This window comes from Paenibacillus sp. J31P13, from assembly GCF_056269295.1.
This window is the reverse complement of record NZ_JBWDNR010000015.1, coordinates 57,672-105,836: the sequence shown is the minus strand read 5'-3', so window position 1 is coordinate 105,836 and position 48,165 is coordinate 57,672. Positions and strand designations below refer to the sequence as shown.

Genomic DNA, 48,165 nt, shown 5'->3' with positions numbered 1-48,165 from the left:
TCCAAATTGGTGTTTGACTTGCTCAAAAACTTTTATCGCTTTTTTCGCTCATCCCGAAGGACTTGCGAGGCAGTTTGTTACTCGTTGTTCAGTTTTCAAAGAGCAATCTTTGTTGCTTGTGTGACGCCGTGTTTCTCATCGGCGACTTTTATAATATACCATAACCGCCTATGTGATTGCAAGTACTTTTTTTCGTTTTTCGACATTTTTTTTAACCTGTCGTTCATTCGATAAGTTGTCCTGCAAAAGCGGCGAGAATTAATATATCATATGATAATTGTTTAAGTCAACACTATTTCTTATAATTATTTAATTTCATAAAAAAGCACTCATTCGCCTTCCATATATAGGCTGAATAAGCGCTTTTTATAATAAAAACCGGTAAATACAGTCGTTTTTAGTTAGCAATCATGTAGCGCAACTCGAGAGCATCTATATCTCCATGCTCCAACTCATCCATGACAGCAACCTCACGAATATATTTACGTTGTACTAGCTTTTGCAAAACTAATGACAAATCAATATGCAATACATTTATCGAAGAATGGGATTGAAGCTCTGCAATGCTCCAAGGCTCCTCACGTGTGGCTAGAATCTCAAACAAGAGAGAGCAGCTTGTTTTCATTTTGCTCATAATGGAGAACTCGCATCCAAGCATGACCAGTTGTACTCGTTGTTCCAAGGTCTCCGGGCTAACAGTAAGTTCCTCATATAGCTTATAGATGCCGGGATGAACTAGCTTTAGCTGCTTCCATACCGTTAGTTCAGGATGACGGCCTTCTTCTATTAGAACGATATGAGCCCAATGATGAAGTGCTGCAAGCGTATGACTATACGCATCAAGCAAATTTCCATCCGTTAAATCTTGCTTTGCTTGAAGATATGTTCTTAAGAAGCCGGCAAACTCCGCAAACTGCTTTTGCTCCCGCATAGATTTTGGGAACTGAAGCAGACGTTCACGCACACTGCTCAAATAGCCGTCGCGATCCACCAATATCTCCCCCCGAACTATCCACTCTATAATGTTGCGATTTTCACCGCTGGATAACCAATCATTCAAACTGGATGAATCAATGATACGAACTAATACCCGCTTACCCTGCATTTGAATATGCTTTGTTTCATTTCGTGTATGATCATTTTGAAGGATCACTAGCACTAATATATCTAATCCATCAACTAAAGGATTGTATGGGTATGGATTATCAATAAGAGTCAATCCGACTAAATCAGGTTCAGCTTTGAAGCTGTTTACAAAGTGTGCTTTTATCTGTTCCACTAGTTCCTCCGTATAGCTAATCACATTTTATTAAGCTATAATAATAATCTACAGTTTTATTCTTTTTCGACAGGTTAGAGGCACATTCCTGCTGCTATTTTAGAAAACTGTCTCAATTTCATGAGTAAATAGTCATAGAAGGGGTTTGAATGAATGAAGAAATTCTTTTTCAAGTCTGCTAAAATCAATGAATTCCGTCTATGGGGTCTTGTTTTCACCCTTGTAGGCATGGGTGTAATGATACTTGGTACCGCCGGTATCGTATTTTGGGGCCAAGCCGGAAAAATAGTTGCGGCTATTTTCATGGTTATTGGGATGATTTCCTTGCTCATTAGCGTTGGCGTCTATTTCTGGGCTGGCATGATGTCCACGAGCGCAACCATGCTCCAATGTCCAGAATGTAATCGTCAAACCAAGATGCTTGGCAAAACAGATCGGTGTATGTTCTGCAAAACAATGCTTACATTAGATCCTGCACAAGCTACTCATAATTCTGTTGAGCAGCAAACCTAAAAAATAAGAATGCCCCCACCGTCATCGGTGGGGGCATTCTTATTTTTTTAGGAATTATATATTATGGCCTTTTCGTAATAGCTTCGTCGATTGTTTTCCATATCGAAGAAGTCTGGAAGGCTCGCTGCCAAGTAGCAGCACCTGCTAAATCATATTTACGAACAAGCGCAATCCGTGCTTGTACGGAAAGATCATCTTCAATCCAAATACGAATCAAAGCACCATCCTCTGTATACTCCACGTAATTTTGCCCTGCCTCTTTATCAATCACTGGCGTCAGTTTCTTCGAAGCTATAATATCTTTGACACGATCCATCCCAACTGCTTTCGAGGAAACTTTAATCTTCCCGTCTTCGCCCTTTTTCTCTGTCCATATTCGCGCATAAAGGGGAATACTTAACACAAGCTTGCTTGGAGGCACTAAGTCTTCCTCTAACACACGACTAATGGACTTCTCTACCCAAGGCAGAGAGGCGACGGAGCCCGACTTAGGACTGGCTGCCCAATGCTCGTCATAAGCCATAAGCATCATATAATCGACAACCTTGCCAAGTGCTGCTCGATCAAGGAAAAGGGACCACATCTCACTTTGAGATTTTGGTGTTACATCAACGGATACTACGAGCCCCTGCTCATGGAGCAATGGCGTTAACTCACGAACAAATTGTACAAAGTTTTCTTTATCTGATGTGTGCACATTTTCAAAGTCAATATTAATACCTTGTAAATCATAAAGCTGTGCAAATGCAATCAGCTGCTGAATCATTGCAAACCGAGTCTCAACAGTAGCCAAAGCTTTTGTTGTAAGGTCTGGATCAAAAGCATTACTGAAAAGCGCCCATATTTGCAACCCTTGGTTATGCGCCCATTTGACATAAGCGGGATCAGCCTTCCCTTTAATTAGACCCTTCTCGTCAGCTAGCTCAAACCATGTTGGGCTCACGACATTTAAGCCTTGCATGGAGCCAATTTTAGCTGTATCGATTTTGCGTTCATACACAGCTTCCCATGTCATATTAATTTTATTCCCTAGAACCTTCCATGCAACAAAGGCCGGCTCGCGAGCCTGTTCGGGTATTTGTTCAATTTGAGCGAGTTTCAATTCTTTCTTTTGAATATAGCCAACTAGACCGGTACTGCTTTGAACAAGCAGCCATCCATCCTGATCCCCCCATATTCGCACCGATTGAAGATGTGGAATCTTTTCGAGGAAAGGGGATCTAATCGTTGGCTCCGTTCGCAAGGCAGCCCCTTTCTCGTCTGATACATCCGCGAGCTGAATGGATTGCTTTGCAGACAGCAATGTAACAACACCAGACTCTTGATGATACTCCACCTTCAGACCATATAAATCCTCTAGAGGACCCTCTGGTATATAGACCGTATCCTTACTCGTCTCTGCTGCTATGGTCAGATCATACGGCTTTTGATTAATTGTTGCGGTCAGGGAATCTGTTTTTAGATGAAGGACCTTATTGGCTGTCGTAAAAATAATCGAACCAGAGTCCTTTTCATATCGAATAGGCTTGTCCTCTCCCAACACATTTTGCAGCACACCGAGCGGCAGTTTAACTTCATTGTTCTCGATAATGGCTCCCTGCTCTGCTTCAACGCCGTTAACCATAATAGGAAATTCTGATTTAAATGAAGGCTCAATCATTTCACCATTTGGAATGAAACGAAGATAACCATACCAGCATAATACTGCAGCTGCAGCCATAAAAAATAGTATAACTAAGCCTCGAATACTTTTGTTGCCTCTGCGGCGCGGCGCTCGGCTGTACATCGTTTCCAAGTCATCAACTCCTGTAAGCATATATATATATATATATATATATGATTTCTTTATTGTTTTTCTAATAAAAAACGTGCAGATTAGCGTATGATCGCTCCCCAGCACGTTCTTGTGAGTCATTGGTCTAATTATTTTGTGTTGTGTGCAGTATTGCATGTTGAACAGATACCGTAAATCTCCATCCGATGTCCTTCAACTACAAAGCCTGTTACACGAGATGCTGCATGCTCTACCTCAAGTAACGGCGGGTATGCAAAGTCGACAATCGAACCGCAATTTTTGCAAATGGCATGGTAATGATCTGATAAATCAGAATCAAACCGGCTTGAACCGTCACCATAAGTCAGTTCACGCACTAATCGAGCTTCTACAAATAAACGCAGATTATTATATATGGTAGCTACACTCATGCTTGGATAAGCAGGTGCTAGCGCCTTATAAATTTCATCTGCAGTTGGATGAGACATGGAGTCCATCAAGTAGCTTAATATGGCGTGACGTTGCGGGGTCATACGGACACCATTCATCTTTAGTTGTTCCAGCGCTAAGTTAACGTTGGCTCCCATTCCCCTCACACCCTTCCTATTAGATAAAACTATTGTACGTTCTAATTTAAGAATTTGTCAATGAAAGCGCCTTTTTAAGAAAGCCCAAATCCCTTGATTGCAATGCTGTTAGTCGCATTAATCTGAATTCGGAAAGTGCCTTCCCCTATCGTGCCTCTTATTGTTTTCTTACTGATTTCTAATGGCAGCTCTGACGTAATACTCCCAAAAGTTACCGATCCATAAACTTTGAAGTGACCAGACACTGGCATAGTTAGCTTGATTTCACCAACTGAACTGTCCAAATCCCAATCTCCGCCAACCTCACTACTATTTAACTCAATGTTACCGTTTAAGGTATCTGCTTTAACGGCTGCTGATGCACCATCTATTTTTATTTTCCCATTTTTTGTTTCCGCTTCAATATCCCCGACAATTTCTTTCATTTCCAAACTGCCGTTTGTGATCTTCGCATATATTTTTCCTGTAATGGCTGAAGCTGAAATATTGCCGTTTTTTATTTCAAAACTGCTATCGCCAGCAACTGAATTCACTTGGATAGCTCCATTTACTCCTTTGACGGAAACAGGGCCAATTATGTTGCTTATCGTTACAAGACCACTCGTATTGCGAATGTCTAATCCACCAGGAAAACCTAACTTCATTAGCTCAACCGGTCCATTCTCGGTCTCCACTTTCAACTTAACAGCTGGCAACTGAGCTATACTATTTTCCTCTGCCATTGGCTGCCCAATCGATTCTTCTTCCTTATTTGCAATATTTAAATCTATTGGATCAATTGGATCTGTTGATTCATCAACATTTTCATTTTCGAGAGGCAATTGAGTTTCAACTGGCAACTCTTCCTTTACGATTTGATTCGAGAGCGCCAAAGGAACGGTAACTGTTATATTCATTCTTGGTTTCATGTTTCCGTTCGTACCGTAAGCCTGCCCCTTGGCTTCAATTGTAAGTTCCGCTCCTGGATTAACCTTAACAATCGATTGGTCAGCGATAGCATTCGCTTGCGTTTCATCTTCCAAATCAACCCATACTATCGTTTGCAGCTCGACTTCTTGGACATCATCTGAACGTACCGTTACTTGTCCATTTTGATTAACAATTTTAAGGAGTGAAATAGCTTCATCCAACGGAACCTTGATGGGGGCCTTCTCATAACGAAAACCTTTTTCTTCGCCATATTCCTTTGCCCCGCTAATATCAACATTAAATTGATCCAGCCAGCGAAAAGGAATATCTGCGTATTGCGTTACGCCATAGGCAATCACTGTAATGACTAAAGCAATAACGCCTCCCGCAACGTCAAGGCGTAATTTTTTTTCTATTCCTTTAAATTTTATGCTGAACAATATGATTTCAATGCCTAATAAAATAAATATGACTGGCCACCATTCACCAAGCAGCGAAATATCATTTCTTCCTTGAATTTGGTCCCATAGGAGCAAGGCTCCTACAATCAGGACCAGCGCCGCTGCTGTAAAACGTCCTAGCTTAAACATAGACACCGATCCTTTTCTCGAACGAAGCCATAAAATAATAGAAGCAATCATTATAATGGGGCCCACGCTGAGCTCCGCAAGTTCATTCATCCATGGCAGGATAAGAGCAGGCGGTTTCAATAAAAGAAGCAGGAGCACGCCAGTTAGTAAAATCAAAACACCTTGAGTCAAGCCCAAAGCAACTGGGCTTGTATCTTCAGCTTCCAAGCTTTGGAGTGAATCAAAAACACTAATAAAATAAAAGACAGGCAGCATAATTCCCAAATAGACAATAAGTAATAAATGTCTGCCTCCATCTGAATCCGCGAGTCTAATTATCGCAACCACATCGAGTATAAAAGTAGCAATGAGCAGCAGACCTTTGGGATGCTGACCCGAGTACATATGTCCAGCACCTGGAAGTGCAAAGGCGAATAATACCGTAAGCAGTCTGCTTTTTTTACGATTTATTCCGAGCTTACCCAACGGACACCCTCCAGATGCTTTATTTGATCCATTAACGCAAGCAACGTTTCATTTTTTGGCAAGGATATATGAACATGAAGTAAAATCTGCTCTCCCTTACCGTCACTCTCATCCTGAGATTCCGTTAGGAGCATTCTCCTCATTTGAATTTTATGCTCTAATAATAGCGTGTTCAGTTTGAGGAGAATACCGGTTACATCATAAGCATTTATTTTCAGAAGGTGATCTTTCTTTGCGCTAATATATCTTTTCTCCAGCTTATTGAACGCCCATAGCGTGACAAGCACCATCACAGTCGTCGTCGCCGACGCAAAATAAAAACCAGCACCAACTGCTAATCCAATTGCCGCTACAACCCAAAGCGATGCTGCTGTAGTTAGACCCGTTATGGATTTGCCTGTAAATAAAATGGTGCCAGCACCAAGGAAGCCGATACCGGTTATAACCGCAGCCGCAAGACGAGCGGGATCCATCCTTACATTTGCCTCATCAACAAACGCTGAAAATCCATACATAGATAGAAGCATAAGCAAGCATGACCCTAAACAAACTAAAATGTTGGTACGCAAGCCTGCCGCGTGATTCGATTGCTCTCGTTCAAAGCCAACCAGTCCGCCTAATAGAAGGGCAAGGAGCAGTCGGAGTAAAATATGAAGTTCACTAATATACCACGGATTATGAAGCGAATTTAAAAGCATATCGTATCCCGACCTTTCTCTGCTCTACATTGTAACATAATTATATGCAGCTTTTGGAACATACAGGTCTATCGCTGATAGCTTGAAAAAAAGAAAGACGCGACTCATCATTATGATGATCCGCGTCTTTCCGTCTACCTAGACCTTATTTCAACCGCTCAAGAAGCAGCTTATTCACAAGTGCAGGGTTAGCTTTCCCTTTTGTTTCCTTCATAATCTGTCCAACAAGGAAACCGATCGCTTTCTCTTTGCCTGCTCTGAAGTCTTCAACGGATTGCGGATTTGCTTCGACAATTTGATTCACTATGGATTGAATGGCACCTTCATCGCTAATTTGAACAAGTCCTTGCTCTTCAACGATTTGTTGCGGCAGCTTGCCTGTATCAAGCATTGCTTTAAATACAGTTTTCGCTATTTTACCGCTGATTGTGCCCTTCTCAAGCAAACCAATCATTTCTCCAAGTCCTTGACCCGTAATCTTCACATCTGAGATTTCTTGATTGTTAGCATTCAAATAACCGAGAAGATCACCCATGATCCAGTTCGATACCGCTTTGGCATCCTTTGTATAGGAGAGGCTCTCTTCAAAGAAATCTGCAAGCTTCTTCGATGAAGTGATAACCTCAGCATCATAGGATGGCAAGCTGTAATCAGCCGTATATCTTGCTTTACGAGCATCTGGCAGCTCTGGAATCGTTTGGCGAATGCTTTCCTTCCAGTCTTCACTAATATGAAGCTTAACAAGGTCTGGGTCTGGGAAATAACGATAGTCATGCGCTTCTTCTTTACCGCGCATCGAGAAGGATTTGCCAAGCGCATCATCAAAACGACGAGTCTCTTGGATCACTTCACCACCGCTATCAAGAATCTCTGCTTGACGGAATTGCTCATATTCAAGACCACGCTGAACACCGCGGAACGAGTTCATGTTTTTCAACTCAGCGCGTGTTCCGAATTCCTTCTGACCATATGGACGAAGACTAATATTCGCATCGCAGCGCAAGCTGCCTTCTTCCATTTTAACATCAGAAACGTCGCAGTATTGCATAATAGCTTTAATTTTCTCTAAATAAGCTTTCGCTTCTTCGGGCGTGCGGATATCAGGTTCGGAAACGATCTCAATCAGTGGAGTACCGACACGGTTGAAATCAACAAGCGATGCATAACCGCCATCCACATGAGTCAGTTTTCCTGCGTCTTCCTCTAGATGCAGCCTTGTTATGCCGATGCGTTTCGTTTCACCATTAACTTCAATATCAACCCAGCCATGCTCGCCGATTGGTTGATCGAATTGTGAAATTTGATACGCTTTAGGCGAATCCGGATAAAAATAGTTTTTACGATCAAACTTGCTAATATCAGCAATTTTACAATTAATCGCCATTGCTGCTTTCATTGCATATTCAACCGCTTGGCGGTTCAGTACCGGCAGAACGCCGGGATGACCAAGACAGACTGGACAAGTATGGGTATTTGCCGGTGCGCCGAAAGCTGTGGAACAGCCGCAAAAAATCTTGCTATTCGTATGCAGCTCCACGTGGACTTCCAGTCCGACTACCGTCTCGTATTTGTTCGGTTCAGACATTCGTATCGATCCCTTCGTAAACGTATATATACCCGCTTATAGCTGTGGGCGCAGTTTATGATGCTCTGTGTTCTGCTCGAACGCATGAGCGGCGCGCAGCACCGTCGATTCGTCGAACGCTTTACCAATAATTTGCAAACCGATTGGCAAGCCGTCAGCAGTACCGCATGGAACGCTGATTGCAGGCACGCCAGCCAAGCTGACTGGTATCGTACAAATATCATTTAAATACATCGTTAACGGATCACCGACTTGTTCTCCAATACGGAAAGCAGGCGTTGGTGCAGTTGGTCCGATGATAAGATCGTAATTGTTAAATACTTGGTCAAAATCCTGCTTGATAAGTGTCCGCACCTTTTGTGCTTTCAAATAATAAGCATCATAATAACCAGAGCTAAGCGCATAAGTCCCAAGCATAATCCGGCGTTTTACTTCTGAGCCGAAGCCTTCGCTGCGCGACTTGCGATACAGGTCGATCAGATTAGCTGGATCTTCTGCGCGAACGCCGTAGCGTACACCGTCAAAACGAGCAAGATTGGAGGATGCCTCCGATGAAGCAAGCAAGTAGTACGTTGCAATCGCATATTCTGTATGCGGCAAAGATACCTCTTCCCACGTTGCGCCAAGTGATTCATAGACAGCAAGTGCCTTCATAACCGCTTCCTTCACGCGAGGATCAATACCTGCTCCAAGGTATTCCTTAGGCACACCAATGCGCAGACCTTTAACATCACCAGTTAGAGCCGATGTGTAATCTGGAATTTCTACATTAGCTGAAGTGGAGTCGCTTGTATCATAGCCAGCAATGGCTTGCAGAACATATGCGGAATCCTCGACATTTTTGGTAAGCGGTCCAATTTGATCAAGTGATGACGCGAAAGCGACTAGTCCATAACGTGATACTAGACCGTAAGTAGGCTTAAGACCAACAATACCGCAATAGGCTGCTGGTTGACGAATCGAACCGCCAGTGTCGGAGCCCAATGAGAAATATACTTGGCCAGCAGCAACGGATGCTGCAGATCCGCCACTTGAACCGCCTGGCACGTATTCCGTATTCCATGGATTGCGTGTTGGGTAGAAGCTTGAGTTTTCATTGGAACCGCCCATTGCGAATTCATCCATATTCAGCTTGCCGATCGTTACCGATTGCGCAGCTTTCAATTTACGAACAGCTGTTGCATCATAGATAGGATTATAGTTGCTCAAGAATTGGCTTGCGCATGTTGTCAGCAATCCTTCAGTCACAATGTTATCCTTGATGCCCGCCGGCAATCCGAAGAGCAAGCCTTTTTCGCCGCCCTCTTGCAATTGCTTGTCCAGCTCGGAAGCTTGCAAGCGCGCGTTGTCTTCATTCAAAGATATAAAAGCCTTAATAGCAGGCTCGGTTTCTGCAATTCTCGCATATGATGCATTAACCAGCTCAGTAACGGATAGCTCCTTGTTGTTAAGCTTGTTATGTACATCCTGCAGGCGCAAATCAAACAGTGCCAACAGTAGTTCCTCCCTTCAAAATAAACCCATTCTTATTATTCAAGTACCGCCGGTACTTTAAATTGTCCATCCTCTTCATCAGGCGCATTAAGCAGCACCTTCTCGATAGGCAGCGACGGACGCTGCACATCTTCACGCATAACATTCGTAATCGGCAGCACATGGCTGGTCGGCTCTACATTATCCGTGTTTAATCCATTTAGCTTTTCTGCATATTTCAAAATGGCATTGAGCTGTTCGGTGAATTGCTCCTTCTCCGAATCCGTAAGCTCCAGCCGCGCCAGCTTGGCAACATGCTCAACATCCTTGGGCGAAATGCTCATTAGGTGATCTTCCTTTCTAAAAGTTTTGCGAAGCAAAACTCGCTTCGTAAGCTTTATTTGCTCATTCCTATAATCATTCTTCCTATTATATCTCACTTGTAGGAGGAACATCAATGTAAACGGAAAACGAGTTCTGGAAACAAGATAAATTGGCATTTTGCCAATCGATAAGAAGTGAATTTCATATTCTCAATACTATAATAATTCAGTTAGAACAGTTGATACTTAATGATATTGCTATGACAGGAAAGAAAAAAACTGCTCCGCAGTCATCAAAAATGACTACGCAGCAGTCTCATCGTCCCGCCCAACTTCTATTATATCCATGCCTTTAAATTTACTTGACGAATGAAGTCCGCTGGACTCATCGATTCCACGCTTGCGTGATCCGCTTCCGGTTCAGGCTCATCACCATTCATAATACGCTTGAATAATTCTTCATTATGAGTCGCGAGTGCAAAATCAATAAGCGCCTCCCGCTCAATGCGATCAACCTCATCCTGAATAAGCACTTCTTCGAGCTCTACATCTTCATCTGGAATGAGAAAATTGCGATTGGCAGCCGGTACACGCAGTACATAATCAAATACATTATCCGCATTACGGTCGTAAGCTATTATATAACCATGCTCACCAATGGGCAGGTTTTGTTCATATTGGTCAGCCACTATGACGACCTTTGTGCCAAGTTGTAGCATCGTCCTCAACTCCTGTTTCTTCGTCGCTGATTCTTTCACCTACTATCCTACTAAAAAATAGTAGCGGTGTCCAATAGAACTAAGAGTTGAGAGACTGAATACCCATTATTCTACTGCTGAGCTTCTCCGAAGCAGTAAAACCGCCGCAAAAATAACGCCTGCAATGATAACTAAGCTAGAAATGATTGCCCATATAAAACGACTTTCTCCCGCAATACTGCCGCTTACCGACTGATAGGCAAAGCTGCTTAACGCACCAGGACTCCAGCCCAATTGCTTAGGAAAAATACCCGTTAATAAAGAGAATACAACTGTTACGCCTATAGCCGAGAATGCTGCCGCAGCTGAACTTCTAAGCAGTGTACTGAAAAATATGGTCATTGTCATTACAAACGTCAGCCATAAGCCATAAATTAGCAAGCTCGATAGTACATTTATGAAAGGGACCGATCCTATCAATAGTCCCGTATAGTACCAAGAAGCAAGATAGCCCGCTGCTAGTGATCCCCAGACAAGAACCAGCATAGCTGTCCATTTAGAGCCAATGTAAGTGAATAATCCAATCGGTTTAACTAAGACAAGTGAAGCGGCACCGCTATTGCGCTCTGCTGATATAGCTCCCATACAGACAAGGGCTAGCACAAGAACGCCAATCGTACCAAATTGCTGCAGGGTCTGAGCAAGTACATCCGCGCTTTGAGGCAACGGAATATCAATGACTGCCCCATCTGGAAGATTACCCGCTTTCTCTAATATGATAGGCATGTAATAGGTGGACACAGGCTGCATAATTCCTAGCAAAACAAATACAAGCGGCACCCAGAGCAGCTTAAAGCTTCGAAGAAGCTCCAGCATTTCCTTCTCCAGCATGGCAACAAAGCGAACCGCACCAGATGTGCGAATCAAGGTTTTATTTCCTATCTTTCTGTTCTCGACAACGGAAATGCTCATTCTGTCACCACTTTCATAAATAAATCTTCCAGCGACGTTTGGCCAACTTCAAGCCTGCTCACCTTAACGTCTTCGCGAGCTAGCTCTTGGAGAAGTGCCCCTCGTGCTGCATCCACTTCTTTTACTGTAAAACGTGCAATTCTATCCTTAATCCCCGCATCAAGAAACAGGCTCGATTTGTCATTCCCTTTAATCTCTGCTTGAATTCGATTTATATATGAAGTTATCCATTTCTCTGATCGAGCGTCATCATCTAGCTGAAGCTCGATGATCGGCTTGCGGTGATCATTTCGTATTGTTGATATTGCACCCTGAAGCGCGATGCCTCCATTACGAATAATAATGACATCGTCACAAAGCTCCTCTGCGTCATGGAGCACATGTGTTGAAAATAACACTGTCGTTTCCTTCTTTAGCTCTCGCAGCAATTGGAGCACCTCTCGGCGCCCAAGCGGGTCAAGAGCGGATACCGGCTCATCCATCACAAGCAGCTTCGGTTGATGCACCAAAGCTTGAGCAAGTCCAAGTCTTTGCTTCATACCTCCTGAATAGGTTCCAATCCGCCTCTTCGCTGCTTGAGACAACCCTACCCGCTCCATTAATTCCTTGGCACTTTTCTTTGCCGCAGCGGCAGTCATTCCGCAAAGTCTACCTGCATATATGACGTACTCTTGCCCAGACATCCAATTATAAAAAGTTGGGGATTGCGGCAAGTATCCGATTAATTCTCCTTGATTCCCGTTAGCCGGCTTTCCTAAAAAGTCCATTTGCCCGGCTGATTGCTTCAACAGACCGGTTATCATTCTTATCGTCGTTGTTTTCCCAGCTCCATTAGGACCTAATAGTGCAACACAATGACCTTCTTCAATTTTAAAATCAATTCCTTTTACCGCATTTACCGTTCCAAAAGATTTGGTCAGCCCTTGAACTTGAAGCATCGCAGTCATTAAGCATTTCTCCTTCCAAATATAAAGAAGGCAATAGAGCCGAACATATTGCCAAACAGGATAACAAGTATCCATACCCATTTCGGGCCTCTAGTCTGTTCAGCTTTCGCACAAAGAACCAGAGCAATTATCATTAAAATCAACTGTATAACGATTAGCGGAGCTACAATCGATAGAATCTGAGATATATCCAAATCATCTTTCATAAACGAACATCTCCCTCAATTTGAATTTTATTAGTCATCCTTATCTTGGTTTTTCCGTCGACCCCAGTCTTTGCCGAACCAGCCGCTTCGAACAAATAGAAAATAAAATAGTAATGGCATCGGCGTTTGAATCAGTCCCCATAACCCCCAAAACCAAGGCATACTTTCCCTCTTGCGAGCATCTATAAACAACCAGGTTGACTGAGTAATCAGGATAGAAATGAGCAGTACCCAGAACCATATCGGCAGAGTCTTTAACTCTTCCATTTATGTCTCATCCCTTTACGTAAGGTCATAGCACCGAATCCAATCCCGCTAACAGCTATAACAGCCTGCAACACAATGAACCAAATCCAGTTCCGATCCAATATCCACATCATCGATCCAAAAATAAAGCATGCCGTCAGCCAGAATAGTGAAAGCTCCTTCCAGAGCTTGCGCTTAATCTCATCCTTATGCGTAACAACAAGTCGTTCAAACGCTTGGAAATCTGGCACATTCGGCTCATGAATGGCGTCAAAGCGATTAACTTTTTCTATCATGTTATCGTTGAACCATTGCTGATCGTTTATATCCTCATCATGCTTCTTCATGCTCCGTTAGCTCCTTCCTCAGCTGTTTTAAACCGCTATGCAGCCTTGATTTAACTGTCCCAATTGGAATATCCAGCATGGCGGCAATTTCTTCCTGTGAATAGCCATAATAATGCTTAAGCAGTACCGTCATTCTCGCTTCACTGCTGAGTTCCCCCAGCGCTTGCATGGCCGCAGGCCATTCATCCGAACGCCGAAGCGTATCAAAACGTATAGCATGGAGCTTCTGCTCCTCCTGCAACCATTTTTTCTCCCTTTCATTTCGTCTAATTCCATCAACGATATGTCGGGAAGCAATCGTTATCAGCCAGGTCGAGAACTTCGAATTGCCTTGAAACGTCGATATTTTCTCAATAGCCTTGAGCATAGTTTCCTGTGTAACATCCTCCGCATGACTTTTGTTCATGGTTGACTTTAGAATGTATTGATATAAGAATGTATAATGCTGCCTCAGCAGCTCGGAGAGCGCTTTAGAATCGCCGCGCACCGCTTTTTTTATTAGCTTCGTCTCGTCATGCACGAGCGAGTAAGCCTCCTTCTTTTGTTAACTGATATAGATGAGACGCTTATCATTGCCATTTCGTTCACTTTCATTAAAATAAATTTTTGAACATATAAAAGAACTGCAGAAGAGTAATAAAACCTTCAGCAGTTCTCCCTATTAAGAATATGAATTTATGATTTATTGCTGCGGCTATACCACTGCCATACGGGTTCAACGTCCTTGCGATCCATGCATGTTACTCGGTAATCAAGCGGACTTCCCATTGCATGAACCGAAACGGTTAGAAGCAGCTTCCGTTGTTGAGAAATCGACCGTTTCACTCGCATCGTCACGATCTGCGGACGACGAATTAAGAATGTAGTTCGCGATATCCATCTTCGACGTAGAGTCAGTTGACCATCCTTGAGCCTTAATCCAGCAGCATTATAACAGCCTTTTCTCCACCAAATAACAAGGGCTATAAGAACCAGAGACCATAATCCACTTGCTTTAAATAAAATGATTAAGGTCGCGCATAAGGCCAGTGCAAACAATAGCTGGATTCTAACATAATAAAGAAAAGCGCGTTTCGGAGCTCCGATCAGCTCATCTTGATCAGATAGCTTCAGTTGAGGAACAAAATCAGCGAGTACCCTATCGACTTCCGAACGCTTCACAAAAGGATGGAGCATAAGCTGCTCCTTCTTATCTGAAGAGATAATCTGAAGCTGAATCTCAACAAAACCGAATGCCTGTCGCAGCAAGCCTTCTTTTATTATGACCGCTTGAACCTTCTTCGGATCAAAAATAAATGACTTCTTCTCAAGCAAACCGTAGGAAACCGCAATTTGTCTGCCCTTCCTCTGCACCTCAAAACCAGCGTATTTCAAAATATACAAAACGATTGATAGCAGCCAAGCCGCACCTATACCAAATACAATGATAAATACAATGAATATATAGTTTGGCATTAAGCTAACGGAGTCTTCCACAACGTTTTCAAAAAAATGATCGGGAAGTATCAGATTAACCAAGTCATCAGCTAAAGAATATAAACCCGCCATAAATGCAGCCACAAGTCCAAAATTCATAGAGGTAGCAGCAGCCTGAAACAGCTGTATGGTATCCAATCGGAGAGCTGGGCTTGTCGTCACTATTGCTGGTTTAGCCATTGGAGCTATCGATTCCGTCTCTGTCTCTGTATTGATCAATAATTTATCAATCGGTTCAATTTCTGTTAATGACGCGAGATCACCTTGTTGATCGGACTGATTAATGACAGCAGGCTTAGACTGGCCTTTCAATATAAGCTGCAGATGATTGGCATCTTTCAGAGAAAGGGCTGGTAAAATACCATCAGCCTTCTTATTTCCGCCAGGCGTTTCAATTTTGACTTGTGCAACGCCAAGCAATCGCTGTATGAGCGGCTGCTCCACATTAACGGAATGAATACGCGCAAAAAATATCGTTTTCTCATCGCGAAAAAACAAGCCTTTTCGAATAATAATACGATCTTCCTCTAGCCAATATCCAAATTTTTTCCAATCCAGAAAACTTAATACTAAAATAATCAGAGCTAAGGTTCCCGAACCTGCATACCAGTACCACTCCAACTCTGATATGCTCTTCCCTTTTACAAGACCGATTAGTATCAGTGGAATAAACCCTTTGATTGTGTTCAACAGACCAAAAAGAACGTATAGGGGATGAAGCTTATGGCGTTCACTCATCCTCATCATCCACCTTAGCTAGAATACCAATCTTACGCTTCAGCTGCTCAGCCTCCCATTGCTTTAGACCGCTAATCTCATGTTTCGTTGCAGCTGTTACAATAGATACGCGCGCTAGCTCATATTTACGCATTAAAGGACCGCTCTCCAGCTCAACATGCTGAACGCGTACCATAGGAACAAGCACATTGCTTATAAAAATAAGACCAGATTGTATTTCAAGCTCATCCTCAAACAACTCATATTTAAATCGGTTATACTTGACGACTGGAATAATCCAGGTAAACAGAATAATAGTAACTATGAACAAAGCAAAAGCAATCCATCCCGGTATTAACGTCCATTTCTGCCAAATCGCAATCGAAGTATAAGCAATAATCAAGGCAAGAAATATGCCATGTGTTATAAGCTGGCTAATTCGATAAACCGTAATATAATCGCGATGAAGCCTTTTTGTTAATTGGCGATTCATATTTTCACTCCTCTTTTATGGCAACACGATTAGCTCCGGTGTCCAACGCGTCAGATTTTCCGCTCCAATGTCTGTAATTAAATAGCTATTCTCTATACCAACTACTCCTTGGCCAGGGAATGTGAACTTAGGCTCTACCGCAATGACCATTCCGGTTTCCAGCGGGATGTCAAAGCCTTTGGCAAGGACTGGCCATTCATCAATTTCCAAACCTATTCCATGTCCAAGAAACTTAGCTTGATCTGCGCCATAGCCCATAAAATAAGGAGAAAGACCTGCTGTCTTACAACTGTCAAGCGCATCTACGTATAGCTTTGAGCAGAGCGCTCCCGGCTTCATTTGCTCCTCCGCATTTCTAATTAGTGTTTCTGAAAACTGATAAGCCTCCATGAGATTTGCAGAGAGCTCGCCAATAACTGCTGTTCTTGTCTGATCGATGACATAACCATCTATGCAGCAGCCGATATCAATCAAAATGGGTTCATTTCGTTTAATGATGGATCTGCTTACACTTTGAGGTGAAGCAGCCCCAAGTCCAAGTCCGCCAGCTGGACCGTCAAAATAAGACGGAACCGCAGCGGCAGGGCCAGAAATGACCATTCCTGTCGTAATTTCCTGATTAAAGCCTCTCATCCGCATCAACCCTACATGGCCTCGATTTCGCAGCTCATATTCAATTCGTGCCATCCAGGCTAGTTCACTGACACCTTCTCGCAAATCATTTAGTGCTTCGTCGAGTGCCGCGGCAACTGCCCCGGCAGCGACTTTTATTCGGTTGAGCTCCCATGAGGACTTGATCATTCGTAGTTTTCGTATAGCCGATGATCCGTCAACTAGCTCGCAGCGTCCAGACGAGCCCAGCAGCTGAACGAGCTTCAAGTAGAGCTGAGCTGGCAGCACGTCCATATCTGCACCAATCCTTAGCTCTGTTCCATCTTTAAATAAAAAAGAATAATCCTTTGCCAGCGTTTCGCCAAATTGACGAAACGCACCTAGCTCCGCAACTTTTACCGCAGTCTCTTGCTTTGCACGTTCAACGCTGCGCCGAACGTAGAAGGTTGCATCGCCGCTGCTTGGTATAAACAAATATCCATTTTGCATAGATCCGCTAAAATAATAGATATCGACATTTTGAGTAATGAGATACGCATCGATTCCTTCTGCCTTCATCACTCTTTGTAATTTCTCCATTCGCTGCTTCACAAGCTCTGCAGGAATATCCTGTATAATTTCAAGCACTTCAACAATCAGCTCCTATGTCATTTCCCTCCCCTTATTACACCAATTATCCAAAAATACGTCAACCTGTTATTAGCTCAGCCGCCCCCTTAATATTCCATTCAATAGGTTTCATTACTGAAAAAGCTCGCGGATAGACCACATGCGCAATGATGATAACGCCTGGGCGATGCAAAGTAACCTCATACTGATAGTGATCATTGCGATACGTATAGGGAAAACGCTGATCCTCATTGATGATTTCAAATACCTGCACCTCTACAGGATGCTTTAAAAATGAATCCGGCAGCGGCGCTCCGCTCTCGTCCAGTCTTAAATTAACACATAGATACTGTAGTACCGCTTGTTCTGCGGCATCCGGCGCTATCCACAAAACCCCATCGCTAAGTGCAATCGGATCAAGCTGCTGGGCAGCAGCATGGGCGGCCCGATTAATCGCGTGCTTGCCTTGAAATAATGTCTTCATAGCAAGCTCCTCCTCTACCTGAAGAAGATGGATAGATATCCATACGGACATCATGACTATGATCAACAAAAGCTTATACATCGATTCGACCGCCTTCCGCTGCTACGGCACATATTCACTCATTTTCATTCCAAAGGCTTTCATTCTCACGTCTGAAGCTGGGGGAGTCAACCCGATGAGCCGATCGATTTCAAACAAATTCTCATAGGGATAGCTCATGGTCAAGGCTATACCTATGCCTCGCAAAACAGGCTCCAGTGGATTGGATGCATCAACTCCGCTTGTCGTGGTTAACTCAAAGGTAATAGCGTCGGGATTCATTCCAAATCCGGCCAATCGCACTCTGGATTGCTCCTGCATGGAAACGCTAATGTAGCCATAGGTTCCGCTTGCACCTACTTCCAGCAAAAAGTCTACCTCCTGCTGCAGTACGGCTTGTCTCACAATGAGCACATGCTTATAAATAGGAGAAAACATCAGCCAGCAAAGCAATGCAGCAAACAATACAAAAACTAAGATTTGCTTCATGGAGTCATTCCCTTAATGTGCTCGCTGATCGAGCCGCCCGCTTCATTTATATGCTGATTCATTCCCTCATCACCTTCTGCAAAAGCCTGGTACAGAAGGAGAACCGTTATAAGCAGCAGCATGGATATTAGAATTCCGCGCACAGCTCAAGCACCTCCACTCTTTTCGTATTCTATATAGACATATTGTTAAATTACGGAAGGAGCTGGCTTATTTTTGTATTGGCTGACGTTCCCTGCGTTTCAATCTGGCTTCTCGTTCCAGTCGTATCTTTTGAAATAATGGAGTTAAACAAAACGATAACAACGACAAGCATCATAACAGTCATCAAAATATTGCGCATGCGAACACCTCCTTTCATTTCTTTGCTTTTCTATCAGTTCAAGGACTGAAACAGCTTCTGAGCTTCACTCACCCATGGGTAAATAAACACTTGGAAGGTGTACAATATAGGAATTCCCGCGATTACAAATAAAAAGTAAGAGGTTGATTCCTTACGGCTTTCCTTGGCAAGCTCAATCTTTTCCTTATAATCCTCTATTCGAGCACGCAGCAGTTCATAGTATTGCTGGCTTTCATGCAGCCTCAGCGAGTCTAATGTCTCTACAAAGCTTAGCCCTTCTTCTGTGCCCAGCCTTATCTTGAAGCGCTGAAGCGCTTCTCCCGCATCGTGATACCATTCAGCAAGAAGCCGCTCCAAGTCTGAGCGCATTAATCTTGTAAAGGGTACACAACGCAGCAGCTTCGTATGGATATGGAGTGAGGATTCGGATAGATAGAGAAGCTGCTTGCTGACGATGAAAATTTCCTTTGTCATTTGCAAAGCGCGCACCTTGCAGATTGAGCGGAGCCATACGAGATCTACATACAAAAGCAGCAGAATAATAAATAAACAAGGCATTACATAGGTTAGTGGAATGTATGAACTCAGAGTTTCTTGCAGTGTAAAAACAGCCACTAGTACGAAAAAAATGATGCTGAAAAGAACTTTTCTCGCTAACATATACCAAGCAGCATCTCCCGTAACGCCGCAGCCTGCAAGCAACAGCTCTCGTTCTAAAAAAGAGGATGAATCTCTATTCACATAAAACATTCGAAGCCAAGAATCCGGCACTTGCTTCGTTCGCCAGCTTAATAGCGTGAGGTGCTTCCAGCGATTTGTTCTTCTCGGCCATAACTGCAAGATAGCATAGATCGCTACAGACCCAAATACAAGCTGCCCTGCAAGCATCACTATACTCATTACCTGCTGTGCCCATTGCCCCATTCGAATGCTCCTTTTACATTTTTTTGCGTGACAGCCAGAGTCCCATTAGAAAGGAAGCAAAAATCAATAGCATTGCGTTCAAAAGCATATCTCTCCCTTGTGAATCAATGACATAGTAATAGTAAGAACTATCCCTGTTATAGCGCAGATTGATTCCAATAAATAAGGCAAGAAATAGAATGGGCGTGAAGTTCGCTACTCTTATTTCCAACAATTTATTCCTTTCCTGCTCATTCGCCCGCCTTGCCTTGCGCATATCCGTTAGAAGCTCCTTGAGACTGTCTGCAACAGGAACCCCTTCCACTAGAGCTACCCGCAATATATTCACGAAAAAATCAGCCCAGAGATGGCCTAGCGATGCTGAGAGCAGCCTCAGACTTGTTTCATCATCTCCCCGCACAGACAAGTTGCGATACAGCTGCTCGAAAACGGACTGCATAGGACCGAGCAAACGTTTTTCCTCTACCGTACGCTGCAGCGCAATTCGAACTTGTCGCTCACCTGTAACGAGATAGCACTGATAAAACAGCTCCACAGCTGGCATAAAATCCATTTGTGTACCCATTCGTTTTTGGACGAGCATGATCCTCAGAATGGTGTAAGGCAATGATGCAAGCAGCCCGCCGAATAACAGAAGCCCTTTCAAACTCTGAAAGAAGAGACCCCCAGAAGCAACTCCAGCCAACAAAAGAAGAATAGATATGGTAACAAATATTCCCGGCTTCATTTTTAATTGGAGCGTTTCTAATAATTCTGACAAGTGCCGATGCAATTTCTCGAATCGTTTGAAACGTTCAACCAATCGGTATCGCCAGCCGGATCTGGACCGATAGGTTAGCTTGCTTCTAAGATGCTGCTCCTTTGACCAAACTAAGAGGCAATTGTAGATTGCAATAAATACGAATATGTACAAAAGGACAACTGAAGCAGCTGTTGAAAGCTCATTCATATTGGTCACCCCGCATCGCTAACCTTGCTGCTGCTTTGGACGAAGGCTCTGGCATCACTATCCACGCATCTAAATCCTTATTGAACTTGGCCCAATCCTTCACGAACGTCCCACCGTCCTTCCAGTAGAGCTCACCGATACGCTTTACGACTCTGCGGCCATTTTCATAGCTCATCTCGATCCCAATCTCCGTTACATACTGGGTAATCCGCTTCGTCAAACGCTCCGCATTCATCCCTCGGCCATCGAGCATACACATATCTGTTATCGCTTCCGGCACATCCTCAAGCGTGTTGGCATGAACGGTCGTCATACTGCCCGAATGTCCCCTCGTGCAGGCTCTGACATAAATATTGGCATCCACATCACGTATTTCAGCATGTATAATCCGTTCCGGCGATTGTCTGAGAGCAAGCTTGAATGCTTGATCAGAACGATGATAAGCATCCTCGTCATCCGTTTCGTATTCGACTACGTTTTTATTTGGAAAATCACGTCCCAGCATCATTTCGAATCGTCCTTCAATCGTAATGATTCTCTCTTCGTCGGGAAGCTCGGCTATTAGTGCTTTCATTAGATTGGTTTTGCCTGAATTGGTTGGTCCGATGATGACGATATTAAATCTTGCGTCAAGTATGGCTTTGAGCATGCGCTGTATCTCTGCATCCATTGTTCGATAAGCTTCGGAGCTCAAAGTATGTAAGCTGAAACTCCGTACCGTATAGAAGCGGATTGTTAGGGTCGGACAAGCCGTAAAGCCAAAGCCTGTCATTGTCACACGAGAACCATCTCGCAGCATCACTTCAGCCCAGCGCTTTCTGGGATTAATGCGATCATTGTTGTAGAGCACTAAATTTTGTTGTACTCGCTCTACTTCTCTAATATTTTCAAAGCTATAAGGAGAGGACCTTGTCATGCCATCCTTAACGATAAAAATACGTTTGCCAACAACTTGTATCTCTTCAAGCCCTTCTTTATTGGCAAGCACTAGTTCAAGCACATTGAGACCTATAACTTCTGCAAACAATGCTTCAGCCAATGTATGATAAGGGTGCTGCATACTGGCTGCTCCGTGAACACGAAGCCTAATCAATCGGTCTGTAATAACGGCGAGTACCTGCTCCCGCTCCTGCGAATAACCAAGCACCGCCCGATTTAACATTTCACTGTATTGCCTTCGTTCTTCCTCATTTAATCCATGCGGTGTGCTAAGATAGTTTCTTATATCCTCTGCAAGCCTTGTAAATTCATTGCTCGATTCGCCTCCAACACCAATCATTCTTTTCTCATCCTCACGAGTTCCCCGCTCCGTTTGCATTTGCGCAGCGAACTCAGCTGGTGAAAATCGGCTCTCCCTTCCTGTCATGAGCTCGTTCCATTTCGATGTGTCAGCAGCTTCCGATACCAAGGTTGAACAGCTATTACCGTTCCCATTGCTCGCATGCTATGGCGATGCATAAGCGCTTTGGCTGGCTTGCGCATTGCTTGCTTGCCTTCGGGATCCTCTTTTAACCATTCGGTATAGGTTCCGTTATCTAATTGATGGAATAACGGTTCGGTTAAACGAAGCTGTCCTAATGCATTTGTCCCTAGCTCTTTGCATATATGTTTCATCCCATAACCTCCGTTTTTCCATGGATTATTAATAATGACCGTATCGTATTGCTCAGGCGAAACATCAAACAACGGGGATACCCCTCCAATCCAGCGTCGTCCATCTTCTTGAAAATGTGACAGCGCTGGGGTTGTTACAAGCATGCGTGAGCTCGCCCTTCGGATAGAGCAGATGGTTGCTGCATTGTCCCAATAAGCTCCTACGTCCAGAACGACAAAGTCGAAGGTCTGCTCGGCAATCGAAAGCAGATGCTCAGCCTCTTCCGGGGTGAAATATTCAGCTTGGTCTCTCATCAAGTTACCAAATAATATTTGCAAGTTCGTTTGTCTTGGCAGGCGATAGGCAGCTCTGCGAAGCTTGTCTGGTGTCAGTGTGTGTGAGCGTAATTCCGGACGAAGCTTATCCAGTGTTACAGGAGGTTCATACAACCCGATATAACGATGAATTTTGGCGCTTTTGAGATTAAGACATAAATAACCAATGGATTGACCCGTTGCTTCCGCAATCCGATAAGCCGTTGCAAAGGCAGCAGAGGTTGTTCCTATGTTAGGCGTTGTCCCGATAAAGACGGCAAGCGGTGCAGTAATACTGTTCACTTCTCATCAGCCCCTCTGCCAGCTTCTAAATGAAGCGATTCAGGACTATAGGCTACGACTAGCTTTAACTCACCGCTTTTGCATATGCTGTCAATCTGAAGCCATTGCTCTTCCGATAAATTTAAGTTTAAATAATCAATCATGCCGTTAGCTTCTCGTCTTGAGGCATACATCTGTTCCTTGTTCCCATCAGCCAGCGCATATAAATTCGGTTGTGCAATATTGTCAATTTCCACATTGCCTGACGTTTTTACTGAAGCTACGGTGACCGCTTCAAGGAAGAGACGCTTGGATGGCGAAGCCTCTCCAGACTCATAGAGAAGTACCTTATCACCAGCACGTATCCCGTTAGAGATGGAACGAATGTACTCCTTCGGTATCTGAAAGGTCGACTCGAAGCTTTTTGGCTCCAAATAATAGTGATCCACCTTCCAATCCAAAAGCGGCTCTCCCTTACCCAGCGGTACAATGGTTTCTCTTCCGATTGCTTGGTCTACATCCATCACCATTTCTGAAGTGTAGGCCGTTTGCGGAACTCTTTTGAATTCAAAATCATTCTCCTGCAGCCGCTCCCCTGCACTAATGAATCGCTTAGGCACCAGCACAGCAATCGTTTCTTGCTTCTCGATTTGCATATGCTGCAGTCTGTACATGCCATAAACGAGACAGGCTGACACGAGCGCTGCCATTAAACTAATAAAAATATTCCGTCTTCTGTTCATCGCTTCTCCTCTCTGAGCATAAAAAAAAGAACGCACCGGCAGCCAACTAAGGCTGTACCTGTGCGTTCTTCGCATAATAATACTCTTATATATGATTACAAAAACTAATTGAATTCATAATAGCAAACATGCATTTCATTTGTCTATCATTATTTTCCTATTTCCATCAATATTCGGTTGAAAGCGACAAAAAAAGCCATTTAGCAATAAAGGCCAATGCCTTTATTGGGCCAAATAGCTTTCTCTCGTTTAAAAATCAATTAAACCAACACTAATCAACAAGGCATCATCAACCTTGCGCATGGTTTCATCGTCTAGATGAGTAATCTTATCCGTTAATCGTTGTTTATCAATCGTCCTGATTTGCTCTAGAAGGACAACAGAATCGCGATCAAAACCATGCATGGCTGCGTCCATTTCAACATGTGTAGGCAGTTTTGCTTTTTGGATTTGTGCTGTGATAGCAGCTACGATAACGGTCGGGCTAAAGCGATTTCCGATATCATTTTGAATGACCAGCACGGGACGAACTCCACCCTGTTCCGATCCGACGACTGGCGATAAGTCTGCAAAAAACACATCTCCGCGTTTTACAATCAAGCCCTACACCCCGCTTACTAGACGGCCTAACGTGTGATCTGCTTCTTCCTCCGCTTGAAAAGCTTCCGAGGCCATGTTCAGGTTTATTTTCGCCATCTCCATATAACCACGTTGCATGGATTCACGGATTTGACGCTTTTTGCGTTCCACCAAATACAGCTTCATTGCTTGCCGAATAAATTCGCTGCGGTTGGAGTTTTCCTTGGCAACTATTCCGTCAACCTCCTCCAGCAGATGATCTGGCAGGCTAATCATGATTCTCTTGGTATTTTGTACATTGGCCACCGAACGGACACCCCCAAAACTTTTCCAACACCTTCATAAACATTATTTCAATTTATTGCCTTCGCTATACTTCAACATATCTATGATCGCCGTATATCAATTATGCTGTATGTTTTCATGCATACGATCAGCATATGCTCTGCCATACTACATTCGAGGTATTTGGCGAAAATCCTCTTCATTTACGGAAAAATGTAGACTGAAAAGATTACCAATTCGGTTTCTCTAGACCAAGGGGTTATGAACAGCTATAATTTGACCGCTTCTTACGTAGACGCGAGGTACACGTGAAGCAATCATACAAGTGATTTCATAGTTGATCGTACCAAGCTGCTGAGCTACTTCTTCAACTCTAATGATGGAATCGCCTTGTCGGCCAATAAGCACCACTTCTTCTCCAACCGCAACAGGCTGAACATCTGCACCTGAAGAAGCGGCATCGAGTGATATCATACATTGATCCATACAAATAGTACCGCGAACCGGTACCTTCACACCACGTACAAGTCCATTTGCTTTACCTGTCAGCATACGGCTGAAACCGTCTGCGTAACCGATAGGCAACGTTCCTATTCTCTCACCATCCTCAGTCATATAACGCGTGCCATAGCTGATTCCCCAGCCCTCTGGTGTCGTTTTTACCATTACAACTTCGGTTTTAAGCGATAAGACCGGTTCCAGTTCAATCATCTGTTGATTTACTTCTTCAGACGGGTAAAGTCCATACATACTGATTCCGAGACGAAGCATGCTTCCAGACCATTCTGGTGTATCAATGCCCGCCGCGCTGTTTGCAGCATGGATAATCGGTATATTTAATCCTTGTTGTTCTACATAGGAAACAACCGCTTGAAATCTTTCATATTGCAGCTTCGTATAGCTTTTGTCCGCTTCATCCGCGCGAGCATAATGGGTGAACATGCCTTCAACGTCAAGCTGCGGTACTTGAAATGCTTTCTCGATAAAGGCGATCGCAGCATCTTGACCAATAACGCCTAGGCGTCCCATTCCTGAATCAATCTTGATATGCACCTTCAACTTATGAGAATCAAAATTCATAGGCAGCTTTGCAGCAGCCTCAATAATATCTTCCCGGAAAAGACTAATTGTTATATTATGATCTCTTGCAACAGACAAGGCATCTGCTGCCACGTATCCAAGTACTAGGATCGGGGTTTCGATGCCTGCCATACGCAATTCCAATGCTTCATCTAAAAACGCTACACCTAAATAATCAACGCCAAAAAGCTCTGCTTCTCGTGCAATCTCCACTGCACCATGTCCATAGGCATTGGCTTTAACCGAAGCCAAAAGCTTACAGCCTTGTGGAATAGCATTACGGAATGCTTGTAAATTATGTTCCAAAGCATCCATTGACAACTCAACCCTTGTTGGGCGATAAAACGAATCCAAGTTTTTCACCTTCTCTTTCTCTAGAAGCCTTAACAGTCCGAGCAGCAAACATCAATAGAAATAATGTTATACTTTGCTGCTTAGACTGTCAATGAAATGAGCCCCAGAAAAGGCTAGAACCTCTTGGAAATTGTGATTCATTCCAGCTTATTTTCCGACTTCAGCCAATACCGATTGCGCTACCTTTATCATCTCTGACTCAGGCAGGTTCGCACTTGTAAGCCTGAATTGATGTCCCTCATAAGTCCACATAAGCGTATGCTGATCTTCTCCGGTATTTAGCAAACCGATTGTATACCCTAGATCAACGGTTATACCAGGCACATTTGATGCAGCCTGATCATGAGGCTCTGTCTGTATTAGCGTATAGCTGTAATCACCTGCAAAACGAGTCATCACGCCCGGATTTCCTCCGAACACGATATCAACTAGATCCTGCTGCTCTACTCCAGCTGGTGTGTAGTTCGGTTTCATTGCTGTAAATTTCGATCCTGCTTCATTTTCCACACCCGCAGCAGCATCATCATCGACATTTTTATCATCGTCACCGCTGTTATTCGATGGATCACTGCCATCTACCGCATCATCATTCCCGGCATTATTAGCGCCCGCGTCCGGTTTGTCGTCAGGTGTTGTTGCAGCGCCATTAGCATTTTCAGATCCTGTTTCAGCACCCTCTTTACCAGGCTCAGTCATTGTCGGCTGTTCAGTCGTTTGACCGGAAGGCGCAGCATTCATATTCGCCTCTGTCTCGAACATCGCTTTATCGAATTTCTGTCCGAATTCAAAGGTATCAAACTTCACATCAACCATAACCGAAGCATTCGTATCGCTAACTTCTACCTGAACCGGCTTGAAGTTGGATTTATTCAACCAAATTTTTTGGCGAGCTAGCGAACCGTTATTGTAATTCGCCATCACATCAAATACGTAAGCATCCTCATCAACTACAAACTGACGCGAGTTATCCACTAGAATGCTTTGAATCAGTGTTTGATACAAATAAACTTGACCTTGATTTTGCGGCCAATCACTTTGGAAGCGGAATACTTTATTCAGCTTCGGTGTGAGCACGAATACACCGTCATCGTTACGAAGCACGATTTGTGTAATATCCTTCTCTTCATTCGTCAACTTGATGCGGTAGAACTGGGGTTTCTGGTAAGATACCTCGACTTTGTATTCGAGAGGCTGCTGGCCTGTATGCAATGTCATTGTTCCAGTTCCTTGATAGCTCTCCATGCTGTTTACGAATTTGTCGAGATCCTTGACCACCGACTCGGCGTCCTTCGTTCCGCAAGCCGCTAGTACTAATGAGAAACATAATAAAACTGCCGCGGTCCATGTAATGCGACGCATGAAATCATCCCCTCTGCACACTGTTTTTTACTGGCTGATAACATGTCTATGAGGGGACTTGACCATTTATGCGGACTAGTTTGACAAGCTAATACAAAGAAGAGCTGTCTCAAAGATCTATCATCTTTTGGGACAGCTTGAGCCAGCTCCTCAACCGCCTCTTTTGCCCAATGCTTCTTCATATCAGGAAGAATGTCTAAAGGTGCAGCAGTAACTCGAATATCATATAAGTTCAATTCATTCGATGCATCTATAGCTGCTACTTGCAGGTCATTCGTTATGCCGCTTACCGTCAAAGTATCAAATCAATTAGCAAGCAAATTACTTTTCTAAAATCCAATCCCCTTATCATATTGAATCTCTTCCTATTTATACTAATATTTCTCTATTGAATTTAGATTCATATTAGTAGATTGCAGAAATGCTGTATAGACAACAAACCAACTACCAACTCCTACCTTCGTCGCAGTAGCTCCCCGCCTAAAGACTAGTTCCAATAATAGACCTGAGGTCGTTACGGTTGCTTGATGTCCGTACTACAATAAAGTTATAGATTTGTTAAACGAGAGGATGTTTTGAATATGAAAAAATTGTTTCGTTCAACTACGGACAGCAAGCTTACCGGTCTTTGCGGAGGCATCGGACAATGGCTCGGCATCGATCCTACTATCATCAGATTGTTAGTCGTCATTTCGGCATTCTTTAGCTTCGGAGCGGTCATACTCGCGTACTTTATCGCTACGCTCTTTGTACCGAAGGCCCCTCACAATGATTTCAGATTTGTTGATCACTACTAAAAAAACTCAAGGAGCGATGATGAAATGGGAATATTACAACGGGTAGTAAGCATGACAAAAGCGGCGGCAAATGAGCTGCTTGATAAAATAGAAAATCCGGTTATGATGCTTAATCAATACTTGAAGGATCTAGATGAGGAAATCGCAAGCACGGAAGGCTCCGTGGTGCAGCAGCAAGCTCAAGCACGCATGCTAGAATCAAAGCTTAATGAGCAAAATGAGCAAGCGAACTATTACACTGCCAAGGCTGAACAAGCTGCAGCTGAGGATCGTGAAGCAGAAGCGCGCACAGCCCTTGAAGCCAAGCTCCTTTATCTAGAGCAGGCGGAAGAAACGTCAAGACTGCAAAGTCTCGCGAAGCAAGCAGCGATTGAACTTCAGCTGCGAGTCGAGTCGCTTAAAGAAGAAAGGACGAAGCTGCAAGGTAAACGCTCAGAGTTGATCGCCCGCGTGAAACAGACTGCTGGAAAGCAAAGCTATTCCTCCTCCAGCTCCCTTTATGAAAGCTCGGCTATAAGAGGCTTTGAGCGCATTGAGCAGAAGGTGATGGAATTGGAAGCTCAGCAAGAGCTGCATGGTAAAACGACATACGGCGGAAGTGTCAACCCGGCCGCTCATGATCCCCAGCAAGCGAATCGCAACGCGCTTGTCGAAGAAGAGCTGAAACGTCTTCAGAAGAAAAAAAGCGTTAGCTAATTTATAAGTTAAAAGAAAAGCCGCCTTTCCATAGAACTGGAAAGACGGCTTTTTTGCTGACTGGCTGTCTATATGACAGCCATCTTATGGTTGATTATCAACAAACTAACCAGCCCTTATAAGCAGGTTATTCATTTGATTTTGCTTTTGTACGCATTAGCTTATTCTTCAAATATGCAAAGCCATTAAAAATCATTTTTGATTCTTTGGTCAGCAGAGGACCAAGTACGGCGAGAATCAGTACGTATAGGACAGCAAAGGATTGAATCGATACCATCAAGCCGCCCGCCTTACCAATATTCGCCATAATAATTGAGAACTCTCCTCGCGATACCAACGTAAAACCGACATTTAACGAAGCTTTTGGTGAAATACCGGAAATACGCCCAGCAATCATCCCCGCTCCTAAATTGCCGATGATCGTCAACACTACTGCAATTAGCGTCATTCCCACCGCTCCCCCTAGCGAAGCAGGTTCTATGGTCAAACCAAAGCTGAAGAAAAACAACGCTCCAAAAATATCTCTAAACGGCAGAACATGATGCTCAATCCGTTTCACATGCCTAGATTCCCCTAGAACCAATCCAATCATCAAAGCTCCGATGGCTTCTGCCACATGTAACGTTTCTGAAAATCCTGCGACAAGAAACAGCAACGTCATAATCATCAGCAAAAATAACTCCGATGATTTGATATTGAGAGCGATATCAATATACTTGATGACCTTCCTGCCGATATACAAGAACAAAACAATAAACAAAAGCGCGGTTAATGAAATCATCAATACGCTGATAAAGGATGTCGCTCCGCTCAATATCAAGCCTGTTAAAATCGAGATGTGTACAGCAATAAACAAGTCATCGAACATGATCATACCCATAATAATTTCAGTTTCCGGGTTTGCCGTACGCTTTAGGTCGACCAGAACTTTGGCTACGATAGCCGTAGATGAGCTCGTCATAATACCGCAAACGACTAATGTTTCTTTTATTGGCAAGTCAACCATCCAGCCTAGCAGCAAACCTGACAAGAAGTTCAATGCCACATAGAAGGAACCGCCAACTAATATTGCTTTCCCTGATTTAAGCAGACGCGCAACCGAGAATTCCAATCCTAAATAGAACAGCAAAAATAGAATACCCAAACGTCCCATAAACTCAATAAAGGAGGAACTCTCAATAAACCTCAAATCAATAATCCAAAAATGCGGCGCATGCGGTCCAACAGCCATTCCAATTAGAATGTAGAACGGGATAACCGAGAAACGAAGCTTTGTTGAAATCAATCCAGTAAGTGTTATGAGTGCCAGTGCCAACCCAACTTCAAATATGAGCGTCTCCATCAACTATAGCGTTCCATTTAACAGCAATTTTTTTAATTGATTCAATTGCTGGCGTTCACCTGCTACGACTAATGTAAGTCCTCCCGTAAACACATAATCTGCACCTGGATTAATATGCTTGGACTTATCTCTCTCAACTGCAGCGAGGATAGTCGCTCCAGTCACTCTGCGAATATCCAATTGTCCGATTTGCTTGCCCACACATTTCGACAATGGCTCAAGGCGAATCCACTCAATGACTAAACCATCTAGCGTGATCTCTTGATTATCCGAAAACTTCGGTTTATACATGACGCCTGCAATAATGGCAGATACAACTCTTGCTTCCTCATCGTCGAGTGTGACCATCGACAACATGTCGTCCGAATGGTCCGGATCGATATGAAATAAATCGCGGCGTTCATCATTGTGAACAACAATAACGAGATTTTCCCCGCTGCGGGTTTGCAAGCTATATTTCCGTCCAATTCCAGGAAGATCCGTTTCTCTAAGATTCAATTGGAGTCCCCCCTTCAGGGGTGGCGTTTCCAGCAGGATATTGAATCTCTTTTATACAAAATTGGATCTCACCGGATGGAGCAGCAACGGAGACAATTTCACCTATAGGCTCCATCAGCAGCTTCTTTCCTACCGGAGAGAGGAAGGAGATCAGATTCTCATCGGGATCAGCCTCGCTCGGCATTACAATGGTAAATGAATCCGTTGTACGAAACTCTGGATATTCGATCGTAACGTGACTGCCGATGAGTACGTGAGAGAGCAAATGCTCATCTCCCATAGCAAGTATTTTTTCTACTAGTTCCTTGTACTTGGTGAGGAAGAGCTTAATTTCTTGTCTCTCTTTTCCTTCCATAACAAAATAGGCGTCAAGAAAACGATTCTTCTCGTCACCTAATAGGATAAGCTGCCGCACTAATTGCTCCCTTACGCTGGAAAATTCGATACTATGGTTCATAGTAGACCTCTCCCCCTATGCGCACGATACTTATTCTGTACAAGCTTCCGACTGACTTTTTCATGCTTTTCTCCTCCTAGAAAAGGTATAGGCCCCTGATTCAGAGGCCTTATACCAAGCTTACCAAACTAAAGATATATGTCCAGCTATTATTTGATAAATCTGATAATAGATGCTCTTAAATAAATGCCATATATAAAAAACGCCCTATACAAGGGAATTGGGAAACCATAAGGTTTAACCGTTACTCCTTCTATGGGGCGCATGTTACGAAATATATGTAATCAGTCTATTTTATAAAAATCAATAAATTAAATTAATGGTTCGTGAAAAGAACCGCTGCTATTCGAAAGGGAGCCCCTAAGCTCCTCAAATAACGCTTCATTATAAGTGCCTTGAATAATAGAATTTCGTTTGGCAAGAACGCCAATCTCCGGTCCTCGCTCTATGTCTTCCACTTGCTTGATAATCGTTCCATCAACAGGCGGAGCGGCTTCTGCAGCAGGAACAATCGCTATCCCAACACCAGCTTGGACATAATATTTAATCGCAGTAACACTGCCCACTTCAATAGAGTCTTTGAGACTTCCGCCCATTTTTCGAGAGACCATCGATTCCAGCTTGATCCGAAAAGGGCAAGAGGTCGGTGTGAGAAGCAGCTTCTCTTCTTTCAAGTCATTCAGCCGAATTTGCTCTTGGCTCGCCAGCCTATGATTCTCGGGAAGCAGTAAAACAAAGCGTTCAAACAGCATAGGATGAAACTCAAGCTCCATATTAGGCTCAGATTGTTGACATAAATCAATGAGATGCGGCTCTGGCTGATGACATAATGCGAAATCAACCTCATCATTTAACACCTTCTGCATAAGCTCCTGATTGGTGCCAACAATGACTTTAATGCCGATTTTAGGTTTTTTGGTCATAAATGTGCTTATAACCTCAGGAAGCAGTCTGCTAGCTCCAGGCTCAGCTGCGCCAAGAACAATCATTCCCGCTTCCCCTTTGCTAATATCAGCTAGTGTACTGTTGAAGTCTGCATGCTCTCTCAATAAAGCTTCTGCCCGCTCGTAAATAAACTGCCCGTCCCTCGTCAACTTAATGGGGTTACTGCGTTCAAAAAGCTTAACACCCAATTCGTCTTCAAGCTTTTTGATTTGTATAGAAACAGTAGGCTGAGAGTATTGCAATGCTTCTGCGGCGCGATGGAAGCTTCCTAATCTAACAATGGTTTGAAAAGTTGTTAATAAACGAATCTGCATAGGATGTCTGCCCCTCTTCTATCTTTACTATTATTAATGAATAACATTACTTTTTTCAATTATACTTTTTGGAAAGTTGTGTCTATTATATACTATATGAAATGAAATTAAGCCGACTATTTGAATCGGATTAGTATAATTTTGAAATTATTAGGACTGGAGACTCCATTATGACGACTAAAAGCTTGTACCCCAAAACCAGTCTAGAGCTTGAGGGGCAACTACTGAGTAATATGTTTGCTCACTCTCCCCAAAGCTATACCAATTATGGCGCATTTAGCAAACAAGTCTTTAAACAAGGCGAGCTATCTCTCTACTCCAAGGAATTGATTGCAGTTGCGGCTGCTCATATTACGGGCTGCCCTTATTGCATTGATATACATGTAGCCAAAGCGAAGAATCAAGAAGCTACACTTGAAGAGCTGCTTGAAGCCATCTCAGTAGCTGCTGCCGTAAACGCCTACGCGGTGTTCGCAACCGGAGCCAATACCATTCAAGCATTCAAGGAATCAACAGAAAGTGATTTATTTCCAAGAAGCAATATTGCCCTGCTCCAGCAATGGGAAATGATCAACGAGCAGGCGTATGATTCTGTTTTTGATTTTGTACATACAGCAATCCAAGAAGAGTGCGTCTCTTCAAAAGATAAGGCGCTAATCGCAGTAGGCTCCGCACAAGTCATTGGCAATGCTTACGCTATTGAATATTTTACACGAATTGCCAAGGACAAGGGAATAACAATAGAAGAAATAGCAGAAACAAGTTTGATTGCTATCGCATTAAAGGCTGGAGCCGCCTTGGCTCATAGCCTTAATACTCTTCATGCTTATGAATCTGAATAATACTGCCCCTATCATTGGCAGTTTCACTAGAATTGGAGGCAGCTAGAATGACAGCGCAAGGCATACAAATGGAAAATGTCAGTATGAGTTATCAGACCGATTCATCCGCCGTGCTAGCGGTAAAGCAGGTTAGCTTAAACATTGAAAAGGGTGAATTCGTCTCTCTGTTAGGGCCTTCTGGCTGCGGAAAGACGACATTGCTAAGAATTATGGCCGATCTGCTCCAGCCTACAACCGGCTCGGTTACCGTTGCTGGGAAAACAACAAGAGAAGCCAGACTTTCACAAAAGTACGGCATTGTATTTCAAAGCCCGACCCTCTATGAGTGGAGAAAGGTCAAAGATAACGTCACCTTGCCTCTTGAATTAATGAAAGTTAAAAAAGCTGATCGTGAGAAGAAAGCTTTAGAATTGCTAGAGCTTGTCGGCCTGCAGGATTTCAAAGACAAGTATCCTTGGCAATTGAGCGGAGGCATGCAGCAGCGAGTCGCCATTGCGCGAGCGCTTGCGATGGAGCCTGAGATTTTACTCATGGACGAGCCATTCTCAGCTTTGGATGAGTTTTCAAGGGAGCGGCTTAATGAAGAGCTCTTAACCATTTGGAAAAAAATCAATAGTACCGTTGTATTTGTTACGCATAGCATCTCTGAATCTGTTTTCCTATCCGATCGAGTATTTGTTCTATCCCCTCACCCTGGCAGACTTTCCGCAGTAGTCGATATCCCCCTTCCTCGTCCAAGGACGAAGGAAATGCGAAATAGTCCAGAGTTTTTTCAATTGATCGCACAAATACGCGATAGCTTCGAAGGAGTTTAGACCCATGCAATTGTGGAGACGAATACTGCCGGCAATCGTATGGGCGATACCCATTCTACTTTTATGGGAAGCCTTATCTTGGTATTTGGATATGAAGCAGGTGACTATGGCACAATCCAAAATCCCCTATGTCCATGAAGTTATTTACACCCTATTTACCTATGGTTCCACCATTATTTACGAGGGTTGGTTCACCTTCTATTATTCAGGGATTGGATTTTTACTAGGAACTGCGGTCGGTATGCTGCTTGCTATTCTGATGAGCCTATCCACTTGGGCTGAGAAAATTGCATTTCCATACGTCATTTTATCTCAAATGATACCGGTACTTGGCTTAGCACCTATTATTTATGGCATCGTTCATGATGACTCTTGGTCTCGTATTATCATTGCGGCTTACATAACCTTCTTCCCTGTCAGCCTCAACATGCTGAAAGGATTGCGTAGTGTATCTCCTGGCTCAGTAGAATTAATGTATTCTTATGCCGCAAAGCCATGGAGTGTCTACTGGAAGCTGCTTTTACCTAACGCATTGCCTGGTTTATTCAGCGGACTGAAGATCGCTGCTCCTCTTTCTGTTACGGCAGCCATTCTAGTTGAGTTAATGGGTGCAAGGCATGGAATAGGTGTGATTATGCTTCGAAATTTGTATTATGGTCCATCAAATACCTATATGTTCTGGTCGACAGTCGTTGCTGCTGCTGTGCTCGGAATTGTCAGTTATTTAATTGTCTTGTTCATTGAGCGGATGGTTACACCTTGGCAGCCTGCATTTCGAGTTAAAGGAGGTACGCGCTAATGTTCAACATCAAGCATACCTTTAAAAACTATGTTTTACCCCTTGCGGTTGGCATTTTCGTTGTTTTTCTATGGCAGCAGAAGGTTTTTCATTCCCTTTTGAATATTAAAGTTCATCAGCTTCCGCTGCCCTCCAAAATATGGGCTGCCCTGTTGGAAAACTTTGATATGCTTCTTCGATACACGGGCTACACCATGATCGAAGCCTTACTTGGAATGCTTGTAGGCTCTGCCATTGGCTTCGGACTTGCCCTCCTTGCCACTGCATGGCCCAAATGGGGATCAGGCGGACTGCTTCTCGTTGCAGCGCTGAATGCCGTTCCTATTATTGCTCTTGCTCCAATCATGAATCTATGGTTTGGTGACGGACTAGGTTCACGTGTAGCGGTTGTAACGATTACAACAATGGCAGCCATGGCTTTCAATGCTCACAAAGGCTTGAATAATATTGATCCCCTCGCTCTTGACTTGATGCACGCCTACGGTGCCAGCAAAGCTAAAGTATTCCGTTATTTACGGCTAAATAATTGCTTGCCGCATATCTTCACTGCCTTAAAGATCAATGCGACAGTCAGTATGATCGGAGCCATCGTGAGTGAGTTTTTCTATTCATCGAAGGGACTGGGTTATCTGCTTTCCAATTCTATCAAGGTGGCCAAAATGTCACTAGGATGGTCCTGTATCATTTTGGCTGCTGTCTCTGGCGTTATCTTATATGTCATTATCGAAGAATTAGAGAAAGTCATCGTCAGATGGCACACTTCTCAAAGATCGTAATACAGCTTGATCCTTCGGACGTCTTGAACATCCAGCAATGACGTTCGACTGACCATATAAGCACAAAGCCTACAACAAAAAACATTAAAGGGGTACGAAGAGAATGAATCAGAAAAAGCATTATGGAAAAGCTATGCTGCTGCTCATTTTGGTTATCGCATTTTCAGCCATTATGTCAGCATGCGGCAGCAACAACAGCAACAGCTCCAAAGCTTCAAAAGATGAGGGCACACAAGATTTAGTGAAAGTAAGATTGCAGCTGAAATGGCTCCCCCAAACACAATTTGGCGGTTACTTTGTAGCATTGGAAAAAGGCTATTACAAAGAAGAAGGTCTAGATGTTGAAATTCTAGCTGGCGGTCCTGATATCATTCCAGAGCAACAAGTCGCTAATGGAGCTGCACATATCGGAAACTCATGGGTAGGAAGTCTTCTATCTCACCAAGAGGAAGGATTCCCGCTCGTTGAAATCGCGCAAATGTCTCAAAAAAGCGGATTTTTGCTCGTTTCCAAAAAATCGGCAGGCATCAATAGTCCAGCTGATTTGAAAGGAAAGAAAATCGGCGCTTGGATGGGCGGTCTTGAGTTTGAAATTCTAGCCTTGCTAGAAAAATACAATATCAGCTCTGACAAGGATGTTGAGCTGACAAAGCAAGGTTTTACAATGGATCAATTTATGAATGATCAGCTTGATGTAGCATCTGCTCTTACTCATAATGAGTATCCAATGATTCTTGAGCAAGGCATAGCAGAATCTGATCTTAATGTAATCGATATGAATGATGAAGGCGTAGCTATGCTGGAAGACAATCTTTTCGTCAACTCCGAATGGCTTGCTAACAACAAAGAAACGGCTGCAAAATTCCTTCGCGCTTCCTTCAAAGGTTGGAGCGATGCGATTAAAGACCCTGAAGCTGCTGTAGACATCGTTATGAAGAGCGTAGACAAAGGAAGCACAACAAGAGAACACCAGCTTAGCATGATGAAAGCAATCGGCGCTTTGGTTCTTCCTGAAGGTTCAGATGAGTCCAAAATCGGTTACATTGATGAGGCTTCATTCCAACAAACCGCTGACATTGCTCTCCAATTCGGCATTGTAAAAAACAAAGTTGATCTCTCAAAAGCTTATACAAATGAAATACTAGAGATGGCTAAAAAGTAACATAGAGCCATAACTATATAAAGTAATAAAATTATGGAACGGAGGAAATACGATGACACAGAAAATATTAGTGAGCGCTTGTCTGCTGGGACATAAAGTGCGCTATGACAACGGTGATGTTCCTTGTCTCGATTCTCGTTTCTTGAACTGGCATGAAGAAGGCCGACTGGTTCATATTTGCCCTGAAGTGGTAGGCGGCTTGCCTACGCCACGTCCAGACGCACAACGTCAAGGGGACCGCGTAGTGACTGGATCAGGTGCTGATGTAACAGAGGAATTCGAGAAAGGCGCTCAGGCTACGCTTGCTTTAGCTTTAAAAAACGATGTCAAGTTAGCTATTCTAAAGCAGGACAGCCCATCATGCGGCAGCTTGTTCATTTACGACGGAAGCTTCACCGATGCAAAGAAAGAAGGAGAAGGTACAACTACCGAACTGCTTCGCAAAAATGGCATCAAGGTTTTTGGTGAAGATCAACTGGATGAAGTCGTATTAGAGCTAGCTCGTATCGGCGGGTAGGCAGAAGCTTTGCGATAAATAAGTGCTAGTATATAAAAAGAGACATACCTTGCCTGAGCATGTTTAACACATGACGGGGAGGGGTTGTCTCTTTTTTTATCCGACAGGATTATTAACACCCAGCTGCAGCCGGAGCAATAGAGCTAGAAACTAGCTCTATTCTCAGTAAACTAAACTAATTTGAGCCATTAGAGCTAGTTTCTAGCTTTATTCAGACCTTTCAGGCTCTCAAATGACCTCTAGACCGCTTCAGCCTCTGCAATAGAGCTAGAAACTAGCTCTATTCTCAGTAAACGAATCAAATTCGAGCCAATAGAGCTAGTTTCTAGCTCTATTTAAGCTCTAGCCTGCTCGGCTGGACACTACGGTCCCTCAGACCTCCAGCTCACACCAGTGGACACTAGAATTCGTCTACGATTGATTAACCTCTGCTGAAGCCTCAGTCGTTGGTGATGGTTCTTCTTCCTTCGCTATCTCTTCCAAGAAGAGCTGCAGCTCCGGAATAGCTTTCTGCTCCTTCAAGTGCAAGCTGCGCAGTGCTTTCACTGCAATTTTGAGAACGGCATAGTCACGATACCATCTATTATCCGAAGGCACGATATGCCAAGGGGCACTGCTGCTGCAATTTTTAAACAGCTTCTCATAATAATCTTGGTAAAGATCCCATGATTTGCGCTCTTCGAGATCAGAAGGATCAAATTTCCAGTTTTTAGTTGGATCTTCTATACGGCTTTTAAGCTTCTCCAGCTGAAATTCCTTAGATATATGTAGAAAGATTTTGACGACCTTCACATGACTGTCAGCAAGCATCGACTCAAAATGATTGATATGCTTAAACCTTTGCTTCGCTTCCTTGTCCGAAACCGTGCCATGCACTCGCGTGATCAGCACTTCCTCATAATAGGAGCGATTAAAGGTAGTGATATAACCGAGCGGTGGCACCTTGTTATGCGCTCTCCACAAAAAATCATGGCTCTTCTCCTCTTCAGAAGGCGATTTGAAGCTATACGAATATATCCCTTGCGGATTTAGCCCCGAGAATACGTGCTTAATGCTCCCATCCTTGCCGCTGCAATCCATCCCTTGGAAAATAAACAGGACCGCTTTCTTTTTCCCAGCAACCAGCTTCTCTTGCAATTCTTCAAGCTCTTCCTTCAGCTTGCTTATTTCTTCAGAAACATCTTCTTTGCTTTGAAAATCACCTGTATGCTTAGGATCGATTCGGGATAAATTAACCTTCTCATTAGACGGTAACACGAATGAATTTGGCAAATCATTCACACCCTTCAAAGTTTAAGATATTTTCTACAGTTTAACTCATTTTCAGTGTCCCCGGTTACAAAATATATAGCTCTCACTGTTCCCTCCAAGCTTGAGGTACTTCCAAGGAAATCGTTGTTCCCATTTTCCATTCACTAGTAACAGTCAATCCTTTACCATACAAGGATATTAGTCGCCTATGAATATTGATTAGTCCGACTCCCTCTCTTCGCGGCTGCTCCTGAAGCAGCATGTTCAGTCGCTCTGGCTTCATGCCCAAACCGTCATCAGAAACCGTCAGTTTGATGGTATCTCCGATTTGCTCGATCGAGAGCACAATCGTTCCTCCGGCAGCCTTCTGCATAATACCGTGTCGCACCGCATTCTCCACTATAGGCTGAATACTAAGCGGAGGAATAAATCCGCTCACATGCTCATCCATGTCGTATACAATGCGAAGCCGTTTCCCAAATCGAGCTTGCTCTAAGGCAATATAGGAGCGAACCAGCTCTAATTCCTTCTCCAACGTAACAACCTGATCACGGCTTTGAAAGTCAAAGCTGCTTCGTAAGTAACAGCTTAAATCCAACAGCAGCGAGGTTGCTTTGTCGGGATCGGTTGGGCAAATAGAAATCATTGTATTCAGCGCATTGTATAGAAAATGCGGTTTGATCTGAGCTTGCAAAAATGCGAGTTCCGATCGGATAGAAGCTTGCACGGATTGACGTAGCTGCAATAAAGTACGAGCCCTTGCACGAAGCACAATAGCATCAACAGGCTTAGAGAGGAAATCATTTATTCCTGCGCTGAAGCCTGTCTGGACATCACCTGCAAAATCTCTCGCCGTCAACATAAGCACGGGTAACTCCGACAATTCGTGACGCTCCCTTATTTCGCGGCAAAGCTCTAATCCGGACATCTCCGGCATCATCCAATCGGTAATAACCAAATCAATTCGCAGCTTCCCTGACAGCTCCTCCAAAGCGTCCATCCCATTATCGACCGCTATCACTTTGTAGTTCTCCAATGACAGCAAATTAATAAGCACCTGCAAATTAATAGGATCATCATCAACAACCATGACAGTAAAGGAATGACTGTCATTCGATGGAGCATTCATCATATTCACGAATGGATTGGAGCCTAGATGGACAGCATTGTCCGCAAAAGCTTCAATTGAAGAGGCTGCAACTTCAGAGATGGTAGCTGCTTGCGCTTCTCTAATCGGTATATTTTCTCCGATAAACGTTGAAGTGCTTACAGGTACGGTGAAGTGAAATATTGATCCTCGTCCAAGCTGAGACTGTACGCTGATTTTACCTCCGCTAAGCTCCACAAGCTTCTTCGTTATACTAAGTCCAATGCCGGTTCCACTATATCCCTCTTGTGAAGCAGCCAGCGCTGAGCTACTAAACGGCTCAAATATACCGTCTAATTTCTCCCAAGCAATACCTACTCCTGTATCAGATACACTTACCTTCACCATTCTATCGACGACTTCCGCACTAATTTGGATTTCGCCTTGCTGTGTAAATTTAACCGCATTGCCCAGCAAATTAAACAATACTTGTCTAAGCCTTTCCTCATCTGTATGCAGCAATGGAAGATCGTCAGGCCACTGCTGTGTCAGACGTACGCCCTTCTTCTCTGACAAATGTCTGATAACTTCCATGACAGATTGAGCTGTTGCAGGAAGATCAACCGCCTTACGATTCAACACGAGCTCACCATTTTTCAAAGTCGCAAAGTCCAAAATATCATTAATGACATATTTCAATCTTCTGCCTGTCGAGACAATCATAGAAAGCTGCCTTGCCTGAGCCGGATTTGGCATTCCCGCCACACCCCCAAGCAGTGATTCTGCAATATTAACCATTCCATGAAGCGGCGTTCGCAGTTCATGCGACGTATTAGCCATAAACTCATCCTTAAGCCCATCAAGTGTTAATAACTTGCGAGAGAGCTCCTCAACTTCATTAAAGGAACGCGAAAATTTTTTGGAGAGCATAACGACTTGGACAATTACAAAAACAAACAATTCATAGCTTTGGAAAAATTGATTCTCCAGTATCCCCATGACGGACATCACATTGAGCAATATAAATGCAATAATACTCACAACACTGACTAATAAGAAAACGGCGTCCTGCGTATGTCTTTGGATACCTTTACCCATCACATATAGAAAGACCCCAACTATAAAGGATGAGAGTACAAGCGAAACCCAAAACCATTGGGAATATTGCAAGGTAGGAACGAAAATAGCAGAAAGCAGAGAAAGCACAGCCAGCGTGTTACAAAAATTCATTACCTTTTTGCTGATGGCTCTCGGAACGGATACATTCACATAATGCAATAAGAAAAAATAGGCTACAGTAGGAGATATCGCTTGCGTCTTCAAAATCAGCTTATAGCTTAGGGATGGCATTAACATGCCAACCAGCTTTTCTCCATGCGTCATAACGTAAATAATTACAACTAAACAAAACAATCCTAAGTAGAGCAGTGAACGTTCTTGTTTGCGCATATAATAGAGAAGAAGAAAGAATGCAGCGAAAATAGCAAAGCCGACAATGCTCACAAAGTCTCCGAATAATGCATATTCTCGGCTCTTCCTAATTCCATCCTCATGACCAAACCAAATTGGATAAATAATGCCGCCAGAGGAGTAGTTATAATTCGACACCTGTACAATTATTTCTGCTTGCGAGCTGTTTAGAAGTGAAAAGCCCACATAAGATACATTAGAAGGCTTATCCTCATCTTTTGTAATGCCGGGTGTTCCGCTTGCCCCTACTTCTGATCCATTAATAAATACTTTGTTAGCCATACGGATATTCGTCGTGCGAATACCGTACATCGCATCAGGCTCCGTATTCAAATCAATGATTAGCCTATAGGTGCCATACCCTCCGTAGTCCGGCTCTCCATCTGCTGAAATATAGCTATTCCATTGACCGGGTAGATGAACAATGCCAGTTAGGACCGGTTCCTTCATCGTGGCAGGGATTGCATCAGCAAATTGCTCTGGAACGAGCAGCTGATTCCTATAAAACTCCCATTCTCCTTGAAGCGCCACATTGCCGTCTTCCTCAAAGTCCCAATCATTCAAATGAAGCACCCCATCAATGGACTGGGGTGCTTCTTCTGCTGCTATTTGGGTATAGAAATAACCATAAACCGGAAAACCGACAACGATCAGGAAGATTACAATTAAGAATGGCCATTGCTTTCGCACTACTCGTTGCCCCCTTGCTTCGTTGCATGTATTTGTTGCTTCAATTGAACATATAAAGATGTTGTCTGCAAATCTGGTAAAACCCCAAGCTCATTCATCAAAATATAGGCAAATGATTCATAGCAGCGATGCAGCTCCACTGCGTCCCCCAACCTAGAGTAGGCAGTTAGCAGCATCCGACAGACATCATCCGAATAAGGGGCTTTTTCCTGAGCAGAGAGCAGTCGCTGAATAGCCGACTGCTCTCGTCCCTCTCCAATTTCATATCTCGCCATGCTATAAACCAAATGCAAGTAACGCTGCTGGAGGCTAATTCTTCTCGTCTCCGCCCATTCATAGTTATGATCCTCTAAGTAATCTCCTGCATAAAGCGATACGGCTTGCTCGTATCGGCTCCAGTTATCTCGAAATTGATAGATAGGTTCAGAGACTGTTTTCTCAAACTGAGCTACGTCAGTACGAATACCGCCTAGGGAAAGTCGGTAGCTCTCATCCGCATATTCAACGGTAATTGCTGCATCCCATTCTCGCAGCAGCCACCTGATACGGGAAACAGAGTGATGCAAATACGTGATAGCCTTATCCTGCTCGTATTCCCTCCACAACGTTTCAATAAGCCGTTCCTTAGAAACCCACTTCCCCTCCAAATGAAGAAGATAGGCAAAGAGCTCCTGCGCTTTTTTTGTTCGCCATTTTATTTTTTCATGTAAATTTGTACCGCCTAATATTTCAAGACGCTTAAAGCAATGAACAGCCAGTTCATTTGCTTTTGGGTCAACCGCTGTTTCCTGTGCTTGTCCTCTCGTAAGCCTCATGTATTCCACTATGCGATCCAACGTCTTCGTAATGCGAGTCGTATCAACCGGCTTTAGTAAATAATCAAGGGCATACAGTTCAAACGCCTCAACCGCATAGGAGGAGTACGCCGTAATATATACGATTCGGATAGAGCTATCAATCGCTTGAATATGCTCAGCTGCCTCAAGCCCATTCATCTCCGGCATTCCAATATCTAGAAATACAATATCCACTTTGCTGCGGACAAGATACGCCAGGCCCTCTTGACCAGAGGTGAATTTACCTTCTATTTGCACGCGGCCATCAGCCTTGAGAAGCCGCTCCAAATGGATTAAGGCAGGCTCCTCATCATCAATTAGTATGACTTTCAGCATCGTCTTGGCGTTCCCCTCTCCCGACCCATTATTCGTTAGAGAGCTTCTTGCTCATTCTAATCATTCGTTACAAAATGTGCCTCTCCGTTAGGCAACAGCTGCACATAGCTAGAAGCAGATTCTATATCATAAACCGCCCAGTGGCTAGCCGTAACATCCGGCCATAAGGATCTTATCATGCCTTGTGGAACCGGGCGCTTGAAGATCACGTTAAGCACTCGAACAGCTTCTCCTCGAAGAAGCGGAGCATTTGGACGGAAAGTACCATCCGGATATCCCTTCATCATGCCTCCCGCTTCCGCAGCATGGATATACGAAGCCGCCCAATGCTGAGCCGTATCGCTAAATGATCCTGCCGCGCTTACATCTTGCGTTAATTCATTCCATCTGGCTGCAATCACTGCCATCTCGGCTCTTGTTACACTGCTGTTTGGTCTGAAATTACCAAGATTATCTCCTTTCATAATACCATGTTTTTGAAGCAGATGAATGGCTTCTGCAGCCCAATGTGCCTCAGAAACGTCCTTGAACGGAGCCAGTCTCAATTCTTTCACTAGCCCTTGTGAATGACCAGATGAGTCAGCTTCCTTCAGACTATCCTGATTCAGTTCCTTAGCCAGTACAGATGCAAGCTCGGCGCGTGTAATGTTGCGATTAGCTCGGAAGGTACCATCCGGATATCCGCTTATATACGGCTCAAAAATATCGTCATCCATCAATTTAATGATTGTAAAGGTACTGAATTTATTGACTTCGAATTCGATACCGCTAACATATCCCGATAGATCATAGAGCATCGTACCTTTAAGGAGAACTCTTTCTCCGTCACTATGCTCAATATAAATCATTAATCGCGTGGACAGCAGCTTAGCATCCAGGCTTCCGCGAGAAACTTTAAGTTCTGATAGCGGCAATACAAGGCGTGTATTGCTGTCCTTGTAGTTCGTTTCGATCCTGGTCGGCAAACCCAGCACCTCCACCGTTCTTCCGCCGACTAATGTCTTCAGCTCATTCGTATTAAGTAATCTACTTTTAATTTCCTTCTGTTCTTGAAGCTCACGAATCGGACTGATATTGAAGTATAGATCATTGCCTGATTGCTTAATATGGCTCAGTGTTTCAGGAGAGAGCGTAACCTGTGCGCTAGGTGTATGAAGAACCAAAGAAATTCCACTAGCTTCCAGTGCTGCAACTGCAGCAGCAGGTATATTCACTCTAAACTGATTGGCAGGATCATTTGGTAAATCCGTAATAATGATACTTGCAGACGTTTGTTTCTTTGCTTTCACTTGCTCAATAATCTCTTTTGCTTGATCAAGAGAAATATTGACCGAATCAACTTGTATGCCATCAAGACTCACATTTCTTGCAATCAGTACATTCACAATCGTTGAGGACGAATTGCCGCCAATATCTACAGATGCTTTTCGAGTTTTATCAGAAGCTGTGCTCGCTCTTCTAACCGCTTCAATGGAATACTGCTTAGAACTGCTGCCATCAGCTGATTCAACGCCGACTAGGATGAGATTGCTTCCAACTTGCAAACCGACATTCTCAATTCCTGCATTATTTATACGTTTTCCATTAATCGTAATATGAGCAGCAGCATCCTTTGTTTTTGCAAAAATGGTTACTTGATTATCTGCTGTTACATATTCCAGCTTATAGCTCATGCGATTAGCAGAAAATACTGGGAGCAGATTCAAGCCCTGCGCCTGAAGCTCACTGAGCTGCGGAGCCTCAGGGGCTGGAGCCGACTGCTTCATGACAGAAAGTGTATAGCAAATGATCGATCCATCCTCAGCTGTAACATTCAACTGAACATTTTGCATGCCTTCCACTAATGGTACGACATAGGCAGAGCCGGCATTCAGCACAGCTCCACTGTCTGCCATGCTCATAACTGAAGTTGCGCTTGCAGGCTCAGCGATGAGGCTAAATGAAGCTGATCCTGCCGGTACAATGACTCCATAGCTGGTTTCATCGCTGCTAAAGGTCTTTGTCAGCTTCCCTCCGCTAATCGACAGCTGCTCAAGCAGCGCATTGCTGTCTGCTTCGCGTATGACGGTTAAATGATAGAGCTCTTTTGCCAGACCATCCGGTGCTGTTACTTCGATTTCAAGCTTCGTTTCACGGGCAGCTAATGATACGCTCATTGAGCTGGATTCACCCACTATTTGTCCATTTACCTTTATGACAGAACCTGACTTAAACGCGGCTGCAGATAACATCAGCTGATTCGTCTTGTTTGCTGCATAAACCGTGTAATTCGTTTCGAGAGCGTTGAATGCAGGCTCAGTGAGCAGTTCCTGCTCTCCATCTAGCAGCTTCAGACTGCTCAGCGCAGCTATATCCGATAATACACCGCGAACATGGATCAGATAGGTTTTCGAGCTTGCATCAGCTGCCGTTACTTTGATCTCCAACGTACTGCTTTCGCTGCCAATTGGAGCATCAAGCTCAACATAGCCGCTCGCGTTCAAAGGTCTATTATTAACGGTAACGCTCGAGCCCCGAACCGCTGGCATAGCATAGACTCGAACCTTGCCTTCCTCTAGTACGGCTTCATATTGGTCCGTTACACCCGGATTAAACGGCTGTGACAAAATTCCTTGATCCAGCTCAAGCGCTGCAAGGTCAACTGGATTTACAGCTGCCTCAGCTTCTGTCTCGGTTCCTTTAATCACTTCAAAGCGATATGTGGACGTATTTCCAACTGCATCCTCTGCAATAATATCAATGGTATGAGTACCTGCGGCATTCCATGTAATGGGTACAAAATATTGGAATTTTCCGTCCCCATTCACTGGAATGGAGCGTCCGTCAATCGTCAATGCAGCGCCTATTTCTGTTTGACCAATAATAGGCAATCGGCTGCCGTAAACGACTTGTCCATTCAGAGCTTCACGATTCAATCCCGTCTCATCCAGCTCCCCAGCCGCATAAAGAAACGGTTCAATACGATCGACAAACAATCTGCGATATTGATAGCTATAATCACCATTGTCATTAATCGTTTCCACTTCGATCGCATAATCTCTTTGCTCAAGCTCCGCTTCGCCAAGCAAGTCGTTCAGGCTAAAGGATACTGTTGCTCCAGCCGCTGCTTGCTTACTTCCTAATAAGCTGCCATTGATCGAGAGATTTACATTTGCCGCTTGATCGCTATGAACTTCAATGCTGATTTGACTGGCTGATGTTTGAACAATTTGTTCCTCTTGCCCGTCATAGCCTTGAACATTGCTTTCCTTCTGCTTCGCAGCAGCATCAGTTTTAAATGTCAGCCCCACATTCGCTGGCTTAGGAACCGGCAAGAATGCCTTCACGCTAGCCGATACAGGACTAACGATTGTCTCTCCATCTTTTTCTCCGATCGCCATTACATCAATCTCATAGGAAAGACCAGGCTCATAACCAGATATAATAACTTCCTGCGATAGACCTTCCTTCGGATCTACACCAAAGCGCTCTGACTGCTGTTCGCCATCCTTATTTTTATAACGAACTGAAAACTGATAATGATCGAGACCTTCCGCCACTACAGATTTGAATGACACGGAAAGCTCTTTATTTCCTGTTGAAGTGATCGCAAGTCCTGTTGGCTGCGGAAGCATCACTTTAGCAGTCAGTGCAACGGGCTCATCTGTCACTGCATATAGGGGAGCAATATCCTCTCCATCAGCCACTACGGATATCCAATACTGACCTGGCATAAATCCGTTTGGAATCGTAATGGTTTGAATACCAGAAGCAGGGAGACCCTCAGCAATGACAGGTCCGATCAGCTTGTCCTTTGAATCTGTCAGCATCAAGCTTACTTTAGTCCCTTGCGCAGCATTTTCTACATTCCACTTCACTTGGAAGCTGTTCGTGTCTGCATCCGTGCTTACAGCGCTAAATTCACTGATTTTTGCAACATGATCAAGCTTATACATCGTTGCCTCAATGGGACCAGAGGAACTGATTTTCCAATTTCCTGTCTTCTCCACATCCGCAGCTATATATAAAATATTCTTATCCGTAACAAGCGGCAAATTAGAAGTGATTTTAACATCTCCGTATAATTCTGCATCCTCTTCACTATCGACGGCTTCTTGTAATACCGCATTATAATCCTTATTATTTTCATTCTCGAAAATTGCTTTGATCGCTCTACCATCTGGTGCAAAGACTTTCGTGTCCATGTCTCCACCCGTAATCGCGAACATGTATCTGCCCGGTTCATCTATTTGCAAGCCAGTCGTATATTCTGCCGGACCTTCCGAGAAGAAAGGCTGCAAATTATCAAGATACTGCGAGGTATGAAAAGCTCTGATATCGACAAACCGACTGCTTTGCACAACCCATTGTCCTGCATTCTTCCAATCCACCTCTGCAAGAATCGTCCATTGCTGTTTATCCGCATCATATTGTGCATTCCAGCCTCGTTCACTGCGATCAAGCTGCAATGGATATACCGTGCCATCTGGTTGGTACAAAACGATATCTTCAGCAGTCCCTTTGATTTCCAGAAGCTTCTGTCCGCTTGTCAGAGCAATTTCCGTCTGTACCTCACCCTTAGCTAGCCAACTCTTCACTGCTTGAGCAGATGCTTGTTCGCCAAGCGTAAACACATTTATTTCCGAATGTCCGCCGTCATCAATCAACCACTCACCCGGCTGAGCTACATCAACCATGACGTAAAGATTGCCGCTGCTCCCATCTCTAAACGTGTTCCAGCCAGATTTACTCTCGTCAGCAATAACGTCATAAGCACGTCCGTCTGGTTTATAGATCGTAACATCACCTGCTGGATCTCCGATTTCAATGAGCTTTAATCCCGTTTGCTCCATATCTATGGCTGTCAGCTTCAGTTCCGTCGCTGTTGACCACTGAGCGGCAAGACTATTTAATTGAAGCCCTTCTTTTTTGAAGGTTAACTGATTTAGCTTAACATGAAGCGCTGTTGGAGAAATGAGCTTCCATCCTTCTCCTGCCTTCATATTGAGACTCATATAAGTCGTATCATCCTTACTCACGTACACGGCTTGCACCGCGCCCTGAGGCAATTTCGCCGCTTCACCATAATACAAGGAGGCAGATGTGCCATTTGGAAGTAAGATTGAAACCCCTTCCGGCTTTCCGTTAAGTGTAAGCAGCGCTTCATAGGAATGCTTTGCCTTCCACTCGTATTGAATTTCACTTTGTTTCGTAAAGCT

Annotated in this window: 49 protein-coding genes (1 of these 49 cut by a window edge); 9 read left to right on the top strand and 40 right to left on the bottom strand. The window is 43.8% G+C overall.

Annotated features, from left to right (window positions below):
- Positions 1–397 precede the first annotated feature (397 nt).
- Positions 398–1,279, bottom strand: coding sequence for a nucleotidyltransferase-like protein (locus tag AC0YOD_RS27265; protein WP_475802494.1), 882 nt, complete (start codon positions 1,277–1,279; stop codon positions 398–400).
- Positions 1,280–1,432: 153 nt separating this feature from the next.
- Here AC0YOD_RS27265 and AC0YOD_RS27260 point away from each other — a divergent pair, with 153 nt between their 5' ends.
- The gene (locus tag AC0YOD_RS27260; RefSeq protein WP_475802493.1) at positions 1,433–1,792 is read left to right on the top strand and encodes a YgzB family protein; all 360 of its coding nucleotides are present in this window, start codon (positions 1,433–1,435) and stop codon (positions 1,790–1,792) included.
- Positions 1,793–1,853: 61 nt separating this feature from the next.
- Here AC0YOD_RS27260 and AC0YOD_RS27255 read toward each other — a convergent pair whose 3' ends face one another.
- The 31 genes from AC0YOD_RS27255 to AC0YOD_RS27105 all read right to left on the bottom strand — a co-directional run bounded on the left by AC0YOD_RS27255 (position 1,854) and on the right by AC0YOD_RS27105 (position 27,633).
- The gene (locus tag AC0YOD_RS27255; RefSeq protein WP_475802497.1) at positions 1,854–3,578 is read right to left on the bottom strand and encodes a glycosyl hydrolase family 18 protein; all 1,725 of its coding nucleotides are present in this window, start codon (positions 3,576–3,578) and stop codon (positions 1,854–1,856) included.
- 137 nt (positions 3,579–3,715) lie between these two features.
- Positions 3,716–4,153, bottom strand: coding sequence for a peroxide-responsive transcriptional repressor PerR (gene perR / locus AC0YOD_RS27250; RefSeq protein WP_475802492.1), 438 nt, complete (start codon positions 4,151–4,153; stop codon positions 3,716–3,718).
- A gap of 74 nt (positions 4,154–4,227) precedes the next feature.
- Positions 4,228–6,117, bottom strand: a complete 1,890-nt coding sequence (locus AC0YOD_RS27245; RefSeq protein ID WP_475802491.1) for a DUF4097 family beta strand repeat-containing protein — start codon at positions 6,115–6,117, stop codon at positions 4,228–4,230.
- On the bottom strand, positions 6,099–6,815 hold the full coding sequence (locus AC0YOD_RS27240; protein WP_475802490.1) for an MgtC/SapB family protein: 717 nt from the start codon (positions 6,813–6,815) through the stop codon (positions 6,099–6,101). The genes AC0YOD_RS27245 and AC0YOD_RS27240 overlap by 19 nt, the downstream gene beginning before the upstream one ends.
- Positions 6,816–6,960: 145 nt before the next feature.
- Positions 6,961–8,400 (bottom strand): Asp-tRNA(Asn)/Glu-tRNA(Gln) amidotransferase subunit GatB, encoded by a 1,440-nt coding sequence (gatB, locus tag AC0YOD_RS27235; RefSeq protein ID WP_475802489.1) that lies wholly within the window; start codon positions 8,398–8,400, stop codon positions 6,961–6,963.
- Between the two features lie 36 nt (positions 8,401–8,436).
- On the bottom strand, positions 8,437–9,894 hold the full coding sequence (gatA, locus tag AC0YOD_RS27230; protein WP_475802488.1) for an Asp-tRNA(Asn)/Glu-tRNA(Gln) amidotransferase subunit GatA: 1,458 nt from the start codon (positions 9,892–9,894) through the stop codon (positions 8,437–8,439).
- 35 nt (positions 9,895–9,929) lie between these two features.
- Entirely contained in the window at positions 9,930–10,217 is a 288-nt protein-coding gene (gene gatC / locus AC0YOD_RS27225; protein WP_475802487.1) for an Asp-tRNA(Asn)/Glu-tRNA(Gln) amidotransferase subunit GatC, read from the bottom strand.
- Positions 10,218–10,534: 317 nt separating this feature from the next.
- Complete coding sequence (locus AC0YOD_RS27220; RefSeq protein WP_475802486.1) at positions 10,535–10,915, bottom strand: ATPase; 381 nt, start codon at positions 10,913–10,915, stop codon at positions 10,535–10,537.
- A gap of 105 nt (positions 10,916–11,020) precedes the next feature.
- Entirely contained in the window at positions 11,021–11,866 is an 846-nt protein-coding gene (locus AC0YOD_RS27215) for an ABC transporter permease (RefSeq protein WP_475802485.1), read from the bottom strand.
- Positions 11,863–12,813 (bottom strand): ABC transporter ATP-binding protein, encoded by a 951-nt coding sequence (locus tag AC0YOD_RS27210; protein WP_475802484.1) that lies wholly within the window; start codon positions 12,811–12,813, stop codon positions 11,863–11,865. The genes AC0YOD_RS27215 and AC0YOD_RS27210 overlap by 4 nt, the downstream gene beginning before the upstream one ends.
- Complete coding sequence (locus AC0YOD_RS27205; RefSeq protein WP_475802483.1) at positions 12,813–13,019, bottom strand: PLD nuclease N-terminal domain-containing protein; 207 nt, start codon at positions 13,017–13,019, stop codon at positions 12,813–12,815. The genes AC0YOD_RS27210 and AC0YOD_RS27205 overlap by 1 nt, the downstream gene beginning before the upstream one ends.
- A gap of 30 nt (positions 13,020–13,049) precedes the next feature.
- Positions 13,050–13,286, bottom strand: coding sequence for a sigmaY antisigma factor component (locus AC0YOD_RS27200; RefSeq protein ID WP_475802482.1), 237 nt, complete (start codon positions 13,284–13,286; stop codon positions 13,050–13,052).
- Positions 13,274–13,612 (bottom strand): YxlC family protein, encoded by a 339-nt coding sequence (locus AC0YOD_RS27195; RefSeq protein ID WP_475802481.1) that lies wholly within the window; start codon positions 13,610–13,612, stop codon positions 13,274–13,276. The genes AC0YOD_RS27200 and AC0YOD_RS27195 overlap by 13 nt, the downstream gene beginning before the upstream one ends.
- The gene (sigY, locus tag AC0YOD_RS27190; RefSeq protein ID WP_475802480.1) at positions 13,599–14,132 is read right to left on the bottom strand and encodes an RNA polymerase sigma factor SigY; all 534 of its coding nucleotides are present in this window, start codon (positions 14,130–14,132) and stop codon (positions 13,599–13,601) included. The genes AC0YOD_RS27195 and sigY overlap by 14 nt, the downstream gene beginning before the upstream one ends.
- Positions 14,133–14,287: 155 nt before the next feature.
- Positions 14,288–15,826 carry a PH domain-containing protein gene (locus AC0YOD_RS27185; RefSeq protein ID WP_475802479.1) on the bottom strand — a complete coding sequence of 513 codons (1,539 nt, stop codon included), beginning with the start codon at positions 15,824–15,826 and terminating at the stop codon, positions 14,288–14,290.
- Complete coding sequence (locus AC0YOD_RS27180; RefSeq protein ID WP_475802478.1) at positions 15,819–16,298, bottom strand: PH domain-containing protein; 480 nt, start codon at positions 16,296–16,298, stop codon at positions 15,819–15,821. The genes AC0YOD_RS27185 and AC0YOD_RS27180 overlap by 8 nt, the downstream gene beginning before the upstream one ends.
- A 15-nt stretch (positions 16,299–16,313) precedes the next feature.
- Complete coding sequence (locus tag AC0YOD_RS27175) at positions 16,314–17,489, bottom strand: M24 family metallopeptidase (protein ID WP_475802496.1); 1,176 nt, start codon at positions 17,487–17,489, stop codon at positions 16,314–16,316.
- Between the two features lie 109 nt (positions 17,490–17,598).
- A complete protein-coding gene (locus AC0YOD_RS27170) occupies positions 17,599–18,084 on the bottom strand; it encodes a hypothetical protein (protein ID WP_475802477.1) in 486 nt (161 codons plus the stop codon).
- A 21-nt stretch (positions 18,085–18,105) separates the two neighbouring features.
- Positions 18,106–18,531, bottom strand: a complete 426-nt coding sequence (locus AC0YOD_RS27165) for a hypothetical protein (RefSeq protein WP_475802476.1) — start codon at positions 18,529–18,531, stop codon at positions 18,106–18,108.
- Positions 18,528–18,674: a hypothetical protein gene (locus tag AC0YOD_RS27160; protein WP_475802475.1), complete on the bottom strand. Its 147-nt coding sequence runs from the start codon at positions 18,672–18,674 to the stop codon at positions 18,528–18,530. Before AC0YOD_RS27160 ends, AC0YOD_RS27165 begins: the two co-directional genes overlap by 4 nt.
- Before the next feature lie 50 nt (positions 18,675–18,724).
- On the bottom strand, positions 18,725–18,874 hold the full coding sequence (locus AC0YOD_RS27155; protein ID WP_475802474.1) for a hypothetical protein: 150 nt from the start codon (positions 18,872–18,874) through the stop codon (positions 18,725–18,727).
- A gap of 33 nt (positions 18,875–18,907) precedes the next feature.
- A complete protein-coding gene (locus AC0YOD_RS27150; RefSeq protein ID WP_475802473.1) occupies positions 18,908–19,798 on the bottom strand; it encodes a hypothetical protein in 891 nt (296 codons plus the stop codon).
- Positions 19,799–19,811: 13 nt separating this feature from the next.
- On the bottom strand, positions 19,812–20,747 hold the full coding sequence (locus AC0YOD_RS27145; RefSeq protein WP_475802472.1) for a type II secretion system F family protein: 936 nt from the start codon (positions 20,745–20,747) through the stop codon (positions 19,812–19,814).
- Entirely contained in the window at positions 20,740–22,155 is a 1,416-nt protein-coding gene (locus AC0YOD_RS27140) for an ATPase, T2SS/T4P/T4SS family (RefSeq protein WP_475802471.1), read from the bottom strand. Before AC0YOD_RS27140 ends, AC0YOD_RS27145 begins: the two co-directional genes overlap by 8 nt.
- Positions 22,110–22,958: a CpaE/TadZ family protein gene (locus tag AC0YOD_RS27135; protein WP_475802470.1), complete on the bottom strand. Its 849-nt coding sequence runs from the start codon at positions 22,956–22,958 to the stop codon at positions 22,110–22,112. Before AC0YOD_RS27135 ends, AC0YOD_RS27140 begins: the two co-directional genes overlap by 46 nt.
- Positions 22,955–23,680, bottom strand: a complete 726-nt coding sequence (locus AC0YOD_RS27130) for an SAF domain-containing protein (RefSeq protein WP_475802469.1) — start codon at positions 23,678–23,680, stop codon at positions 22,955–22,957. Before AC0YOD_RS27130 ends, AC0YOD_RS27135 begins: the two co-directional genes overlap by 4 nt.
- A gap of 249 nt (positions 23,681–23,929) precedes the next feature.
- Entirely contained in the window at positions 23,930–24,280 is a 351-nt protein-coding gene (locus AC0YOD_RS27125; RefSeq protein WP_475802468.1) for a type II toxin-antitoxin system PemK/MazF family toxin, read from the bottom strand.
- Positions 24,281–24,283: 3 nt separating this feature from the next.
- Positions 24,284–24,565: a CopG family ribbon-helix-helix protein gene (locus tag AC0YOD_RS27120; protein WP_028609437.1), complete on the bottom strand. Its 282-nt coding sequence runs from the start codon at positions 24,563–24,565 to the stop codon at positions 24,284–24,286.
- A gap of 225 nt (positions 24,566–24,790) precedes the next feature.
- Entirely contained in the window at positions 24,791–25,978 is a 1,188-nt protein-coding gene (gene alr / locus AC0YOD_RS27115; RefSeq protein WP_475802467.1) for an alanine racemase, read from the bottom strand.
- 147 nt (positions 25,979–26,125) lie between these two features.
- Positions 26,126–27,337, bottom strand: a complete 1,212-nt coding sequence (locus AC0YOD_RS27110) for an outer membrane lipoprotein-sorting protein (RefSeq protein WP_475802466.1) — start codon at positions 27,335–27,337, stop codon at positions 26,126–26,128.
- A complete protein-coding gene (locus tag AC0YOD_RS27105) occupies positions 27,289–27,633 on the bottom strand; it encodes a hypothetical protein (RefSeq protein ID WP_475802465.1) in 345 nt (114 codons plus the stop codon). The genes AC0YOD_RS27110 and AC0YOD_RS27105 overlap by 49 nt, the downstream gene beginning before the upstream one ends.
- A gap of 285 nt (positions 27,634–27,918) precedes the next feature.
- Here AC0YOD_RS27105 and AC0YOD_RS27100 point away from each other — a divergent pair, with 285 nt between their 5' ends.
- Both AC0YOD_RS27100 and AC0YOD_RS27095 read left to right on the top strand, forming a co-directional pair.
- Positions 27,919–28,134, top strand: coding sequence for a PspC domain-containing protein (locus AC0YOD_RS27100; protein ID WP_475802464.1), 216 nt, complete (start codon positions 27,919–27,921; stop codon positions 28,132–28,134).
- A gap of 24 nt (positions 28,135–28,158) precedes the next feature.
- The gene (locus AC0YOD_RS27095) at positions 28,159–28,830 is read left to right on the top strand and encodes a PspA/IM30 family protein (RefSeq protein WP_475802463.1); all 672 of its coding nucleotides are present in this window, start codon (positions 28,159–28,161) and stop codon (positions 28,828–28,830) included.
- Positions 28,831–28,957: 127 nt separating this feature from the next.
- Here AC0YOD_RS27095 and AC0YOD_RS27090 read toward each other — a convergent pair whose 3' ends face one another.
- The 4 genes from AC0YOD_RS27090 to AC0YOD_RS27075 all read right to left on the bottom strand — a co-directional run bounded on the left by AC0YOD_RS27090 (position 28,958) and on the right by AC0YOD_RS27075 (position 32,386).
- Positions 28,958–30,172, bottom strand: coding sequence for a cation:proton antiporter (locus tag AC0YOD_RS27090; protein WP_475802462.1), 1,215 nt, complete (start codon positions 30,170–30,172; stop codon positions 28,958–28,960).
- Between the two features lie 3 nt (positions 30,173–30,175).
- A complete protein-coding gene (locus AC0YOD_RS27085) occupies positions 30,176–30,670 on the bottom strand; it encodes a cation:proton antiporter regulatory subunit (RefSeq protein ID WP_475802461.1) in 495 nt (164 codons plus the stop codon).
- Positions 30,660–31,127 (bottom strand): GreA/GreB family elongation factor, encoded by a 468-nt coding sequence (locus AC0YOD_RS27080; protein ID WP_475802460.1) that lies wholly within the window; start codon positions 31,125–31,127, stop codon positions 30,660–30,662. The genes AC0YOD_RS27085 and AC0YOD_RS27080 overlap by 11 nt, the downstream gene beginning before the upstream one ends.
- 311 nt (positions 31,128–31,438) lie before the next feature.
- Positions 31,439–32,386 carry a LysR family transcriptional regulator gene (locus AC0YOD_RS27075; RefSeq protein ID WP_475802459.1) on the bottom strand — a complete coding sequence of 316 codons (948 nt, stop codon included), beginning with the start codon at positions 32,384–32,386 and terminating at the stop codon, positions 31,439–31,441.
- Positions 32,387–32,556: 170 nt separating this feature from the next.
- Between AC0YOD_RS27075 and AC0YOD_RS27070 the strand changes: the two genes are divergently transcribed.
- From AC0YOD_RS27070 to AC0YOD_RS27045, 6 genes are all read left to right on the top strand, one after another.
- Entirely contained in the window at positions 32,557–33,228 is a 672-nt protein-coding gene (locus AC0YOD_RS27070; RefSeq protein WP_475802458.1) for a carboxymuconolactone decarboxylase family protein, read from the top strand.
- A 47-nt stretch (positions 33,229–33,275) separates the two neighbouring features.
- Positions 33,276–34,043: an ABC transporter ATP-binding protein gene (locus tag AC0YOD_RS27065; RefSeq protein ID WP_475802457.1), complete on the top strand. Its 768-nt coding sequence runs from the start codon at positions 33,276–33,278 to the stop codon at positions 34,041–34,043.
- 4 nt (positions 34,044–34,047) lie between these two features.
- Positions 34,048–34,842 carry an ABC transporter permease gene (locus AC0YOD_RS27060; protein ID WP_475802456.1) on the top strand — a complete coding sequence of 265 codons (795 nt, stop codon included), beginning with the start codon at positions 34,048–34,050 and terminating at the stop codon, positions 34,840–34,842.
- Positions 34,842–35,618: an ABC transporter permease gene (locus AC0YOD_RS27055; protein WP_475802455.1), complete on the top strand. Its 777-nt coding sequence runs from the start codon at positions 34,842–34,844 to the stop codon at positions 35,616–35,618. Before AC0YOD_RS27060 ends, AC0YOD_RS27055 begins: the two co-directional genes overlap by 1 nt.
- Before the next feature lie 103 nt (positions 35,619–35,721).
- Positions 35,722–36,780: an ABC transporter substrate-binding protein gene (locus tag AC0YOD_RS27050; protein ID WP_475802454.1), complete on the top strand. Its 1,059-nt coding sequence runs from the start codon at positions 35,722–35,724 to the stop codon at positions 36,778–36,780.
- Positions 36,781–36,832: 52 nt separating this feature from the next.
- Entirely contained in the window at positions 36,833–37,297 is a 465-nt protein-coding gene (locus AC0YOD_RS27045; protein WP_475802453.1) for a 2-thiouracil desulfurase family protein, read from the top strand.
- A gap of 411 nt (positions 37,298–37,708) precedes the next feature.
- Here AC0YOD_RS27045 and AC0YOD_RS27040 read toward each other — a convergent pair whose 3' ends face one another.
- The 4 genes from AC0YOD_RS27040 to AC0YOD_RS27025 all read right to left on the bottom strand — a co-directional run.
- Positions 37,709–38,569, bottom strand: coding sequence for a PPK2 family polyphosphate kinase (locus AC0YOD_RS27040; RefSeq protein WP_475802452.1), 861 nt, complete (start codon positions 38,567–38,569; stop codon positions 37,709–37,711).
- Between the two features lie 82 nt (positions 38,570–38,651).
- A complete protein-coding gene (locus AC0YOD_RS27035; protein WP_475802451.1) occupies positions 38,652–41,795 on the bottom strand; it encodes a hybrid sensor histidine kinase/response regulator in 3,144 nt (1,047 codons plus the stop codon).
- The gene (locus AC0YOD_RS27030; protein ID WP_475802450.1) at positions 41,795–42,967 is read right to left on the bottom strand and encodes a response regulator; all 1,173 of its coding nucleotides are present in this window, start codon (positions 42,965–42,967) and stop codon (positions 41,795–41,797) included. The genes AC0YOD_RS27035 and AC0YOD_RS27030 overlap by 1 nt, the downstream gene beginning before the upstream one ends.
- 56 nt (positions 42,968–43,023) lie before the next feature.
- Positions 43,024–48,165: the 3' portion of a cadherin-like beta sandwich domain-containing protein gene (locus AC0YOD_RS27025; protein ID WP_475802449.1), read on the bottom strand. 3,492 nt of this gene lie beyond the right edge of the window; the window shows 5,142 of its 8,634 coding nt (coding positions 3,493–8,634); its start codon lies off the right edge, out of view; its stop codon occupies positions 43,024–43,026.

Excerpts from the sequence above, each read along its gene's own strand:
- AC0YOD_RS27260 (WP_475802493.1), top strand. The coding sequence starts at position 1,433 with ATGAAGAAATTCTTTTTCAAGTCTGCTAAAATCAATGAATTCCGTCTA.
- AC0YOD_RS27255 (WP_475802497.1), bottom strand. The coding sequence starts at position 3,578 with ATGTACAGCCGAGCGCCGCGCCGCAGAGGCAACAAAAGTATTCGAGGC.
- perR (WP_475802492.1), bottom strand. The coding sequence starts at position 4,153 with ATGGGAGCCAACGTTAACTTAGCGCTGGAACAACTAAAGATGAATGGT.
- AC0YOD_RS27240 (WP_475802490.1), bottom strand. The coding sequence starts at position 6,815 with ATGCTTTTAAATTCGCTTCATAATCCGTGGTATATTAGTGAACTTCAT.
- gatB (WP_475802489.1), bottom strand. The coding sequence starts at position 8,400 with ATGTCTGAACCGAACAAATACGAGACGGTAGTCGGACTGGAAGTCCAC.
- gatC (WP_475802487.1), bottom strand. The coding sequence starts at position 10,217 with ATGAGCATTTCGCCCAAGGATGTTGAGCATGTTGCCAAGCTGGCGCGG.
- AC0YOD_RS27220 (WP_475802486.1), bottom strand. The coding sequence starts at position 10,915 with ATGCTACAACTTGGCACAAAGGTCGTCATAGTGGCTGACCAATATGAA.
- AC0YOD_RS27215 (WP_475802485.1), bottom strand. The coding sequence starts at position 11,866 with ATGAGCATTTCCGTTGTCGAGAACAGAAAGATAGGAAATAAAACCTTG.
- AC0YOD_RS27210 (WP_475802484.1), bottom strand. The coding sequence starts at position 12,813 with ATGACTGCGATGCTTCAAGTTCAAGGGCTGACCAAATCTTTTGGAACG.
- AC0YOD_RS27205 (WP_475802483.1), bottom strand. The coding sequence starts at position 13,019 with ATGAAAGATGATTTGGATATATCTCAGATTCTATCGATTGTAGCTCCG.
- AC0YOD_RS27200 (WP_475802482.1), bottom strand. The coding sequence starts at position 13,286 with ATGGAAGAGTTAAAGACTCTGCCGATATGGTTCTGGGTACTGCTCATT.
- AC0YOD_RS27195 (WP_475802481.1), bottom strand. The coding sequence starts at position 13,612 with ATGAAGAAGCATGATGAGGATATAAACGATCAGCAATGGTTCAACGAT.
- AC0YOD_RS27185 (WP_475802479.1), bottom strand. The coding sequence starts at position 15,826 with ATGAGTGAACGCCATAAGCTTCATCCCCTATACGTTCTTTTTGGTCTG.
- AC0YOD_RS27180 (WP_475802478.1), bottom strand. The coding sequence starts at position 16,298 with ATGAATCGCCAATTAACAAAAAGGCTTCATCGCGATTATATTACGGTT.
- AC0YOD_RS27175 (WP_475802496.1), bottom strand. The coding sequence starts at position 17,489 with ATGGAGAAATTACAAAGAGTGATGAAGGCAGAAGGAATCGATGCGTAT.
- AC0YOD_RS27170 (WP_475802477.1), bottom strand. The coding sequence starts at position 18,084 with ATGTATAAGCTTTTGTTGATCATAGTCATGATGTCCGTATGGATATCT.
- AC0YOD_RS27165 (WP_475802476.1), bottom strand. The coding sequence starts at position 18,531 with ATGAAGCAAATCTTAGTTTTTGTATTGTTTGCTGCATTGCTTTGCTGG.
- AC0YOD_RS27155 (WP_475802474.1), bottom strand. The coding sequence starts at position 18,874 with ATGCGCAATATTTTGATGACTGTTATGATGCTTGTCGTTGTTATCGTT.
- AC0YOD_RS27150 (WP_475802473.1), bottom strand. The coding sequence starts at position 19,798 with ATGGGGCAATGGGCACAGCAGGTAATGAGTATAGTGATGCTTGCAGGG.
- AC0YOD_RS27145 (WP_475802472.1), bottom strand. The coding sequence starts at position 20,747 with ATGAATGAGCTTTCAACAGCTGCTTCAGTTGTCCTTTTGTACATATTC.
- AC0YOD_RS27130 (WP_475802469.1), bottom strand. The coding sequence starts at position 23,680 with ATGAACAGAAGACGGAATATTTTTATTAGTTTAATGGCAGCGCTCGTG.
- AC0YOD_RS27110 (WP_475802466.1), bottom strand. The coding sequence starts at position 27,337 with ATGCGTCGCATTACATGGACCGCGGCAGTTTTATTATGTTTCTCATTA.
- AC0YOD_RS27100 (WP_475802464.1), top strand. The coding sequence starts at position 27,919 with ATGAAAAAATTGTTTCGTTCAACTACGGACAGCAAGCTTACCGGTCTT.
- AC0YOD_RS27095 (WP_475802463.1), top strand. The coding sequence starts at position 28,159 with ATGGGAATATTACAACGGGTAGTAAGCATGACAAAAGCGGCGGCAAAT.
- AC0YOD_RS27090 (WP_475802462.1), bottom strand. The coding sequence starts at position 30,172 with ATGGAGACGCTCATATTTGAAGTTGGGTTGGCACTGGCACTCATAACA.
- AC0YOD_RS27080 (WP_475802460.1), bottom strand. The coding sequence starts at position 31,127 with ATGAACCATAGTATCGAATTTTCCAGCGTAAGGGAGCAATTAGTGCGG.
- AC0YOD_RS27075 (WP_475802459.1), bottom strand. The coding sequence starts at position 32,386 with ATGCAGATTCGTTTATTAACAACTTTTCAAACCATTGTTAGATTAGGA.
- AC0YOD_RS27070 (WP_475802458.1), top strand. The coding sequence starts at position 32,557 with ATGACGACTAAAAGCTTGTACCCCAAAACCAGTCTAGAGCTTGAGGGG.
- AC0YOD_RS27065 (WP_475802457.1), top strand. The coding sequence starts at position 33,276 with ATGACAGCGCAAGGCATACAAATGGAAAATGTCAGTATGAGTTATCAG.
- AC0YOD_RS27060 (WP_475802456.1), top strand. The coding sequence starts at position 34,048 with ATGCAATTGTGGAGACGAATACTGCCGGCAATCGTATGGGCGATACCC.
- AC0YOD_RS27055 (WP_475802455.1), top strand. The coding sequence starts at position 34,842 with ATGTTCAACATCAAGCATACCTTTAAAAACTATGTTTTACCCCTTGCG.
- AC0YOD_RS27050 (WP_475802454.1), top strand. The coding sequence starts at position 35,722 with ATGAATCAGAAAAAGCATTATGGAAAAGCTATGCTGCTGCTCATTTTG.
- AC0YOD_RS27045 (WP_475802453.1), top strand. The coding sequence starts at position 36,833 with ATGACACAGAAAATATTAGTGAGCGCTTGTCTGCTGGGACATAAAGTG.
- AC0YOD_RS27030 (WP_475802450.1), bottom strand. The coding sequence starts at position 42,967 with ATGCTGAAAGTCATACTAATTGATGATGAGGAGCCTGCCTTAATCCAT.